Source organism: Halomonas pelophila (assembly GCF_040196315.1).
In the GTDB taxonomy this organism is placed as follows: Bacteria; Pseudomonadota; Gammaproteobacteria; order Pseudomonadales; family Halomonadaceae; genus Halomonas; species Halomonas pelophila.
Map to the genome: position 1 here is coordinate 113,838 of NZ_JBEGCI010000009.1, position 56,740 is coordinate 170,577.

Consider the following 56,740-nt stretch of genomic DNA (forward strand, 5'->3'; position numbering starts at 1 on the left):
GATGACCACGTTCTCGTAGTGCGTCAGCTCACGGATCATCTGCGTCTCGCGATCGCGAAAGCCCGCCTCGCCCTCGACGTCGAAGATCCAGGGGATGTCGGCACCGCAGCGCGCCTGGATCTCGTGGTCGCTATCGTAGAACTCGCGTGATAGTTCGGCCGCCAGAAGGCGGCCGATGGTACTCTTGCCGGCCCCCATGGGGCCGATCAGAATCAGGTTGGGTAGTGCCTGCATCAGCGAATGGCCAGGTTGTCGTCCAGTATTCGGGGCGTGATGAATACCAGCAACTCTACCTTATCGTTGGTGTTCTCGGTATAGCGGAAGAGGTTCCCCAGCACCGGCAGGTCACCCAGGAAGGGCGTCTTGAGCAGGCTGCGGGCCTCCTCGGTGGTGAGGATACCGCCCAGCACCACGGTCTCGCCGTTGTCCACCAACACCTGAGTGGTAATCTCGTTGGTGTCGATGGAGGGAATGCCACCGAACAGCTCGCCCACCGTATCGTTGTTGATCACCAGGTCCATGATGATGCGGTTGTCCGGGGTGATCTGCGGCGTGACCTCCAGCGCCAGCACGGCCTCCTTGAACTGCGTATCGGTGGCCCCGCTTGAGCTCGCTTCCTGGTAGGGAATCTCGGTGCCCTGCTTGATGATCGCCGTGCTCTGGTTGGCGGTGATCACCCGCGGCTGGGAGATGGTCTGGGTCTTGCCTTCGCTTTCGAGGGCGCGCAGCTCCAGGTCGAGCAGGATATCGCCGGACAGGTAGCCGAAGCTGAAGGCGGTGGACGACGAGGCGGTGCCGCCCATATCCACGGTCAGGCCACCATTGCCCACGCTGCCGTCCGCGGCCCCAGCGACATCGAAGCGACTATCGCCGATACGGTCGGGGGACGACAGCCCCCAGTTGATGCCGAGCTCTCGGGTGGCGCTGTCGCGCGCGATGACGATGCGCGCCTCGATCTGCACCTGGCGCACGGCGATGTCCAGCCGATCCAGGGTGGCCATGATGGCGTCGATCTGCTCGGCGGTATCCTGCACCAGCAGGGTATTGGTGCGCGGATCGACGGCGACCCGACCGCGATCGGTGAGCAGGCCAAAGCCAGTCCCACCGCTCAGCAAGGCAGCCAGGTCGGAGGCCTTGGCGTACTTCACCTGAATGTACTCGGTTTCCAGCGGGGCCAGGGTCTCCAGCTGCTCGCGGGATTCCAGCTCCTGACGCTCCAGGTTGGCCAGCTCCGCGGCCGGGGCCACCACGATGACGTTGCCCTCCTGGCGACTGGCCAAGCCGTGGCTCTTGAGCACCAGGTCCAGGGCCTGATCCCAGGGCACGTCCTGCAGGTTGAGGGTGACGCGCCCGGTGACGCTGTCGCTGGCCACCAGGTTGAGGCCGGTGAAGTCGGCGATGATCGCCAGCACCGAGCGCACCTCGATGTCCTGGAAGTTCAGGGTGATGCGCTCGCCGGTATAGGGGAACTGCTCGCGGACGCGCTCCTCCTGCTGCGCCTGGGTGACCGGCTCGGCCTCGATCACCAGCTGACGGCCGGTCTGGGTGGAGAGCATGGCGAATCGTCCTTCGCCCTTGATCTCCAGGACCACGCCGTCACGCCCGACGCGCGGGGTGACGCGCTTGAGCGGGGTGCCGAAATCGCTGACGTCGTAGACCTGATCCAGGGAGGCCGGCAGCCGGACGTCGCGCAGTTCGGCGACGATGCGCTGTCCGCTCTCGCGCACTCGGGCATCCACGCCGGAGCGGTCAAAGGTCACGACCAGGCGTCCCGCACCACCGTCACCGCGACGGAAGTCGATGTCCTGAATGCTTGGCTGGTCGTACGCCTGGGTCGATGGCTGGGTCGATGCCCGGGTCGGCGACGCCACCGACCGCGAGGCGGCCGCCGGCGCGGAGGGAGCCATGGCCGGCTGAGCGGCGCCACCGCCGATGGAGAGCATCAGGCGATCGCCCTGCTGGCGGGTGTTGTAGGGCAAGGGGCCTTCCAGCTCGAAGACCAGCCGCGTGCGTGATCCCGCCTCCAGGGCCGTGACCCGCTCGACCCCGCCCATGCCGAGCTCCTCGCGGCGGCGCTCCAGGGCGCTGGCCGTGTCCATCAGGTCGATGGTCAGGCGTGCCGGCTCATCGAGACGGTAGCCACGCACCTCGGGCACCGGCCCGCTGAAGTCGAGTTCCACCTCCAGCGCCCCGTCCGTCCCCTGACGGAAGGCCAGGTCGGTGAGGGTAGAGGCTGCCACGGCGGCCGTGGAGACCGCCAGCAGCGCCACGATAGCGAGACCACGAATCATCGGTTGCATTGTTCCCTTCCCCCTGCGGGCCACTACCGCCTCCTGCCCGGCGGCATGGCCTCCTGTTGTCTAGTCGTCGAGCGCGAGCTGTGTGCTGCGTTCGATCCAACCGCCCCGCCCCGTGGGCACGATCTCCACCAGCTGCACCGAGGTATCGGTGATACCGATGATGCGACCGAAATCGGACCCCATGTAGTTGCCGGTACGCAGCCGGTGCACCTTGCCGTCAGGCGCCTTGATCAGCGCCGAGGGTTGCCCACCGACCTTGAGGGTGCCCACCAGCTCGAGCCGGCCGAGATCAAAGGCCTCGAGCGGCTCACGAGGACGCGTCTCGTCCGGTGCCAGATCGCTGTCTTCGCCTGTGCCGCCGGGCAGCGCTTCGGGCTCCGGCAGACGTGCCTGGAAGGGGCTGCGCTCGTCGGCGAAGTAATAATCCACCGAGTCATAACTCGGCACGGGAGGCACCGGGTCCAGGTCCACCTTCCCCGGATTGGCGCGCATCGCCTCCATCTCCTGCTCGAGACTCGCCAGGTTGGCGTCACGGCAGGCGCCCAGCGCGAGCGGCAACACCAGCCAGGCGACTCGGGTCAACCAGCGACTCATGGCGCTTCCTCCTCGGCCGTCTCCTGGGGCGGCCGATAGCTATAGGTCCGAGCCAGCATCGACAGCTGCAGCCGGTTGCGGCCATCGGTGGGCGACAGGCTGAAATCGTGCTGGGTGACGATGCGCGGCAGATCGGCCACACCGGAGATGAAGGAGGCGACACGGTGATAGTCGCCCTGCACCCGGATATCAAAGGGACGCTCGACGTAGAACTCCCGGGTCGCAGGGCTGCGCAGGCGAATGAAGTCGATGGAGAGCTGGTTATCGATCGCCGCCTCGCTGATGTCATCGATCAGCGAGGGGATCTCGGCGCCCCCCGGGAGCATCGCGACCAGCTCCGACAGGCGTTCGTCGAGCTCCTCGACCTGCTCGCGCAGCGCCGGCAGGTTGGCGGCCTGGGCCGACTTGCTGCGGTAATCCCGCAGGAGTCGCTGCTCCTCTTGCTGCGCCTGCTCGAGCTCTTCGACCTTCGGCGCAGCGAGGTACCAGTACATGCCGGCGACGGTCAGCCCCAGCACCAGCACGCAGCAGATCAGCTGCAGCAGGAAGGGCCAGCTGCCGGACTCCTTGACGTCCAGCTCCCCCCAATCCATGCCGCGGAGACGACGCACTTCGGTGGATAGATTCATGGCGCCTCCCGGCCTGCCTCACCCTCGACGGCTTCTGTGTCGGGCATGTGCTGGTTGACGCTGAGATTGAAGCGGCGCATCTCGTTCTCGGCGGCCTCCACCTCGGAGAGCACCGGCACATCGAAGACCGGCGAGGCCTCCAGCTGGCGGAGCTGGTCGGAGACGCGGCGATTATCCTCGGCCAGGCCGGTCAATCTCAGCTGATCACCCTGGCGGCTGAGCGAGGAGTAGTAGACCCCCTCCTCCAGGCTGTCCACCAGGGCATTGAAGACATGCACGGTCTGCGGACGCCCGACCTGGAGCGTCTCGAAGACCTCGATCTGGCGGTTCAGGGAGGCGATCTGCTCCTCGTACTGGCTCACCGCGCGAATATCGCGATCCAGCTCGGCGGTTCTGGCCTTGATCAGCTGTTGGCGCTGCTGCTGATCGTCCAGGCGCTGGTCGAGGTACCAGGTCATGCCGTAGCCGACTCCCAGGCCGACCAGCGCGCTCAGCACGATGGCCGTGGCAAACCGCTTGCTGCGACGGGCGCGCACTTCCTCCCGCCAGGGGAGCAGGTTGATCTCGATGGTCGTCATTTGCCTACCCTCATCGCCAGGCCGCAGGCCGTGAGCATGGCCGGGGCGTCACCGGCCAGGGTCGGGACGTCGATGCGGGAATTCACCTTCATGCGGCGGAAGGGGTTGGCAATCACCACCTCCATGCCGCTCTCCTCGGCCAGCCGCTCGGCCAGGCCCGGCAGCACGCTGGTGCCGCCCGCCAGGATCATGCGGCGCACCTCCTGCTTGCGCCCGGCGGTATAGTAGAGCTGCAGCGATCTCCCGACCTGCTGCACCAGGGTGTCGAGGAAGGGGTCCAGCACGCTGCGCTGATAGTCATCGGGCAGGCCGCCTCGTTTCTTGGCGAGCCCCGCCTCTTCGAGGGTCAGCCCGTAGCGGTTGCGGATCTCGTCGGTCAGCTGGCGGCCGCCGAAGACGGTATCGCGACTGTAGGTGACGCGCCCGTCGCGCAGCACGTGGAAGGCATTCATGGTGGCGCCGATATCGACCAGCGCCACGCACTCCTGCTCGCCACCTTCCGACGGCAGCTGATGGCGCAGCTCCTGGAAGGCTCGCTCCATGGCGAAGGTCTCGACGTCGACGGCCGCCGGGGTGAGCCCCGCCTGCAGCACGGCCTCGGTCAGCTGGTTGACGTCCTGCTGGCGACAGGCCACCAGCAGCACGTCCTGCTGATCGCCGTAGCGCGAATTGAGGCCGAGACGCTGAAAGTCGAAGGCGACCTCGTTGAACGGAAACGGGATATGCCGGTCTGACTCGAGCTGGATGCGCGTCTCGATCTCGCCGTCGTCGAGCGAGGAGGGAAATGACAGGGTCTTGGTGATGGCGGCGCCGGCCGGCACGGCCACGGAAGCGTTGCGCGTACCGGGGCGCGCATGATCCACGGCGCGCTTGAGGGCATCCACCACAGCAGGCATGTCGCGAATCCGCCGCTCGACCACGGCACCTTCCCTCAGCGGCCGCACGGCGTAGCTTTCCACCTGATAGTGGCCGCCCGCGCGCTTCAGTTCGATGACCTTGACGGTAGCCGAGGTGATATCGACACCGATCAGTCCCTTACCGGGTGCTCTCAGTCGCATCGTATGTCATGCCCCTGCCTGATCCCTGCGGCGTGCCGCTCATTATGATTATCCACCCCAGACCGGGCTAACGCGCATGATGCTCATCATACCCAGGTCCGTAATCGCAGATTACATGATATTTCCGAATCTCACACGATCGGCGGTGTCGCCATGAGTCAACGCTGGTGACCACCCCCTCGGCTTCCTATAATGGCTGCCTCAAGGGAAGGTCACTGTATCGCCACCACTCCGTCCCCGTTCCCAGCATGGATACCGCATTTTCATGAAGTTTCTTAAAACCCTGGTCGTTTCCGTCCTCTGGCTGCTGGTCTCGCTGTCCGCCGCCGGCGTCATGGGCGTGGTGGGTGCCGCGCTCTACTTCGCGCCCGGCCTGCCCGACGTGCGCCAGCTCCAGGACTTCGAGCTGCAGACGCCGCTGCGCATCTTCACCCGCGACGGCAAGCTGATCGGTGAGTTCGGCGAGGAGCGCCGCACCCCAGTGGAATATGCCGAGATCCCGGAGGAGCTGATCGACGCCCTGCTGGCGGCCGAGGACGCGACCTACTTCGACCATGCCGGCGTCGACCCGAAGGGCCTGCTGCGGGCCGCGGTGGAGCTGGCGGCGAGCGGTGGCGATATTCAGTCCGGCGGCTCGACGATCACCATGCAGGTGGCGCGCAACTACCTGCTCACGCTGGATCAGACCTTCACCCGCAAGATCCGCGAGATCCTGTTGGCGCTGCAGATGGAGCAGATCCTCTCCAAGCCGGAGATCCTCGAGCTCTACGTCAACAAGATCTATCTCGGCAATCGGGCCTACGGCATCGCGGCGGCCTCCGAGGTCTACTACGATCGGCCACTGAGCGAGCTGACCTTGGCCGAGAAGGCGATGATCGCCGGCCTGCCCAAGGCCCCCTCGGCCTTCAATCCGCTGGCCAACGCCGAACGGGCGCTGATTCGCCGCAACTGGATCCTGTTTCGCATGCGCGAGCTCGGCTACATCGACGAGGCCGCCTACGAGGAGGCCGTGCAGGCGCCGGTCACCGCCCGCCGCCACCTGGCCCAGGTCGAGGTAGAGGCCGACTACGTGGCCGAGATGGCGCGCCAGTTCGCCATCGACCGCTACGGCGACCGGGCCTATACCGGCGGTTATCGCATCCACACCACCCTGGACAGCGAGCTGCAGCCGCTGGCCGGACGCGCCTTGGCCGGCGGGCTGATCGAGTACGATACTCGCCACGGCTGGCGCGGCCCGGAGCAGACCGACATTCCGCGCAGCCTGGCCGAGGCCCAGGAGCGCACCGACCGCGAGGGGCTCGAGGAGGAGCTCGCCGAGTCGCCGGAGATCATGCAGACCGCGCGGCGCGCCGCCGAGCGCAGCCAGACCGAGATCGAGGGCATCGAGGGCGACGTCAGCAACTGGCTGCAGGTGCTCGAGCGCACGCCCGCCCTGGGGCCGCTCAAGCCCGCCATCGTGGTCGAGAGTGCGGGGCGCGAGATGCGCGTCCTGGCCCGCGGCGGCCAGCTCATCACCCTGCCCTGGAGCGGCCTGGAGTGGGCGGATCCCTACCTCAGCCCCTACAGCCGCGGCACGCCGCCGAACTCGGCCGACGACATCGCCCAGCGCGGCTCGCTGGTGCGCATCCTGCAGGGCGAGGACGACAGCTGGCGTCTCTCCCAGCGTCCCGAGGCCGAGGGCTCGCTGGTGGTGATGGATCCCGACAGCGGGGCCATCCTGGCCCTTCAGGGCGGCTTCGACTTCGACGCCAGCAAGTTCAACCGCGCCACCCAGGCACGCCGACAGGCCGGCTCGATCTTCAAGCCGTTCGTCTACCTGGCGGCGATCGACAGCGGCGAGATGAACCCGGCGAGCGTGGTCAACGACGCCCCCGTGGTGCTGCAGGACGGCAGCAACGAGCTGTGGCGGCCGTCCAACTCCAGCGGCGACTTCCTCGGCCCGACGCGACTCAGGGTCGCCCTGGCACGCTCGCGCAACCTCGTCACCATTCGCGTGCTGCAGTCACTGGGCCTGGAGCGCACCATCGCGTTCCTCGAAGGCTTCGGCCTCGACCCCGACCAGCTGCCGCGTGGGCTCTCCCTGGCGCTGGGCAGCGCCAGCCTGACGCCGCTGGAGATGACCAACGCCTACGCGGTGCTGGCCAACGGCGGCTTCCAGGTCTCCCCCTGGTTCATCGACCGGGTGACCCGTGGCGACGACGAAGACACCTCCGTCGTCGACGAGGCCTCGCCGCGCATCGCCTGCCGCGACTGCAGCGACGACCAGATGATGGTCGAGCGCGATGGCGAGACCTACGAGGTGGCGCCCCGCGTGGCCGACCCGGCGGCCGTCTATATCCTGCGCGACATGCTCCGCGACGTGGTCGAGCGCGGCACCGCGCGCAAGGCCCTGGCCCTCGAGCGCGGCGACATCGTCGGCAAGACCGGCACCACCAACGACCAGCGGGACGCCTGGTTCGCCGGCTTCAACAGCGACCTCGTGGCCACCACCTGGGTGGGCAAGGACAACAACGAGAGCACCGCCGAATACGGCTCGCAGGTCGCCCTGCCGATCTGGATGGACTTCATGGGCCAGGCCCTGAACGGGCAGCCCGAGCGCTGGCCCGAGCGGCCCCAGGGCGTAGTCAGCGAGCGAATCGACCCCGACACCGGCCGCCGCCTGCGCGACGATCAGGGTGGCGGCATCGAGGAGCTGTTCATGGCCGATCACCTGCCCGGCTTCCAGCCGCGCCGGGTCGAACAGGAGGTCGAGCGCGAGAGCGGCTCCCAGGGCACCGGCGCCTACGAGGCCATCTTCTAGGCCGACGCCGCCTTATCGTCTCGGGCGGCCGCCAGGCCGCCCACCCCCCTTTGCACCGATGGCGCCCCGTCGGCAGACGCCGACAGCGGCACCCCCAGAGATCGACCATGTCGTACCCAACACCCTCCCTCCGGCTGCCTCGCTGGCTGGCCTTCGGCGGGCTGCTGGCGATCGCCGGAGGCGGTCAGGCCAGCCCCTTCTACGCGCCGCCGCCGCCCGAGGAGCACGCTGAGGGACTCACCGGCAGTGCCGAACTGGGCTACACCCACCTGTCGGGCAACACCGACAGTCAGACCTTGATCGCCAAGGGCCGACTCACCTGGCTGACGGGAAAATGGACTCAGACGCTGCGCGGCGAGGTGCGCAACGTCTCCCGCAACGGCGACACCAGTGCCGAGCAGTACCTGGTCGCCGGCCGCGAGCGATTTGAGCTCGAGGGCCCCCACTACGCGTTCGGCTTCGCCCGCTGGGACCGCGATCGCTTCAGCGGCTACGAGCAGCAGTTCACCGCCATCGGCGGCTATGGCCGCGACCTGATCGACGACGAGCGTCAACGCCTCTCGCTGGAGGCCGGACCGGGCTATCGTTACGATCGCATCGTGGGCAAGCAGGACGAATCGCTGGGCGTGGCCTACGGCGCCCTGGCCTACGCCTGGGACTTCTCGGAGACCGCCAGCCTCGAGCAGGAGCTCTCGGTGGAGGCCACCGACGCCAACGTCACCTCGCGCTCGCTGACCGCGCTCACCGCCCGCCTCAATGCCCACCTGGCCTTGAAGCTCTCCCACGAGATCAAGGACACCTCGCGCCCGCCCGAGGACGCCGAGGCCCGCACCGATCGCACCACCTCGGCCTCCCTGCTCTACAACTGGTAGGCCGCCTCCCGATAGCCCATTACCCAGAAACGACGACGCCGGCCCGAGGGCCGGCGTCGTCATGCAGCGCGGAAGCGTCAGCGGCTCAGATGCCGTAGACGTCCTCCGCGGAGCGCAGCGGGTAGTGGGAGGGATAGGGCTTGCGCGCCACCCCCGAGTCGACCGCCGCCTGGGCCACGGCCGCCGGCACCCGCTCCAGCAGACGGATGTCCACCGGGGTGGGGATGATGTAGTTCGGCCCGAAGGTCATCTCGTCCATCTCGTAGGCCTCCAGCACGTCGCGCGGCACCGGCTCGCGGGCCAGGTCCTTCAGCGCATGGACGGCGGCGACCTTCATCTCCTCGTTGATGCGGGTGGCGCGCACGTCGAGCGCCCCGCGGAAGATGAACGGGAAGCCCAGCACGTTGTTGACCTGGTTCGGATAGTCGGAGCGGCCGGTGGCCATGATCACGTCCGGGCGGATCTCGCGGGCCAGGTCGGGATGGATCTCGGGGTCCGGGTTGGTGCAGGCGAAGACCACCGGGTTGGGCGCCATGCTGCGGATATGCTCGGCGCTCATCAGGCCGGGGCCGGAGAGGCCGACGAAGACATCGGCCCCATCGATGGCATCGGTCAGGGTGCGCTTGTCCGTCTCCACGGCGAACATCGCCTTGTACTGGTTCAGGTCCTCGCGGCCGCTGTGGATCACGCCCTTGCGATCGAGCATCACGATGTTCTCGGGATGCGCGCCGCAAGAGACCAGCAGCTTCATGCAGGCAATGGCGGCCGCGCCGGCGCCCAGGCAGACGATGCGGGCGCTGTCCAGCGACTTGCCGGCGATATCCAGGGCGTTGAGCATGCCCGCGGCCGTGACGATGGCGGTGCCGTGCTGGTCGTCATGGAACACCGGGATGCTGCACTGCTCGACCAGCGCCTGCTCGATCTCGAAGCACTCGGGCGCCTTGATGTCCTCGAGGTTGATGCCGCCCCAGGTATCGGCGATGCGCGCCACGGTGTCGATGAAGGCCTGGGGGCTCTCGGCATTGACCTCGATGTCCACCGAGTTGATACCGGCGAAGCGCTTGAACAGCACGCCCTTGCCTTCCATCACCGGCTTGCTCGCCAGGGGACCCAGGTTGCCGAGCCCGAGGATGGCACTGCCATCGGAGATCACCGCGACCAGGTTGCCCTTGCCGGTATAGAGGTAGGCGTTCTCCGGATCATTGGCGATCTCACGCACCGGCTCCGCGACCCCGGGGCTGTAAGCCAGGGACAGGTCCCGAGCGCTGGCGGTGGGCTTGGTGAGCTCCACCGAGAGCTTCCCGGGAAAAGGTTTCGCGTGGTAATCCAGCGCCGCCTGCTTCTTCGCGTCCGTCATGCTGAGAGTATCCGGTAGCCGATGATGGGTCAGCCAGTGTATACAAGAATCCCGGAGCCCTCAACTCACACAACATCCAACCCGTTCCCGTCTCGTTTGAAGACGTTATCGGTCATTTGTCGAAACTTATGGCTGAGCGCATCAACCATAACGTTTTCCTTATCGTGGCGGCGGCGCGAGCAGCGGGCGTCGTTGGCAGGGCCAGACACGAAGAAACCCGCCTCATTGGGCGGGTTTCTCGATACAGCGATGTGCCGGTCGGCTCAGCGCTTGATAGCGGCACCGAAGCGCTTGTTGAAGCGCTCGACGCGACCACCGGTGGTCGCCTGCTTCTGCTTGCCGGTGTAGAACGGGTGGCACTGCGAGCAGACGTCCAGGGAGAAGTCGTGGCCAGAAGTGGAGCCGACCTCGAAGGAGGCGCCGCAGGAGCAGGTCACGTTGACCGCCTTGTAATCCGGGTGGATACCTTGTTTCATCTTGAGCCTCACGAAGCTGTATGCCGCCACCTGATCTTCTGCCAGGCACCGCATACGGGTTGTCTGTACATGCGAACCGGTTGCCGCCAGGCACCCAGGGTGTCCGCAGCGGCGAAGTATTCTAGCAGAGCCGACGCCGGAGGCCAATTGCCCGATTCTCCCCATCCGCCCGCGCCGCGCGTACTGGGCGTGGCGGTGCCCTCGCCGCTGCGCCGCCTGTTCGACTACCTCCCCGGCCGCGACGCGCCCCCCGGCGGCTGGCAGCCGGGGCTGCGCGTACAGGTGCCCTTCGGCCGGCGCCGCGTCGTCGGCGTGGTGGTGGAGTGCCGCGCCGACAGCGAGCTGCCGCTCTCGCGCCTCAAGCCGGTGGAGGCCTGCCTCGACGAGGCGCCGCTGCCGGCCGACTGGCTGTGGCTCTGCCGCTTCACCGCCCGCTACTACCAGCACGCCCTCGGCGACACCCTGCAGCAGGCCATGCCGGTGCTGCTGCGCCAGGGGCGCGCACTGGCGTCACGCACCCGCGCGCGCTGGTGCGTGACGCCGGCCGGCCGCGAGGAGGCGCCGGCGGGGCTCGCCCGGGCGCCCCGCCAGGCCGAGCTGCTCGCCATGCTGCGCCAGCACCCCCACGGCCTGGTCAGCCAGGCGATCCTCGCCCAGTCGTTCAGCCGCGAGCAGCTGCGCGCGCTGGTCGACAAGGGCCTGGTGGTGCGCCGTGAGGAGCCGCTCTCGGCCAGCGTACCGAGCGACGACGGCCAGCAGCTGGCCGAGCCCGCCCTGCCCCTCAACGGCGAGCAGGCCACGGCGCTCGGCGCGCTGCACGAGCGTCTCGACGCCTTCCACCCCTGCCTGCTCCATGGCGTTACCGGCAGCGGCAAGACCGAGGTCTACCTGCAGCTCATCGAGGCCGTCATCGGGCGCCACCGTCAGGCGCTGGTGCTGGTCCCCGAGATCGGCCTGACGCCCCAGACCCTGGCGCGCTTTCGCAGCCGCTTTAGGGTGCCGGTGGTGGCGCTGCACTCGGGCCTCACCGACCACGAGCGCCTGGACGCCTGGGAGGCGGCCGCCAGCGGCCGGGCCCCGATCGTCATCGGCACCCGCTCGGCGATCTTCACGCCGCTGGCACGCCCGGGGGTGATAATCGTCGACGAGGAGCATGACGGCTCCTTCAAGCAGCAGGACGGACTGCGCTACCACGCCCGCGACCTCGCCGTGGCGCGCGCTCACCATCACCGCATCCCGCTGCTGCTGGGCACGGCCACGCCGTCGCTGGAGACCCTGCAGCGCGCCCAGGCCGGCGACTACCGCCACCTGCGCCTGACGCGGCGCGCCAGCCGCTATGCCCCGGCGCGCCTCGAGCTTACCGACCTGCGCGGGCGCCAGTGCCGGGCCGGGCTGATCCCGCCGGTGATCGAGACCATCGGCGAGACCCTGGCCGCCGGCCATCAGGTGCTGGTCTTCATCAATCGCCGCGGCTTTGCCCCGACGCTCGCCTGCCACGCCTGCGGCTGGCTCGCCGAGTGCGATCACTGCGATGCCCGCATGACCCTGCACCGCCAGCCGCCGCTGCTGGCCTGCCACCACTGCGACCGCCGCCGCGCCCTGCCCGACGCCTGCCCCGAGTGCGGCAGCATCGACCTGCGCCCGCTGGGCAGCGGCACCGAGCGCACCGAGGAGACCCTGGCGGCGCTCTTCCCCGAGACGCCGGTGCATCGCATCGACCGCGACAGCACCCGGCGCCGCGACGCCCTGGAGCAGGTGCTCGCCGAGGTGCGCCGCGGCGAGCCCTGCCTGCTGGTGGGCACCCAGATGCTGGCCAAGGGCCATCACCTGCCCCACGTCACCCTGGTAGTGGTGGTCAACGCCGACGCCGGCCTCTACGCCAGCGACTTCCGCGCGCTGGAGCACAGCGCCCAGCTGCTTGAGCAGGTGGCCGGGCGCGCCGGCCGCGCCGCCCATCCCGGCCGGGTGCTGGTGCAGACGATGCACACCGACGACCCGCACCTGCGCCTGCTGGCCGACGCGGGCTACGACGCCCTGGCCGCCCAGCTGCTCGAGGAGCGCCGCGCCGCCCAGCTGCCGCCCTTCCGCTTCCTGGCCCTGCTGCGCCTGGAGGCGCCCAACGAGGCGGCAGTAGTCGAACTCGGCGGCCTCGCGGCCGAGGCGCTGCGCGGCTGGCTCGTCGAGCGTGGGCTTGCGGTCGACTGCCTGGGGCCGGTGCCGGCGCCCATGGAGCGCCGCCAGAACCGCTACCACCTGCAGCTGATGCTCTCCGCCGAGCGCCGCAGCCGGCTCCACGAGGCCGGGGCCTGGCTGATCGCCTGGCTGGAGGGCCGCCCCGAGGCCCGGCGGGTCAGGTGGTCGCTGGATATCGATCCGCAGACACTGGCCTGACGCCACACCTTTAAAGCCCGGCGCCGATTGCCGATAATGGCGCCCCAGACTCGCCCGGGCGGTCGCTTCGCATCGCCCACGCCACAGGACACCGGACATTTCCATGAAAGAGACCATCATCGCGCTGCTCGAGGGCGCCCTGGACAACCTCCGGCAACAGGGCGTCGTGCCCGCCGAGATCGCCCCCACCATCAAGGTCGATCCGACCCGCGACAAGGCGCATGGCGACTACGCCACCAACCTGGCGCTGATGCTGGCGAAGCCGGCCGGCAAGAAGCCCCGCGAGCTGGCCGAGACCCTGGTCGCCGCGCTGCCCGAGAGCGACGCCGTGCAGAAGGTCGAGATCGCCGGCCCCGGCTTCGTCAACTTCTTCGCCGCCACCGACGCCGCCGCCCAGGTGGTGCGCCAGGTGCTCGAGACCGGCGACGCCTTCGGCCGCAACCTGGCGGGCCAGGGGCAGAAGGTTCAGGTCGAGTTCGTCTCCGCCAACCCCACCGGGCCGCTGCACGTCGGCCACGGCCGCGGGGCGGCGATCGGCGACTGCATCTGCCGCCTGCTGGAAGCCACCGGCCATGACGTGACCCGCGAGTTCTACTACAACGACGCCGGCGCCCAGATCGCCAACCTGGCGCGCTCGGTGCAGGCGCGGGTGCAGGGCATCGACCCCGGCGATGCCGGCTGGCCCGAGGACGGCTATCGCGGCGGCTACATCATCGACGTCGCCAACAGCTACCTCGCCGGCGAGACCGTGCACGCCGACGACCGCCACGTCACCGGCGCCGGCGACCCGGACGACCTCGAGGCCATCCGCGACTTTGCCGTGGCCTACCTGCGCCGCGAGCAGGATCTGGACCTCAAAGCCTTCGGCGTCGAGTTCGACGTCTACTTCCTGGAGTCCTCGCTCTACGAGCAGGGCAAGGTCGAGGAAGCGGTCGAGCGCCTCATCGAACAGGGCCACACCTACGAGCAGGACGGCGCCCTGTGGCTGCGCACCACCGACTTCGGTGACGACAAGGACCGCGTGATGCGCAAGTCCGACGGCCAGTACACCTACTTCCTGCCCGACGTCGCCTACCACCTCGACAAGTGGCAGCGCGGCTTCGCGACGGTGATCAACGAGCAGGGCGCCGACCACCACTCCACGGTGACCCGGGTGCGCGCCGGCCTCCAGGCCCTCGAGACCGGCATTCCCAAGGGCTGGCCCGACTACGTGCTGCACCAGATGGTGATGGTCACCCGCTCCGGGGTCGAGGTGAAGCTCTCCAAGCGCGCCGGCAGCTACGTCACGGTGCGCGACCTGATCGACGAGGTGGGTCGCGACGCCACGCGCTTCTTCCTGGCCGCCCGGCGCGCCGACTCGCAGCTGACCTTCGACATCGACCTGGCCCGCTCGCAGTCCAATGACAACCCGGTCTACTACGTGCAGTACGCCCACGCCCGAGTCTGCAGCATGCTGCGCAAGGCCGACGCCGAGGACCAGGCGTTCGACCATGAGCTCGCCATGACCAAGCTCGCGCTGCTCGACAGCGACCAGGAGAAGGCGGTACTCAACCGCCTGGCCCGCTACCCCGAGGTGGTCGCCCACGCCGCCGCGGCCCACGAGCCGCAGCAGATCGCCCAGTACCTGCTCGACCTCGCCGCCGACTTCCACACCTGCTACAACGCGGTGAAGGTGATGGTCGACGACGACGCCCTGCGCAACGCCCGCCTGGCGCTGGGCCTGGCCACCCGCCAGGTGCTGCGCAACGGCCTCGACCTGATGGGTGTCGGCGCCCCCGAGGAGATGTAAGCCATGGCCACCCGCAAGCCCCCCGCCAAGAAGCGCGGCGCCACCAGCACGCCGCGCCGCCGTGCCGCCCCGCCCCCGCGCCGCGGCGTGCCGGGGTGGCTGTGGGGACTCGCCGGCCTGGTGGCCGGCTTCCTGCTGGCCCAGCACCAGCACGGCACCGCGCCCTGGCAGGACAGCGACTCGCCGCTGGCGAGGGTGCTACCCCAGCCGGAGGGCCGTCAGGCGCCCCAGGAAGACGCGAGCGCCGAGAAACCAGAAAAGCCGCCGATGCCGACCTTCGAGTTCTACACCCTGCTGCCGGAATCCGAGGTGATCGCCCCGGGGGGCAAGGTGCCGAGTTCCACGGCGACCCCGCCGCCGCGCCCCGAGCCGGCGCCCCCCGAGCCGGCCGCCACGACCTCCGACGACGACCCCATCGCCCGGGTGATCGCCGCCAACATGGAGGCCGACGGCGCGTCGCGGCCGGCCGCGTCGAGCGCGGGCGCCGATGCCCGCTTCGTGCTGCAGGCCGCCTCCTTCCGCGAGGCCAGCGACGCCGACCGGCTGGCCGGCCGCCTCAAGGACTTCGGCCTGCTGGCCAAGATCAGCGAGGTCAAGACCGGCGGCGGCGACACCTGGCACCGCGTCCAGGTCGGCCCCTACAGCGATCGGCGCGAGCTCAACCGCGCCCAGGACCTGATGACCACCCAGGGCATCGAGCCGCTGCTGATCCAGCTGCAGAACTGACGCGCCCGCCGCGGGGCGCGACCAAGGTTGAATTCCGCGCGCCCCGCCCGCACTTCCCCCTGAGTTCACCCCGGCGCCTCGCTTCGACCGAGGCGCCGCCAGTCATCGGGAGCTTTTCCCTCCCCCAAGGAGTCCCCTCCATGACCACGATCGTTTCCGTGCGCCGCGGCGACCAGGTGGCGCTGGCCGGTGACGGCCAGGTCTCGCTGGGCAACACCGTGATGAAGGGCAACGCCAGCAAGGTGCGTCGCCTCTACCACGGCCAGGTGCTGGCCGGCTTCGCCGGCGGCACCGCCGACGCCTTCACCCTCTTCGAGCGCTTCGAGGCCCAGCTCGAGAAGTACCAGGGCAACCTGGTCAAGGCCGCCGTGGAGCTGGCCAAGGACTGGCGTACCGACCGCGCCCTGCGCCGCCTCGAGGCCCTGCTCGCCGTGGCCAACAAGGACGCCTCGCTGATCATCACCGGCAACGGCGACGTGGTGGAACCCGAGCGCGGCATCATCGCCATCGGCTCCGGCGGCAACTTCGCCCTCTCCGCGGCCCGCGCCCTGCTGGAGAACACCGACCTCTCCGCCCGCGATATCACCGAGAAGTCCCTGGCCATCGCCGGCGACATCTGCGTGTTCACCAACCATAACGTCACGCTGGAAGAGCTCTGATCATGACCCGGATGACCCCCCGCGAGATCGTCCACGCCCTGGACCAGTACATCGTCGGCCAGCAGGACGCCAAGCGTGCCGTGGCCGTGGCCCTGCGCAACCGCTGGCGGCGCATGCAGCTCGACGGCGAGCTGCGCCACGAGGTGACGCCCAAGAACATCCTGATGATCGGCCCCACGGGTGTCGGCAAGACCGAGATCGCCCGCCGCCTGGCCAAGCTGGCCGGCGCGCCCTTCATCAAGGTGGAGGCCACCAAGTTCACCGAGGTGGGCTACGTGGGCCGCGACGTCGAGTCGATCATCCGCGACCTGACCGAGGCCGCCATCAAGCTGGTCCGCGAGCAGGCCAAGGAAGAGGTCGGCCACCGCGCCGAGGACGCCGCCGAGGAGCGCGTCCTCGACGCCCTGCTGCCGCCGCCCCGCGGCCAGGAAGACGAGCCGCGCCAGGACAGCTCGACCCGCCAGCTGTTCCGCAAGAAGCTGCGCGAGGGTCAGCTCGACGACAAGGAGATCGACATCGAGATCACGCCTCAGGGCCCCGGCGTGGACATCAACACCCCGCCGGGCATGGAGGAGATGACCAGCCAGCTGCAGAACCTGTTCGCCGGCATGGGCAAGCAGAAGAGCGAGACGCGCCGCGTCGCGGTGAAGGACGCCCTCGGCCTGCTGCGCGACGAGGAGGCCGGCAAGCTGGTCAACGAGGACGACATCAAGAGCCGTGCCATCGAGGCGGTGGAGCAGAACGGCATCGTCTTCCTCGACGAGATCGACAAGGTCTCCAAGGGCAGCGGCCAGTCCAGCGGCGGCGAGGTCTCCCGCGAGGGCGTGCAGCGCGACCTGCTGCCGCTGATCGAAGGCTCCACGGTCTCCACCAAGTACGGCATGGTGAAGACCGACCACATCCTCTTCATCGCCTCCGGTGCCTTCCACCTGTCGCGTCCCTCGGACCTGATTCCCGAGCTGCAGGGCCGCCTGCCGATCCGCGTCGAGCTCAACGCCCTGACGCCGGACGACTTCAAGCGCATCCTCACCGAGCCCTCCGCGGCGCTGACCAAGCAGTACCAGGCGCTGCTCGCCACCGAGGGGCTCGAGGTCGCCTTCACCGAGGACGGCATCTCGCGCATCGCCGAGATCGCCTGGAAGGTCAACGAGGGCACCGAGAACATCGGCGCGCGCCGTCTGCACACCGTGATGGAGCGCCTGCTCGAGGAGGCCTCCTACCAGGGCGGCGACTTCGGCAGCCCGCTGTCGATCGACGCCGCCTACGTCGACTCCCAGCTCGGCGAGCTGGCGATGGACGAGGACCTGTCGCGGTATATCCTGTAAGCCCGGCCCTGAACTGAGGGCTAACGGGTAGTGCGGCGCCGGTAACCGCTCGTCGCGGAGGTCATTTGCCAGGGATGGCAAATGTAGCGCCTAGGGAAGGGTTCACAGCGCCTCCGCCACGAGCGGTTACCGGGACAGCCGCTCACCGCCAACGCTGCTGCGGAGCCTCATCATGACAGCCCCGATTCCCACCAACGTGCACTACCACCGCAAGGAGCGCGAGCTCGAGCTCACCTATGCCGAGGGAGAATCCTACCGGCTGTCGGTAGAGTACCTGCGGGTCTTCTCGCCCTCCGCCGAGGTGCGCGGCCACGGCCCCGATTCCGCCACCCTGCAGGTGGGCAAGAAGGACGTGGGCCTCAAGGACATCACCCCGGCCGGGCGCTACGCGTTGAAGCTGCACTTCGACGACGGCCACGACAGCGGCCTTTACAGCTGGGATTATTTCTACGATCTGATCCGCCGCCGCGAAGCCAACTGGGCCGACTACCTGCGCCGGCTCGAGGAGGCGGGCGCCTCGCGGGAGTCGCTGGGCATCGAGATCAAGCAGCTCTGAGACCAAGGGTGCCTGTCCCTCGGGGCTGATCCGGCGGCAGGCGTTCGCGGAGGCGCTGTGAACCCCTCCCTGGGCGCTACATTCGCCATCCATGGCGAATGACCTCCGCTACGACCTGCCCCCCGGCGCCCCTCGCCTCTCCATCGCGGCAGCCCAGACAAAAGGCCTCCGTCAAGACAATCGCCATGGGGGGAGGCTACAATGGCGCCCATCGGCGAGGCCGCCAGGCCTCCCCCCACCGCAGCGATTCGGGAGCCCCACGGCATGAGCGCCAGTGACAAGCACACCACCCACTTCGGCTATCAGGACGTCCCGGTCGAGGAGAAGGCCTCTCGCGTGGCCGATGTCTTCCATTCGGTCGCGGCGCGCTACGACATCATGAATGACCTGATGTCGCTGGGCATCCACCGCCTGTGGAAGCGCCTGGCCATCGAGCGCTCCGGCGTGCGTCCCGGCCACAGCGTGCTCGATATCGCCGGCGGCACCGGCGACCTGACGCAGAAGTTCTCGCGCATGGTGGGGCCGCGCGGCCGAGTGGTGCTGGCCGACATCAACGAATCCATGCTGCGGGTCGGCCGCGACAAGCTGATCGACCACGGCGTCGGTGGCAATGTCGAATACGTACAGGCCAACGCCGAGTGCCTGCCCTTCCCCGACAACAGCTTCGACTGCATCACCATCGCCTTCGGCCTGCGCAACGTCACCGACAAGGATGCCGCCCTGCGCTCCATGGCGCGGGTGCTCAAGCCAGGCGGGCGACTGCTGGTACTGGAGTTCTCCAAGCCAGGCAACCCGCTGTTCTCCAAGGCCTACGACGAGTACTCCTTCCGCCTGCTGCCGAAGATCGGTGAGCTGGTGGCAAGCGATGGTGAGAGCTACCGCTACCTGGCCGAGTCGATCCGCATGCATCCCGACCAGGAGACCCTCAAGGCCATGATGGAGGATGCGGGACTCGAGCGGGTCGAGTACACCAACCTCACCGGGGGCATCGTCGCCCTGCACCGCGGCATCAAGCTGTGAGGGCATGATGTCGCTGTCACCCACTCTGCTGCTGGCCGGTCTCGAACGCACCCTCAACGCCCTGCTCGCCCGGGATCCCGCGGCACCGTCGCGGCTGGCCCGGCTGGCCGGCCAGCGCATCCTGCTGCGCCTGGAGCGGCCCGCCCTGGCGCTGGCGCTGCACTTCCACCCGGCGGGGATCGACCTGTTGCGCCCCGACCTGAGCGACGAAACGGCCTTCGATGAGGCGGGCTTCGACGCGGTGGTCGAGCTGGATGCCGAGACCCTCGGCGAACTGCTCGGCGGCGCCCCCATCGAGCGCCTGATGTTCCAGGGCAAGCTCGCCGTGCGCGGGCGCACCCATCTGCTCGAGGCGACCCGCGACCTGCTGTTCGATCTCGATCTCGACTGGGAGGGCGAGCTCGCCCGCTGGCTCGGCGACATGCCCGCCCATAGCCTGGCCGAGGGCGTGCGCAACCTCTCCCAGTGGGGGCTGCGCACCCGCCAGGAGCTCTGCGCCGACGTCGGCGAGTACGTCTTCGAGGAGGCGCGCCTGCTGCCGGGACGCCACCAGCTCGAGGCGCTGCGCGATCACATGACCGAGCTGGAGATCGCCACCGACCGCCTCGAGGCCCGCCTGGCCCGGCTGCGCCGTCGCCTGGCCGCCGCGGAGACTCCCTCATGATCCTGCGACTGGCGCGCATCATCTGGGTGATCACCCGCTACCGGCTCGACACCCTGCTGCCCCTGGCGCGCCTGCCCTGGTGGCTACGCGCCCTGTTCATGCTCTCGCCGCTGCGCCTGGTGCCGATCGGCGAGCGCTCCCGGGGCGAGCGCCTGCGCCTCGCCCTGGAGTCCCTCGGGCCGATCTTCGTCAAGTTCGGCCAGATGCTCTCGACCCGGCGCGACCTGCTCCCCGAGGACATCGCCAACGAGCTGCAGCGCCTCCAGGACCAGGTACCGCCCTTCCCCGGCCACCAGGCCATGGCGCTGGTCGAGGAGGAGCTCGAGATGTCGCTGGAGGAGGCCTTCGCCAGCTTCGAGCCCGAGCCGCTGGCCTCGGCTTCCGTCGCCCAGGTGCATGCCGCGCGGCTGCACGGCGGCGAGGCCGTGGTGGTCAAGATCATCCGCCCGGGCATCGATCGGGTGATGCGCCAGGACATGGCGCTGATGTATCGCTTCGCCAGCGTGCTGGCGCGGATCCCCGAGGCGCGCCGGCTGCGCCCCGTGGAGGTGGTCCGCGACTACGAATCCACGCTGTTCGACGAGCTCGACCTGACCAAGGAGGCCGCCAACACCTCCCAGCTCAAGCGCAACTTCAAGGGTTCGCCGCTGCTCTACGTGCCGGCCATCCACTGGGAGCTGACCCACCGCCGGGTGATGGTCCAGGAGCGGATCTACGGCGTGCCGGTGGCCGACACCGCGGCGCTGATCGCCCAGGGCACCAATCTCAAGAAGCTCGCCGAGCGCGGCGTGGAGATCTTCTTCACCCAGGTTTTCCGCGACAACTTCTTCCACGCCGACATGCATCCGGGCAACATCTTCGTCGCCTACGAGCACCCCGAGGATCCCCAGTACATCGCCATCGACTGCGGCATCGTCGGCAGCCTCACCCGCGAGGACCAGGACTACCTGGCGCGCAACCTGCTGGCCTTCTTCCATCAGGACTACTACGAGGTGGCCGCCCTGCACATCGAGTCCGGCTGGGTGGGCGAGGAGACCCGCGCCAACGAGTTCGCCGCGGCGGTACGCACGGTGTGCGAGCCGATCCTCGAGAAGCCGCTCAAGGACATCTCCTTCGGCCAGGTGCTGCTGGGGCTCTTCCAGACCGCGCGCCGCTTCAACATGGAGGTGCAGCCCCAGCTGGTGCTGCTGCAGAAGACCCTGCTCAACATCGAGGGACTGGGGCGCCAGCTCTATCCCGACCTCGACCTCTGGTCGACCGCCAAGCCCTTTCTGGAGCGCTGGATGAAGGAGCGCGCCGGCGCCCGCGGCCTGCTGGAGTCCTTGAAGCGCCAGGCGCCCGAACTCTCCCGCCAGCTGCCGGAGCTCCCCGTGCTCGCCTATCAGGTGCTGTCCCGCGCCGAACAGGAGCATCGCCAGCGCCGTCGCCAGTCGACCGCCATGGGCGACATCTCCCGCCAGCTGACGCACCAGGGCAGCCGCCATCGACGGCTGCGCCTGGGCCTGCTGCTGATCGTCGCCGCGCTGGCCTGGCAGCCGCTTTACGACTGGGCCGCCGGCCAGCCCTGGCCGGCGCTCGCCGCCGCCGGCCTCGGCGTGCTGCTACTGGCCTGGAACTGACCTCAAGCAATGGAACCCTGCCCCATGAGCGATATACTGGACCGACTGCACGACGTGCTCGAACAGCGCCGCCAGGCCGATCCCGACAGCTCCTACGTGGCCGCCCTGCATCACAAGGGGCTCAACAAGATCCTCGAGAAGCTCGGCGAGGAAGCCACCGAGACGCTGCTGGCGGCCAAGGATGCCGAGCACGGCGACGCGGCGGCGCAACAGGCGTTGATCGCCGAAACGGCCGACTTGTGGTTTCATAGCCTGGTGATGCTCTCGCACCTGGGCCTCGATCACGGGACGGTCCTGGATGAGCTGGCCCGCCGCTTCGGCGTCTCGGGACACGACGAGAAGGCCGCACGGCAACCCTAGCGTCAACTGGCCCTTTCCGGGCCTCCCCCGGAGCCCCAACCTGAGGAAGCAACTATGTTAGGTGGTATCAGTATCTGGCAGCTGCTGATCGTTCTCGGCATCATCATCCTGATCTTCGGCACCAAGAAGCTGCGCAACGTCGGCGGCGACCTGGGCGGCGCCGTGAAGGGCTTCAAGAAGGCCATGCACGACGAGGAAAAGGGCGAGAAAAGCGAGGACGAGCAGGCGGACGATCCCCAGGCCCGCGTCAGCCATGACGACGAGGGGGTCAACACCTACGACGTCAAGGCCGAGAAGAAGGCCGAGGACTCGGAAGAGCGCAAGTAAACCGCCATGTTCGATATGGGCTTTCTCGAACTGATGATCATCGGCGTGGTGGGCCTGCTGGTGCTCGGTCCCGAGCGCCTGCCCAAGGCTGCGCGCACCCTGGGGCTGTGGATCGGCAAGATCAAGCGCACGGTCTCGGGCATGCAGAGCGAGATCAGCGCCCAGCTCGAGGCCGAGGAGCTGCGCCAGAAACTCAACGAGCAGCAGAAGAAGCTCGACGAGGGCGTCCAGCAGGTCAAGCGGGGCGTGGAGAGCATCGCCGAGAACGACGGCGGCACGTCCGCCTCGAGCTCACGGAGCAAGGCCGCGCCTGCCGAGAAGCGCCTCGATGACGCCCTGGCCCGGGCCCGCTCGGGCAGCGAGGACGATGATCACCCGCGCTCCGCCGATGCCTCCACCGCCGACAAGGATTCCGCCTCCCGATGAGCAAGACCGGTGATCCCCAGGAACAGAACCAGGCCCCGCTGATCGAGCACCTCATCGAACTGCGCTCGCGGCTGATGCGCGCCGTGGTCGCGATCCTGGTGATCTTCCTCGGGCTCTATGCCTTCGCCAACGACATCTACTCGTTCGTCGCCCAACCGTTGATGGCGCTGCTGCCGGAAGGCTCGCAGATGATCGCCACCGAGGTCGCCTCGCCCTTCCTGGCGCCCTTCAAGCTGACCCTGGTGGTGGCGGTGTTCGCCGCCATCCCCTATGTGCTGCATCAGGCCTGGGCCTTCGTGGCGCCGGGGCTCTACGACAACGAGAAGGCCCTGGCCCTGCCGATCCTCGCCTCCAGCATCGCGCTCTTCTATGGCGGCGCCGCCTTCGCCTACTACGTGGTCTTCCCGCTGCTGTTCCAGTTCTTCACCCAGACCGGGCCGGAGGACGTAGCGATAATGACCGACATCAACCAGTACCTGAACTTCGTCCTCAAGCTGTTCTTCGCCTTCGGCGTGGCCTTCGAGATCCCCATCGCCACCTTCCTGCTGATCCTGTCGGGCGCCACCACGGTGGAGAGCCTGTCGAAGAAGCGTCCCTACGTGGTGCTGGGCTGCTTCGTCATCGGCATGCTGCTGACCCCGCCGGACGTGGTCTCGCAGAGCCTGCTGGCGGTGCCGATGTACCTGCTCTACGAGGTGGGCCTGCTGTTCGGCCGGCTGGTGCGCCGCAAGCGCGACGCGCAGGCTGTCGAGGAACGCGACGACTAATCGGGCGCAAGCGGCCAGCAACATCTGCCCTTCCAACAAAACATCGACCCCGAGGCCATGGCCTCGGGGTCGATGTTTAGCGTGGCGCTTTTAGCTGGGTGCCCTTGGTTCCATGCTTGGCGCTTACAGGTCCATCAGCTCGTCGATGCGATCAACCAGCTTGAAGATGCCGGTCGCGGCCTCGCTGATGCGGGTCGCCAGCATGTAGGCCGGGGTGGTCACCACCCGGTTCTCGAAGTCCAGCACGATGTCCTCCACCCCGCAGCTGCGGTGCAGGCCACCCATGGCGCTGATCGCGCCGGCGACGCCGGGGTCGCTGCCCACGGTCACGGCGATGCCCGGACCGAGCAGGCGCGGCACCAGCACCGGGCTTATGCACATCAGGCCGATCGGCTTGCGCGCCTGGTGGAAGCCAGCCAGCGCCTCGGTCAGCGCCTCGATCACCTGCAGGCCGTCGCCCGCCACGGCGAAGTCCGAGAGGTTCTTGGCGACGCCGAAGCCGCCGGGAAGGATCACCGCGTCGAACTCGTCGGCCTCGAGCTCGTCCAGGGGGGAGATCTCGCCGCGCGCCAGGCGCGCCGACTCGGTCAGCACGTTGCGGGTCTCGCCCTCGACCGGCGCGCCGTGACGATGATCGATGACATGGTGCTGCTCGATGTCCGGGGCGAAGCAGCGATAGCCCAGGCCCCGCTGATCGAGGCGCAGCAGGGTCAGGGTGGTCTCGTAGATCTCGGCCCCGTCCTGCACCCCACATCCCGAGAGGATCACCGCCACCTGTTTGCTCATGCCTTTCTCCTTGAAAGTAGGCGCCTGTCGAAGCCAGGCCCTGAAATCACAAGGTGTCCACTTTAGAGAGTCGGCGGGGGTGCGACAAGGCGCGACTTTCGACGCCTGTCGACACTGATATACTCGGAGGCAGCCGACCCTATGTCATCGTTTCGTCATCTTCCGCCGCCACCATCGTACCGTGGCGGCCTCGATCCCCACTGCCGGAGAGACGCCTTGAGTTTCATGACCCCACGCCAGTTCCCGACCTCCCGCCCGCGCCGCATGCGCCGCGACGACTTCTCGCGCCGCCTGATGCGCGAGCACACCCTGACCGCCGCCGACCTGATCTGGCCGGTCTTCGTGCTGGAGGGCGAGGGCCAGCGCGAGGCGGTGCACTCGATGCCCGGGGTGGAGCGCCTCTCGATCGACCTGCTGATCGAGGAGGCCCGCGAGGCCTATGAGCTCGGCATTCCGGCCATCGCGCTGTTCCCGGTGGTCGGCACCGAGCTCAAGAGCGAGCTGGCCGAGGAGTCCTACAACGCCGCGGGCCTGGTGCAGCGCAGCGTGCGGGCCCTCAAGGCGGCGCTGCCCGAACTCGGCGTCATCACCGACGTGGCGCTGGATCCCTACACCAGCCACGGCCAGGACGGGATCCTCGACGAGGCCGGCTACGTGCACAACGACCGCACCGTGGCGACCCTGATCAAGCAGGCCCTCTCCCACGCCGAGGCCGGCGCCGACGTGGTGGCCCCCTCGGACATGATGGACGGGCGCATCGGCTCGATCCGTCGGGTGCTGGAGCAGGAAGCGCTGGTCAACACCCGGATCATGGCCTATAGCGCCAAGTATGCCTCGCGCTACTACGGCCCCTTCCGCGACGCCGTGGGCTCCGCCGGCAACCTGGGCAAGGCGGACAAGACCACCTACCAGATGGATCCGGGCAACGGCGACGAGGCGCTGCACGAGGTGGCCCTGGACCTGGCCGAGGGCGCCGACATGGTGATGATCAAGCCCGGCATGCCCTACCTGGACGTGGTGCGCCGGGTGAAGGACGAACTGAAGGTGCCCACCTTCGCCTACCAGGTGAGCGGCGAGTACGCCATGCACATGGCCGCCTTCGAGAATGGCTGGCTGGAGGCGGACGCAGTCATCCTCGAGTCGCTGCTCTGCTTCAAGCGCGCCGGCGCCGACGGCGTGCTCACCTACTTCGCCAAGCGGGCAGCGCGGCTGCTCGCCCGCTAGCCGACGGGAGGGTCGCGCCCCTTCCGCACGCTGACAGGGAGCTCCCATGGACGAGACGCGCGACCCCATCCCCCGCCACGACGCGGGCCATGCCATGCAGGGCGGTGACGTGCCCGAGCCGCCCGCCCCGCGCCTGAACCAGACTCGCACCGGCATCAAGCCCAAGGCGCTGCCGGATCCCGAGGCCGACCTCACCGATCCCGGTCTCTACTTCAACCGGGAGCTCTCGCACCTGCAGTTCAACGTCCGGGTGCTGGAGCAGGCCCTCGACGAGGCCCACCCGCTGCTCAACCGGCTGATGTTCCTGCTGATCTTCTCGTCGAACATGGACGAGTTCTTCGAGATCCGCGTGGCCGGGCTGAAGCACCAGGTGCTGCTCGGCGATGAATCCACCGGCGCCGACGGCCGTTCGCCCCGCTCGGTGCTGGCCGAGATCGCGCGGATCGCCCACGAGCAGGTGGCGCGCCAGTACCACATCCTCAACGAGGTCCTGATCCCCGCCCTGGAGGCCCAGCGGCTGCGCTTTCGCCGCCGCGGCGACTGGACCGAGGCCCAGCGCGCCTGGGTGCAGGAGTATTTCGCCGCCGAGATTATCCCGGTGGTCAGCCCCATCGGCCTGGACCCTTCCCACCCCTTCCCGCGGCTGGTCAACAAGAGCCTCAACTTCATCGTCCAGCTCGAGGGCAAGGACGCCTTCGGCCGTGAGGGGGGCCTGGCCATCCTGCCGGCGCCGCGCTCACTGCCGCGGGTGATCGCCCTGCCCGAGGAGCTCTGCGAGGAGGGCTTCTGTGAGTACGTCTTCCTATCGTCGATGATGCATGCTCACGCCGAGGAGGTCTTCCCGGGCATGACGGTGCTCGGCTGCTACCAGTTCCGCCTGACCCGCAACGCCGATCTGTCCGTGGATCCCGAGGAGGTCTCGGACCTCGCCTCGGCGCTGCGCGGCGAACTGCTGTCGCGGCGCTACGGCAGTGGGGTGCGGCTGGAGGTGGCCGACAATTGCCCCGACGAGCTCGCCGACTTCCTGCTCCGCCAGTTCCAGCTCGAGGAGGCCGACCTCTATCGGGTCGACGGCCCGGTGAACCTGACGCGCATGATGTCGGTGCTCGATGCCGTGGAGCGCCCCGAGCTGCTCTACCGTCCCTTCACGCCGGGCCTGCCCAAGTCGCTGCTCAAGGCCGACAGCCTGCTGGGGGTGATCGCCGAGGGCGACATCCTGCTGCACCACCCCTTCCAGTCCTTTACCCCGGTGGAGAAGATGCTCGGCGAGGCGGCCCGGGATCCGGACGTGCTGGCCATCAAGCAGACCCTCTACCGCACCGGCGCCGACTCGCCCATCGTCAACGCCCTGGTGGAGGCCGCCGGCAACGGCAAGGAGGTCACGGTGGTGATCGAACTGCGGGCGCGCTTCGACGAGGCCGACAACCTGGCGCTCGCCTCGCGCCTGCAGGAGGCCGGCGCCATCGTCATCTACGGCGTGATGGCCTACAAGACCCATGCCAAGATGATGCACATCGTGCGCCGCGAGCGGGGCAAGCTGCGCCACTACGCCCACCTGGGCACCGGCAACTACCACTCGAAGACCGCCCGGCTCTACACCGACTACAGCCTGCTCACCGCCGACCCGGTGCTGTGTGCCGACGTGCACAAGGTCTTCCAGCAGCTCACCGGCATGGGCCGGGCCCGGCATATCGAAAAGCTGCTGCACGCCCCCTTCACCCTGCATGAGCAGATGGTGGCGAAGATCGACCGCGAGACCGAGCACGCCCGCAAGGGAAAGCGCGCCCACCTGATCATCAAGTGCAACTCGCTCACCGAGCCCAAGCTGATCCAGGCGCTCTACCGGGCGTCCCGGGCGGGGGTGGAGTGCGACCTGATCATCCGCGGCATGTGCTGCCTGCGCCCCGGGCTGCCGGGCATCTCCGAGACCATCCGGGTGCGCTCGGTGATCGGTCGTTTCCTGGAGCACACGCGCGTCTTCCACTTCCACAACGACGGCAAGTCCGAGACCTGGGGCTCCAGCGCCGACTTCATGGCGCGCAACATGTTCCACCGGGTGGAGACTTGCTTTCCGCTGCTGGACAAGAAGCTGGCCGCCCGGGTCCGCAAGGACCTCGAGACCTACCTGGTGGACAATTGCCAGAGCTGGCTGCTCGGCAGCGACGGCCTCTACGTCAAGCAGCAGGCCGGCGGCGCCGCGCCGATCAGCGCCCAGGAGACCCTGCTCTTCGCCTACGCCGCCCGGGCCTGACTCCCGGTCTTTCAAACCAAAACGAACAGGCCCTGAACGAAAAGGCCCCTGCCATCGGCAGGGGCCTTCTTGCGTGAGGGAGAGCGTCGATCAGACGCCGATCTGCCCGCCATCGCGCTTCTGGATCACCACGGTGGCCGCCCGCGGACGCACGCTGCCCGACGCCGACTCAGTCGCGTCCTGGGATGCCGGCCAGTTGCCCGGGTGCTGGATATTGATGAACAGCGCCGTGCGATCCGGGGTGGCGAAGATGCCGGTCACCTCACTGCCGTTGGGCCCCACGGCGAAGCGCTTAAGCCCCTGCTGGTTGTCCGCGTTCACCACCGAAGGCGCACCCTCACCCGACCCCAGGGCACCGGGCACCACCGCCAGCAGCTGATCGTTGGTGTGTTCGGCGACGCCCTCATAGCCGTTGTCGGTCTGGATCCACAGGATGCCCTCGCCCTCGCCGCGGTCATCGAACCACAAGCCGTCGGGGCTCGCGAACTGGTTGGCCTCGGTCAGGCCGGAGGGGTTGTCGGCATCGTCGGCCGCCGCGCCGAAGACGAACACCTCCCAGTCGAAGGCCGTCACGTCGTCGCGCTCCTGCCAGCGGATGATGTGCCCGGCGCCGTTCTCGGCACGCGGGTTGGCGGCGTTCACCGGCGCAGTGGCGAAGCCCACGCCCGGCTCGTCGAGCGAGCCGCCATCGTTGGTGTAGGACGCCGTGCTGCCTTCGCCGGTGCGCTGGCTGTTGTTGGTCAGCGTGATGTAGACCTTACCGGAGGCCGGGTCTACGCTGGCCCACTCCGGGCGGTCCATGGGCGTGGCGCCCATCAGGTCGGCGGCGTCGCAGGTGTTGACGATGATGCCGGCCAGGTCATCGGCGTTAAGCCCCAGCGCCTCGTGCAGGGGGCGGCCGTCACGCGTGCGGGCCTGCGGCGTGAGAGGCAGCCACTCACCGCGGCCATCGGCCTCGAAGCGGGCGGCGTAGAGGACACCGTCGTCCAGATACTTCTTGCCGATGGCCAGGCGATCGTAGGCCTCGCCGGGGCGATTGGCATCGGCCGGGTCCCAGGCGGCGTCGGAGACGAACTTGTAGACGTACTCGTTGTGGGCGTCGTGGCCGGAGTAGAAGACCACCGGCTTGCCCGGCACGAGCTTGCCCAGCCAGCAGCCCTCATGACGAAAGCGCCCCATGGCGGTGCGCTTCACGGCGCGCTCGCCGGTATAGGGATCGATCTCCACCTGGTAGCCGAAGGTGCGCGCCTCGTTGCGGTAGTCATCGAGCGCACTCGCGCCCCGCGGGGTAATGTCGAAACGCGCAAATTCCCCATCGCGTTCGGAGGCATCGCCAGCGGAGGTCTCCCATCCATAGCGGCCGCGCTCGGTGGGTATGCCGATGCGGGCATCGTCGCGGAAGCGTGCTCCCGTGTTGACGAAGACGTTGGGCCAGTTCTCCTCGCAGGCCAGGTAGGTGCCCCAGGGGGTGAAGCCGTTACCGCAGTTGTTGTTGGTGCCACGGGAAAGCTCGCCCTCCGGCGAGAAAGGCGTGCGTACATAGTCGCTGCCGGCGACGGGGCCAGACAGCTGCATTTCGGTCGCGCTGGTGAAGCGGCGGTTGTAGGGCGAGTCGACCACATGGCTCCACTGGCCGCCGGCGGAGCGCGCCACCTCGACCAGGGTCACGCCGTGAGCATTGATCTCGGTGCGCGACTCGTCGGCGGGACGAGCGCCCTCCTCGGCGTTGGTGGGCCCATCCTGGGGCGCCCAGAGCGCCTGCTGATCGATGTACTCGTTGTTGAGCGCCAGCACGAAGCGACGCGAGGCGCTCGACGGCTCGAGCGCGAAGCCGTGCATGCCGTCGTGGTGCATGCCGACGCTCTGCGCCTGACGCTCCGGGGTCATGGAGAGCCCCTCGTGCCACGCCGACGCCTGGTCATGCAACGGCGTGCCCCAGGGCACCAGCACCTGGGCGGTATAGCCGGCGGGCACCACCACGGCATCGGTGCGCGAGCCGCGCACGGACTCGAAGGCGAGGCTCAGCGGCGTCTTCTTCGCGCCGCCCGACGCCAGCGCCTGGGCGGCGCCGCCGAAGCCCAGCATCGAGGCGGCCGCCAGCCCCAGGCCGCCGCGCATCACGCTGCGCCGGGAGACATGACGAGCGAGCACGGCGTCGAAGGGCTCATTGCCGCTGGGGTTCAAGACACGATGATCCTCGATTTCCTTGCTCATGCTGCTCTCCTCGTCTGGGGGGCGAAGCGCCGCGGGCGCCTTCGGGTCGACGAGTCGAGCCTAGATCGAGAAGGTGACAGGGCGATGACCCCGGCCGCGCCCTAGCCCTTGCGGAAGGCGCCCAGATCCTCGAGCTCGAAGCCCTCGACGCGCTCGGAAAGCCCCCGCTCGCACCGGGCGTGACGGACCACCTCGCGCTCGGCGAGCAGCTCGGCATCGTCATCGAGGGTGCGCCCCTCGAGCTCGGAGAGCTGGGCCATGCCCTGATGGTAGAAGGCCAGCACCGCCAGCGCCGCCTCGTCGCCCTCGCCCATGCCGCGGCGCAGGGCCGGCAGGTAGGCGCTGACCCGCGCCAGGTGGTGCTTGAGGCGCCAGACGTAGCGAATGCCGGCCATCCAGGGGCGCTGTCGCAGCACGGCGAAGACCAGGCTGGTAGCGGCCAGGCCCAGCAGCACGCCCAGGGCGTTGATCCAGAGACTGCCGCCGAAGGCCGCGACGAGCAGCTGGGAGAACAGCAGTCCGAAGACGATCAGCTGGCCGGCCATGGCCAGGCCCGTGAGGCGAGAGAGGCGGCGGTAGGTGGCGGGATCAAAGTGTTCGAAGCGAAACGTCATGGAGGACCTGTGCGATGAGAGACGATGCCGCGATTATCCGCACATCGCCTCCCCGGGTACAGGCGCCCTGCTTATGCTCGCCCGCGCAGGCGCTGGGCCGCGGTCATCAGCAGGTGCTCGGTGGTCTCCCAGCCGATGCAGGCGTCGGTCACCGAGACGCCGTAGCGCAGGGGCCCAGGCACGAGGGGCTGCTTGCCCTCGTGGAGATGGCTCTCGATCATCAGGCCCACCAGCGAGGCGTCGCCGGCCTCGCGCTGACCCAGCACATCGAGCAGCACCTCGCTCTGACGGCGGTGATCCTTGCGGGCGTTGGCGTGGCTGCAGTCGACCATGATCCGTGGAGCGAGGCCGGCCGCCTGGAGGGTGCGCCGCGCCGCCAGGACATGGGCGGCCGAGTAGTTGGGCTCACCGTGGCCACCGCGCAGCACCAGGTGGGTATGGGGGTTGCCGGTGGTCTCGCGGACCATGGGCCGACCATCCTCGGCCATCGCGAAGTGGCGATGGGGATGCGCGGCGGACTGTATGGCGTCCAGCGCGACCTGCAGCTCGCCGCCGGTGGCGTTCTTGAAGCCGACCACGGCCTCCAGGCCGCTGGCCACCTCACGGTGCAACTGTGACTCGGTGGTGCGGGCGCCGATCGCCACCCAGGCGAGCAGGTCGTCCAGGTAGGGCGCCAGCATCGGCTGCAGCAGCTCGGTGGCCACCGGCAGACCGAGCGCGGCGATCTCGCGCATCAGCGCGCGCGAGGCGTGCAGGCCACGCGCCATGTCGCCGCTGCCGTCCAGGTCGGGATCGTAGGCGAGTCCCTTCCAGCCCACGGTGGTGCGCGGCTTCTCGACGTAGACGCGCATCACGATCAGCAGGCGATCGGCGACCGCCGGCGCCAGCTTGGCCAGCCGGCGCGCATAGTCGAGCGCGGCCTCGGGGTCGTCGACGGAGCAGGGCCCGACCACCACCAGCAGGCGGTCGTCCTGGCCGTCGAGGATGGCGCGGATCGCCCGGCGGTGGGTCGCCACCTGCTCGGCAAGGGCCGGGGCGAGCGGCAGAGTGTGGCGCAGCTCGCCTGGGGTGGGCAGCGACGCGGCGGACGTCGGGGCGGCCTGGTACGGGGCGGGGGCCAGCGAAACGGGGGCATTCATGGTCATCAACTCCGGGTAGAGATCGTACATCGTGTCTGTCGGGAGCCACCGATCTCGCTACGGTCGGGCGTGGCGGAGTGAGCCGACCGCAGCTCGCTAAATCGCCAGTAGCCGTAGTAGCCCACGAAGCCCCGGGTCTCGCGAATGGCGATGGATGCGGTCATGGTCTCTCTCCTCGTGTCGTCGTGATGGGTAAATGCCGTGAAACGCAGAACCCCCGGGCGGGGTTGCCGTCCGGGGGTTCTGGGAGGAGGCAACCCGGTGGGCGTGCCTCGTGGCGCTGTCCTTGGTGCGGCTCAGGACATGGCCACCGGCACGCCGGTGCTAAACCAGTAGCCATACCAGCCCTGGAAGCCCGGCATCTCCGCCTCGCCGATCCGCACGCTCGGGCACGCGGCACGGCAACGCGAGGCGTCGTCGAGGCAGCGAAGGGTCGGGTGCGGGGCGGATGTCATGGTCATCTCCTGAATAGTGCCTTCATCGTGCCGCATCGAGGCGGCCTCGGCAAGGGGCGCCGCGCGGCGACGATCAGCCGGTCGCGAGCTGGACCCAGCCGATGGTGGCCGGCAGCGCGCTCATGCCCAGCAGCACTGCCAGGCCCAGGAAGACGGCCAGCAGGCCGCTGTCATCCTTGAAGTTCTCGTCGTGTCCCGCCATGTCGTTATCCTCTTCGGGGTTGTCATCAGGGGTCATGGGCATTCTAGCGAAGATGCCGCCCGCCATCGACTGGCAGGGTGATGCCCGTCACGAAGCGGTTGTCGAGCAGGTAGCGCAGGCTCTGATAGATCACGCCGGGCCCGGGAATCATCTCCATGGCCGACTTGGCGCGCGCCTTCTCGGCGTATTCTTCGTCGTCGCCCTGGTTGAGCATGATCATCGCCGGGGCGATGGCGTTGACCTGGATCCTCGGCGCGAACATGGCCGCAAAGGAGAGCGTCAGGTTGTCGAGCCCCGCCTTGGTGGCGGCGTAGGCGGCGTGCTTGCGGGAGCCCTTCTGCACCACGTAGTCGGTCAGGTGCACGATGTCGCGCTGGGGCTCGCTGCACGCCTCGAGCAGCTCGCGGGCGTGCAGGTTGATCAGGTAGGGCGCCAGCATGTGCACCCGGAACAGCCGCTCGAAGTTGGCGCCGGCGTCGTCGCCGCGGCTGTCCGGCGCCCAGTCGCTGGCGTTGTGGACGATGGCGCGCAGCGAGGAGGTCTCGGCCTTGAGCCGCTTAAGAAAGTCCATGATGCCCGCCTCGCTCGAGAAGTCCGCCGGCAGGGCGACGATGCCCCGGGCGCGCAGCGCCTCGAGCTCCTCGCGTTCGCGCCGATAGCTGATGATCACCGGGTGGCCGTCGTCGCGCAGGCGCTCGGCGCAGTGGCGCCCAAGGCGCTGGGCCCCGCCGGTGATCAGGATCGGCGAGGCGCTCATGAACCGCCCTCCCTCACCAGGCTCCCCGCGGTGGGCACGATGGGGTCGCGGGGGGCGTAGGCGAAGACGTCCGAGAAGACCCGTGAGGGCGAGAGCCCCAATGAGGCCAGCACGTCGACGCAGGCATAGACCATGCCCGGGGAGCCGGAGACGTAGACATCGTGGCCGGAGACGTCCTCAAGGCTCGTCGCCAGCGCCCGATCGATACGGCCGTGATGGGCGTGAACGTGCGCGCCTTCGATGGCCTGCTCCGGCGTGACCTCGGTCACGGCATGGAAGCGCACCTTGGCATGCCCTTCCGCCCACTCACGGGGCAGGCGCTCCAGGTAGAGGTCGCGGCGCTCGCGGGCCGCCCACCAGAGGTCGATCTCGCGGTCGGGATCCTGGTGCAGGGCCGCCTCGGCGATCGCCTTCATCTGCGAGAAGCCGGTGCCGGCGGCGACCAGCAGCAGCGGGCGTGTGCTGTCCGGGTCCAGCACGCAGTCGCCGCCGGGCAGGCGCACGGTCAGCCGTTCAGCGACCTGCATCAGCTCACGCAGCCGCGCCGAGTTGTCGCGCTCCGGCCAGTGCTGGATGTGCAGCTCGATGGTGCCATCGCCGGCGTGGGCGTTGGCGATGGAGAACGGCACCCAGATGTCCTCGGCGAGTTTGAGCTCCAGGTACTGGCCGGGATCGTGGGCCACGGCCTCGGCGCGGCCCTCGAGCCGGACGCGGAAGACGTCCGGGGTGAGGTCCTCGACCTCGGTGACCAGGCAGGTCAGGGTCCTTGGCGTCATGAATGCCTCGTGTCGTTGTCAGGGGGAAGCGTGATGCCCAGGTCGTTCCAGCGCTCGCTGACGCGGGCCTTGATGGCCTCGTCCATGACGATGGGCCTGCCCCACTCGCGGTCGGTCTCACCGGGCCACTTGCCGGTGGCGTCCAGGCCCATCTTGGAGCCCAGCCCGGCCACGGGGGAGGCGAAGTCCAGGTAGTCGATGGGGGTGTTCTCCACCATCACGGTGTCCCGGGCGGGGTCCATACGGGTGGTAATGGCCCAGATCACGTCCTTCCAGTCGCGGGCGTCGACGTCGTCGTCGAGCACCACCACGAACTTGGTATACATGAACTGGCGCAGGAAGCTCCACACCCCCATCATCACCCGCTTGGCGTGACCCGGGTACTGCTTCTTCATGGTCACCACCGCCATGCGGTAGGAACAGCCCTCGGGCGGCAGGTAGAAGTCGACGATCTCGGGGAACTGGCGACGCAGGATCGGCACGAACACCTCGTTGAGCGCCAGCCCCAGGATCGCCGGCTCGTCGGGCGGCCGGCCGGTGTAGGTGGAGTGGTAGATGGCGTTCTCGCGCATGGTCATGCGCGTCACCGTGAACACCGGGAACTGCTCGACCTCGTTGTAGTAGCCGGTGTGGTCGCCATAGGGCCCCTCGGGCGCGGTGTCGTCCGGATAGATAAAGCCCTCGAGGATGATCTCGGCGGAGGCCGGCACCTGCAGATCGGCGTGACCGCACTCGACGAGCTCGGTGCGCGAGCCGCGCAGCAGCCCGGCGAAGGCGTACTCGGAGAGGCTATCCGGCACCGGCGTCACGGCGCCGAGGATGGTGGCCGGATCGGCACCCAGCGCCACGGCCACCGGGAAGGGCTCGCCGGGGTGCGCCTTCTGGAACTCCTGGAAATCGAGCGCCCCACCGCGATGGGAGAGCCAGCGCATGATCAGCCGGTTCTTGCCGAGCTTTTGCTGGCGATAGATGCCGAGGTTCTGGCGCGTCTTGTGGGGCCCGCGAGTGATCACCAGCGGCCAGGTGACCAGCGGCGCGGCGTCGCCCGGCCAGCAGTGCTGGATCGGCAGGCGGTCGAGGTCGACCTCGTCGCCCTCATAGACGAGCGCCTGGACCGGGGCCCGGCGCACCGTCTTGGGCCCCATGCTCATCACCTGCTTGAAGATCGGCAGCTTGCTCCAGGCATCGCGGAAGCCCTTGGGAGGCTCCGGCTCCTTGAGGAAGGCCAGCAGCTCGCCCACCTCGCGCAGGGCGGCCACCGAGTCCTGCCCCATGCCCATGGCCACCCGCTTCGGCGTGCCGAACAGGTTGCCGAGCAGCGGCATGTCGTGACCCTTGACGTTCTCGAACAGCAGGGCCGGTCCGCCGGCCCGCAGGGTGCGATCACAGATCTCGGTGATCTCGAGGTAGGGGTCCACCTCGGCGGTGACGCGCGTGAGTTCGCCCTGCTCCTCGAGCACCGCGATGAATTCGCGAAGGTCCTGATACTTCATTCGGATGTCCCGGTTCCAGAATGACAAGGGGGGCAGCATAGCATGCTGCCCCCCTATTCCTCGTACAACGCTTGCACAGCTTTTCTGCGCCGTTGTCGCGCGGGCTCGTTTTAACGCCGCTTCATGGCCTCGAAGAACTCCAGGTTCGTCTTGGTATCCTTCAGGCGGTCGATCAGGAACTCGGTGGCGGCCGTGTCCTCCATGGGATTGAGCAGCTTGCGCAGGATCCACATGCGCTGCATCTCGTCCTCGGAGGCGATCAGGTCCTCGCGGCGGGTGCCGCTGCGGCGAATGTTCATCGCCGGGTAGACGCGACGCTCGGCCAGCTTGCGGTCGAGGTGGGCTTCCATGTTGCCGGTACCCTTGAACTCCTCGAAGATCACCTCGTCCATCTTGGAGCCGGTGTCGACCAGCGCCGTGGCGATGATGGTCAGGCTGCCGCCCTCCTCGATGTTACGCGCCGCGCCGAAGAAGCGCTTGGGCTTCTCCAGGGCGTGGGCGTCGACGCCGCCGGTCAGCACCTTGCCGGAGCTCGGCACCACGGTGTTGTAGGCGCGCGCCAGGCGGGTGATGGAGTCGAGCAGGATCACCACGTCCTTCTTGTGCTCGACCAGGCGCTTGGCCTTCTCGATGACCATCTCGGCCACCTGCACGTGACGGGCCGGCGGTTCGTCGAAGGTCGAGGCCACCACCTCGCCGCGCACCGTGCGCGACATCTCCGTCACCTCCTCGGGGCGCTCGTCGATCAGCAGCACGATCAGGTGGCACTCGGGATTGTTGCGGGTGATGGAGGTGGCGATGTTCTGCAGCATCAGGGTCTTGCCCGCCTTGGGCGGGGAAACCAGCAGGCCGCGCTGACCCTTGCCGATGGGCGCCGTGAGGTCGATGATCCGGGCGGTGAGATCCTCGGTGGAGCCGTTACCGATCTCCATGCGCAGCCGCTCCTGGGGGAACAGCGGCGTGAGGTTCTCAAAGAGGATCTTGTGCTTGGCGTTCTCCGGCTTGTCGAAGTTGATCTCGCTGACCTTCAACAGCGCGAAGTAGCGCTCCCCCTCCTTCGGCGGACGAATCTTGCCGGAAATGGAGTCGCCCTTGCGCAGGTTGAAGCGCCGGATCTGCGAGGGCGAGACATAGATGTCATCGGGGCCGGCCAGGTAGGAGCTGTCGGCACTGCGCAGAAAGCCGAATCCGTCCTGCAGGATCTCCAGCACGCCATCACCGAAGATCGGCTCACCGCTCTTGGCATGCTTCTTGAGGATGGCGAAGATGATGTCCTGCTTGCGGGAACGCGCCAGGTTGTCGATGCCCATCTCGCGGGCAAGCTCCAGAAGCTCCGGAACTGGCTTTTGCTTGAGTTCGGTAAGATTCATCGGTGTGTTCAGAATTTGCTCGTGGAAGCCGGGCGGCAGTGCGCCGTGAGGAAAGACAGGAGGCGAGACGATGACGCCCTATGGATGCGTTCAGAGCCCGGACAGGCTACCTCTCGTCGTGAAGCATCGAATGGCCTGAGCGGGCAGCCGCCATCGAGAGGAGGTGCCGGGCCGATATCGGAAGCGAGGGAGCAGGTTCGTTTTCACCTGATCAGCGATGCCGGGCACGAGGCCGGGATCGCAGGCTGAAGCAGTGGGCTGTCTGACGACTTGGATACTGACCGCGACGGGAACGCCGTGAAACGGTCGTGAAGCATTCGGAACAGGCGAACGCCTCGATATTAGTCAAGGGCGCCAGCAAACGCAAGCCCTGCCGCCGCGGCCGTCGCGGGGCAATTGACAACGCCGGATGCCACCCGCAACCTCCTTTCCCATCACCCATCAGGACTCGCCATGACAGTGCCAACGGACCGGTTCTCCGCCACCGCGAGCGACCCCGCGACCGCCGCCGAGCCCCGCCGCCTCGCCGCCATCGACCTCGGCTCCAACAGCTTCCACCTGCTGGTCGCCAACTACCAGGACGATCGGCTGCAGGTGGTCGCCCGGCTCGGCGAGAAGGTACAGCTGGCCGCCGGGCTCGACGAGGACGGCGTGCTGCGCGAGGACGCCATGCGCCGGGCGCTGGACTGCCTGGCCCGCTTCGCACCCTTCCTCGAAGGCATCGCCCGCCGCGACCTGCGCATCGTCGGCACCAATGCCCTGCGCGATGCGCGCAACAGCCAGGCGCTGATCGAACGCGCCGAGGCCCTGCTGGGGAGCCGCATCGAGATCATCGCCGGCCGCGAGGAGGCGCGCCTGATCTATCTGGGCGCGGCCCATGCGGTGGCCGAGGATGGCCGCCGACTGATCGTCGACATCGGCGGCGGCTCCACGGAGTTCATCATCGGCGAGCACTTCGAGCCGCTGGCCCTGGAGAGCCTGCGGATGGGCTGCGTGACCTTCACTCGGCGCTTCTTCGACGGCGGCGAGATCAGCGACAAGCGCATGCGCCGCGCTGAGCTCGCCGCCCTCTCGGAGCTGGCCAACATCCGGCGGCCCTACCAGCGCCTGGGTTGGCAAGACCCCGTGGGCTCCAGCGGCACCATCAAGGCCGCCGCCGCGGTGATCGCGGCGGCCGGCCAGGGCCCCGAGGGAGTGATCACTCGCGAGGGGCTGGCGAACCTGCGCAAGCAGCTGATCAAGTGCAAGCAGCTGGACCGGGTCGACCTGCCCGGGCTCAAGGCCGACCGCTCGCGGATCTTCCCCGCGGGCATCGCGATCCTCGGCGCCATCTTCGAGGCCTTCGACCTCGAGCAGATGCGCTACGCCGACGGCGCCCTGCGCGAGGGCGTGCTCTACGACATGGCGGGCCGCCGCAGCCCCGAGGATTCACGGCTCAAGACCCTCGACGGCTTGGCCCGCAACTACCGGGTGGACGCACGCCAGGCGGAGCACGTGGCCACGACGGCCCTGGCGCTCTGCGAGCAGGTCCGCGAGGCCTGGGCGCTGGACGACGACGAAGTCCGTTTCCTCGACTGGGCGAGCCGGCTCCACGAGATCGGCCTGGCCATCTCCCACAGCCAGTTTCATCGCCACGGCGCCTACCTGCTGGAGCACTCCGACCTGGCCGGCTTCTCGCGCCCGGAGCAGCGACTGCTGGCCTTCCTGGTGCGCGCCCACCGGCGCAAGTTCCCGGTCAAGGAGTGGCAGGCGCTGCCCGCGAGCGAGCAGCGCTCCCACGCGCGGCTGGCCCGCCTGCTGCGCCTGGCCGTGCTGATCAACCACTCCCGTCCCGAACAGCCCCCCGAGGTGCCGCGACTCGACGCCGACGGCGAGGCGCTACATCTGACCCTCGCCATCGAGGAGGACCCGGCCCTGCTGCTCAACGACCTGGAGCAGGAGGTCGACTACCAGGCCGCCGCCGGCTTCTCGCTGACGCTGTCACGCGGCTGACCAGCCCTCGGCCACCAGCCGCCAGCCTGTCGACGGCGCCAGCACCGCCACCGCCTTCTCGCCTTGATGGACCACCAGCAGCCGCCCGCGCTCCCAGGGCGGCACGCCGAGCTCCTGCAGCAGCCGCTTGAGGTCGCGTCGCCCGCGACCGGCCAGCCGCAGGCGCTCGCCCCCCTGTCGCGGCATCACCCTCAGGCAGACCGAAGCGCCGTCGTCCCGACGCAGAGCCACGCGCCACGCGCCCCAGGGCGTGGCGAGGGGCGCCTGCCCGTCCCACGCCACCGACCACTCGTCCCGCCCATCGTCCGGCAGCAGGGGGTCGGCAGGGGGCAGCAGGTAGAGGTGACTCCGCCAGACGCGCGCCTCGGCCCCGGGCCAGGCCACCCGCACCTCGCCGTCCGGTCGGGCGTCGAGCTGATCGAGCAGCGACGCGAGGCGCCGGGCAGGCGGGGTCGCAAGGCTACGGCGCTGGCAGGCGTGGCGGATCAGCAGCCGACGGCGCGGCTCGGAGAGCGCATGAAGCCCCGCCACCGGCAGCCGGCCAGGCTCGCCGCCCAGGCGCTCGAGATCCAGCGCGGCGAGTTCGTCGAGCAGGCCATCGGCCTCGCCGGCCAGCGCCGCGCTGCGCGCGAGCGCCCGGGCAGCAGCCGGCCAGCGGGTCTCGAGCAGCGGCAGCACGGCATGGCGCAGGTAGTTGCGATCCAGGGTAGCGTCCTGGTTGGAGGGATCCTCCTCCCAGGCGAGCCCGCGGCGCCTCGCCTCGGCCTCGAGCGTGGCCCGCGACACGCCGAGCAGCGGACGCGCCAGGCGATGCCCGTGCCCTTCGCGGGCCAAGGGCATGCCGGCCAGGCCGCGCACCCCACTGCCGCGCAGGGCGGCGAGCAGCAGGGTCTCGGCCTGATCATCCGCGTGCTGAGCCAGCCACAGGGTCTCGCCCAGCGCCAGGCGCCGGGCGAAGGCGGCGTAGCGCGCCTCCCGGGCGGCGCCCTCCACGCCCTGCCCGCTGGAGAGATCGACGTCGACACGCTCGACCCAGAGCGGTACGCCGAGCCGCGAGGCGAGCCGGCGGCAGTGGCGCTCGAAGTCGTCGGCGGCGGCCTGCAGGCCGTGATGGATGTGCAGCGCACGCAGCGGGCGGGGATGGCGACGACAGGCCTGGGCTGCCAGGGTCAGTAGCAGGGAAGAGTCCAGGCCTCCCGACAGGGCGACCCAGACGCAACGCCCCGGCGGGGTCTCCGCCAGGGCGTCGTCGATCGAGGACTGCAGCGCGCCTTCCTCGCGCATCGCGGGCTTACACCGGCGCGCCGTAGCTCATCAGGCGCTGGTAGCGGCGCTCGAGCAGGCTCTCCGTGTCCATCGACTCGAGGCGATCGAGGCTCGCCAGCAGTGAGGCCTTGACGCGCTCGGCAGTGGTCACCGGATGACGATGGGCGCCGCCCAGCGGCTCCGCGATCAGGGTATCGACCAGGCCCAGCTCCTTGAGCCGCTCGGCAGTGATGCCCATGGCCTGGGCCGCGTCGGGGGCCTTCTCGGCGCTCTTCCACAGGATGGAGGCGCAGCCCTCGGGGGAGATCACCGAGTAGGTGGAGTACTGCAGCATGGCGAGCTCATCGCAGACCCCGATGGCGAGCGCCCCACCGGAGCCGCCCTCACCCACCACGGTGGCGAGAATCGGCGTCTTGAGCCGCGACATCACCGCCAGGTTGTAGGCGATGGCCTCGGACTGGCCGCGCTCCTCGGCGTCGATGCCGGGATAGGCGCCGGGGGTGTCGATGAAGGTCAGCACCGGCATCTTGAAGCGCTCGGCCATCTCCATCAGCCGGCACGCCTTGCGATAGCCCTCGGGGCGCGGCATGCCGAAGTTGCGGCGCACCTTCTCCTTCACGTCGCGGCCCTTCTGATGGCCGATGACCATCACCGGCTTGTCGTCCAGCCGCGCGACCCCGCCGACGATGGCGGCATCGTCGGCGAAGTGGCGATCGCCGTGGAGCTCGTCGAAGTCGGTGAAGACATGCTCCAGGTAGTCCAGGGTGTAGGGCCGCTGGGGATGCCGCGAGAGCTGGGAGACCTGCCAGGGAGAGAGGTCCTTGAAGATGGACTCGGTGAGCTTGCGGCTCTTCTCCTCGAGACGACCGATCTCGTCGCTGAGATTGACCTGGCTGTCGTTGCCGACCAGCCGCAGCTCCTCGATCTTGGCCTGGAGCTCGGCGATGGGCTGTTCGAAGTCGAGATAGTTGGGATTCATTGGCCGGTTGCCTTGTCGTGTTCCACCGGCCACCGCAACAGACGCGGCCGGCGCTTAAAAAGGAAAGTGGCTGGCATTATCGCACCCTCAACGCGCCACGCAAGGCGACAGGACCAGGGTGAGAGGCGCCGAGGATAGCTCGAAAGGGAGGTCCGAGGACCAGGGATGGCCGAGGTAGCGCCCAGGGAGGGGTTCACAGCGCCTCCCTGAAGGGCTATCGCCGGCAAAGCTTCGAATCCGACATCGGGCGTCGGCAGCACTTCAGCGGTACTTCAGCCGCACGCCGTTCTGCCCCTGCACCTCGCGCAGCCCGATGAGCAGCTCGTCGGAGGGCGTGACCCGCCACTGCTCGGCGAGCTCCAGCCAGCCAGAGGCCTCGGCGTTGCGGTACTTGAGGCGCACCGGCAGGCCCGCCTCGTCGCAGAAGGGCGCGAGGCTCGCGTGCAGGCTGTCGACCAGGCGACCGTTGAGGCGCTCGCCGTCCAGGGAGAGCTCCACCGCCTGGGCGAAGCGGCTGCGCGCCTCGACCATGGGAGTGACCTCCTTGCCGCGCAGGCGCAGTCCGCCGGAGTAGTCGTCACTGGAGACCTCGCCCTCGACGATCATCACCTGATCGGCCTCGAGCCGGCCGCGCAGCTGATCGAAGAGCTCGCCGAACAGCGACGCCTCGATGCGCCCGGTGCGATCGTCCAGGGTGATGAAGGCCATGGTATCGCCGCGCTTGGACTTCATGGTGCGCACGCCGACCACCAGGCCGGCCACCCGCTGGGGCTCACGCGACGGCTTGAGGTCGCTGATGCGGGTGGAGACGAAGCGCGCGAGCTCCTGCTCATACTCGTCGATGGGATGGCCGGTGAGGTAGAGCCCCAGGGTGTCCTTCTCGCCGGCCAGGCGTTCCTTGTCGCTCCACTCCCGGGCCTGGCGATAGTCGCCGTAGGCGTCCTGTTGCTCCTCGTCCGGCGCGGCGAAGGCCTCGCCGAACATATCCATCATGCCGAGGTTCTGATTGGTCTGGTTCTGGGCCGCGGCCTTGAGGGCATCCTCCAGCGCCGCGGTGAGCACCGCGCGGCTCGGCCCCAGGGTATCGAGCGCCCCGGAGCGGATCAGCGCCTCCAGGGTGCGCTTGTTCATGCGTTTCGGATCGACCCGACGGCAGAAGTCGAAGAGGTCCGCGAAGGGGCCGCCCGCCTCGCGGGCCTCGACAATGGCACCGATCGGGCCCTCGCCGACGCCGCGGATCGCCCCCAGGCCGTAGACCACCCGCGCCTGCTCATCGACGGTGAACTTGTAGCCGCCGACGTTGACGTCGGGCGGGGTCACCGTGAGCCCCAGGTGGCGACACTCCTCGATCAGCGGTACCACCTTGTCGAGATTGTCCATCTCGGTGGACATCACCGCGGCCATGAAGGGCCCGGGGTAGTGCGCCTTGAGCCAGGCGGTCTGGTAGGAGACCAGCGCATAGGCCGCCGAGTGCGACTTGTTGAAGCCGTAGCCGGCGAACTTCTCCACCAGGTCGAAGATGTTGCCGGCAAGATCCTTGTCGATGCCGTTGTTCGCGCAACCCTCCATGAAGCCGGCGCGCTGCTTGGCCATCTCCTCGGGCTTCTTCTTGCCCATGGCGCGGCGCAGCATGTCGGCCTGGCCCAGGCTGTAGCCGGCCATCACCTGGGCGATCTGCATCACCTGCTCCTGGTAGAGGATGATGCCGTAGGTGGGCCCGAGCACCGGCTTCAGGAGCTCATGCTGGTAGTCCGGGTGAGGATAGGAGATCTCCGCCCGGCCGTGCTTGCGGTTGATGAAGTCGTCAACCATGCCCGACTGCAGCGGGCCGGGGCGGAACAGCGCCACCAGGGCGATCATGTCCTCCAGCGAATCGGGCAGCAGGCGCTTGATCAGTTCCTTCATGCCGCGGGATTCGAGCTGGAAGACCGCCGTGGTCTCGGCCTTCTTGAGCATCTCGAAGGTCGGGGCGTCGTCCAGCGGGATGGTGTCGATGTTCAGTGCGCCCTGCCCCTCGACGGCGCGCACCTTGTCGACCATCTCCAGCGCCCAGTCGATGATGGTCAGGGTGCGCAGGCCCAGGAAGTCGAACTTGACCAGGCCCGCGTCCTCGATGTCGTTCTTGTCGAACTGCACCACCAGGCCGTTGCCCTCTTCGTCGCAGAGCAGCGGTGAGAAGTCGGTGAGCTTGGTCGGCGCGATCACCACGCCGCCAGCGTGCTTGCCGGTGCCCCGGGTGATGCCCTCGAGCTTCTTCGCCATCTCCCAGATCTCGGCGGCCTCCTCGTCGGCCTCGAGGTACTCCTTGAGCGCCGGCTCCGCCTCAATGGCCTTGGCCAGTGTCATGCCGACCTCGAAGGGGATCAGCTTGGAGAGCTTGTCGCCCAGCGAGTAGGGCTTGCCCTGAGCGCGGGCCACGTCGCGCACCACCGCCTTGGCGGCCATGGTGCCGAAGGTGACGATCTGCGAGACGGCGTCGCGGCCGTAGCGGTCGGCCACGTAGTCGATGACCCGGTCGCGCTTCTCCATGCAGAAGTCGACGTCGAAGTCGGGCATCGAGACCCGCTCGGGATTCAAGAAGCGCTCGAACAGCAGGTCATAGCCGATGGGGTCGAGGTCGGTGATCTTCTGCGCGTAGGCCACCAGCGAGCCGGCACCGGAGCCGCGCCCCGGGCCCACCGGGACGTCGTTGTCCTTGGCCCACTGGATGAAGTCCATCACGATCAGGAAGTAGCCGGGAAAGCCCATCTGAATGATGATGTTGAGCTCGAAGTCTAGGCGCTCGCGGTAGCGGGCATCGATCTCGGCGTACTCCTGGCCGTCCCGCGGGTAACGCTCGGCCGGGAAGAGGAAGTCCAGGCGCTCGGTGAGGCCGTCGTGGGAGACCTTGCGGAAGAACTCGTCCTGGGTCATCCCCTCGGGGATCTCGAACTCGGGCAGGAAGATCTCGCCCAGGCGCACGTCGACGTTGCAGCGCGCGGCAATCATCACGCTGTTCTCGATCGCCTCGGGGATGTCGACGAACAGCTCGGCCATCTCCTCGGGGCTCTTGAGGTACTGCTCCTCGGTGTAGCGCCGCTCGCGACGCTTGTCGTCCAGCGCCTTGCCCTCGCCGATGGAGACCCGGGTCTCGTGGGCCCAGAAGTCCTCGCGCTCGAGGAAGCGCACGTCGTTGGTGGCCACCACCGGGGTGCCGGTCTCGATGGCGAGCTCCACCGAGAGGTGCACGCACTCCTCTTCCAGGGAGCGACCGGTGCGGGTCAACTCCAGGTAGAAGCGCCCCGGGAAGGCGGCGTTCCACTCCTCGAGCAGCTCGCGCGCCTCGTCGGGGTGGTCGCTCAGCAGATGGCGCCCCACCTCCCCTTCCCGGCCGCCGGAGAGCGCGATCAACCCCGCGCTCTGCTCCAGCACCCAGGCCTTGTCGAGCAGCGCCTGGCCCTGGCGCTGGCCGTGCATCCAGCCCCGAGAGATCAGCTCGGTGAGGTTGCGATAGCCGGTGTTGTCCATGGCCAGCAGGGTCAGGCGATAGGGGTGCGCCTCATCGTGGGGATTGGCCAGCCACAGGTCGCTGCCGATGATCGGCTTGAGCCCGGCGCCCTGGGCGCCCGTGTAGAACTTTACCAGGCCGAAGAGATTCGCCTCGTCGGTCAGCGTCACGGCCGGCAGGCCCTGGGCCACGGCGGCCTTGATCAGCGGCTTGAGACGTACCAGGCCGTCGACCAGGGAAAATTCGCTGTGCACGCGGAGATGAACGAAGGGTGCGGTCATGACGGACTCGTTGCTTGGCAGTGAAGGGGCGACGGCAAAACGGAAGCTCGCCGTCGGGGCACGCGCGACATGCATCCGGCGGCAGACCTGCGAGGAGGCGCTGTGAACCCATACTGGGCGCTACTTTTGCCATCCCTGGCAAAAGACCTCCTCTTCGGCCTGCCCCCGATGCCCCTCGATAAGAGGGAATAATTCGTTAAAGCAGCGCCAGCTGGCGCTTTACCGGGCCGAAGGAGCGGCGGTGCTCGGGCAGCGGCCCCAGGCGCTCCAGGGCGGCCAGGTGCTCGCGGGTCGGGTAGCCCTTGTGGCGGGCGAAGCCGTACTCGGGGTGACGGGCATCGAGGGCCACCATGCCGGCGTCGCGCTCGACCTTGGCCAGTATCGAGGCGGCGGCGATGGCCGGATGGCGGGCATCGCCCTTGACCACGGCCTGGCCGGGGACATGATGCCCGGGCAGGCGATTGCCGTCCACCAGCAGGTATTCGGCCTCCGGCACCAGGGCGTCGATGGCGCGCCGCATGGCCAGATGAGTCGCGTGAAAGACGTTGAGCGCATCGACCTCGGCGGCGCTGGCCTCGGCCACGGCGAAGGCAAGCGCCCGCTCGCGGATCTCGCGGTCCAGCGCCTCGCGCCGACGTGCCGTGAGCGCCTTGGAGTCGTTCAGCCCCTCGATGGGCCGGGCGGGATCGAGGATCACCGCCGCGGCGACCACCGGGCCGATCAGCGGACCGCGGCCGACCTCGTCGACCCCGGCCAGCCGGTCGCCAGCGTAGTCGACCGAGAGCGGCGGCAGCGTCTTGCCCTTCATGAACAGTCCTTCATCGCATGCTCTTCATCAGGAGCCCTCGGCGATCGCGACCTCGCCCGCCTCGGGGGCCACGCTCGCCGGCAGGGCACGCCCCGCCACCAGCGCCTCGATGGCCTCGCTGGCGCGACGGCTGGCGTCGCGCTGCAGGGTCGCATGCATCGCGGCGAAGCGTCCCTCCAGGGCCTGGCGACCCGCCTCGTCGTCGAGCATTGCCCCGAGCCGGTCGGCGATGACTTCCGGGCTCGCCGCCTCCTGGATCAGCTCCGGCACCAAGGTCTCCCGGGCGATCAGGTTGGGCAGCGAGATCCACTCGGTGTTGACCAGCCGCTTGGCCAGCCAGTGGGTCGCCGGCGCCATCTTGTAGGCGACCAGCATCGCCCGGTGGCAGAGCATCGCCTCCAGCGCCGCGGTGCCGGAGGCGAGCAGCACGGCATCAGAGGCCACCATGGCCTCCCGCGACCGGCCGTCGATCAGGGTCACGCGCCCCGCGAGGGAGGGACGCATCGCCAGCAGCGCCTCGAGCTCGCTGCGCCGCGCCGGCGTGGCGGCCGGGATCACCACCGACAGCGCCGGGCGCTCGCGGCACAGGTGCTCGACGGCATCGAGGAAGGTCTCACCCAGAAAGCGGATCTCGTTGGCGCGCGAGCCGGGCAGTACCGCCAGCAGCGGCCCCTTCTCCCCCCCATCGTGCATCACCTGGCCTTGCGTTTCCTCGTCCTGCGCTCCCTCGTCCCGCGATAGACCGAGCGCCTGGCGAGCCGCCTCGCGGTCGTTGACCAGCGGCAGCTCGTCGGCCAGCGGGTGGCCGACGAAGGCCACCGGCACCCGGTGGCGCGCATAGAAGGCCGCCTCGAAGGGCAGGAAGGTGAGCATGGCATCCACGGAGCGGGCGATGCCCTTGACGCGTCCCTGGCGCCAGGCCCACACGGAGGGGCTGACGTAGTGGGCGGTGGTGAGGCCGGCCTCGCGCAGCTGCCGCTCGAGGCCGAGATTGAAGTCCGGGGCGTCGATGCCGACCATGATGTCCGGCCGCCAGGCCAGGGCATCGCGCTTCAGCGCCCGGCGCACCTTCACCAGCCCCGGCAGGTGCTTGAGCACCTCGACGAGGCCCATCACCGAGAGCGTCTCCAGGGGATAGCGGGATTCGATGCCCTCCGCGATCATCCGCGGGCCGCCGATGCCGCGAAACTCGACGCTCGGATGGCGCGCCTTGAGCGCGCGCATCAGGCCGGCGCCGAGGATGTCGCCGGAGAGCTCGCCGGCGACGAGATAGACGCGACGCACCGTCATGATCGCGCCTCCCTCAGCGGATGATGCCGCGGGTCGAGGCCTCGATGGAGGCGGCGAAGGTCTCGGTCTCGGGCAGCGCGTAGCTCGCGCGGATCTGCGCGAGCGCCTGGTCGGTGGTCAGCCCCTGGCGATAGACCAGCTTGTAGGCCTCGCTCAGGCCGCGGATGGCCTCCTTGGAGAAGCCACGCCGCCGCAGCCCGACCAGGTTGAGGCCGTGGACCTGAGCCGGATTGCCGTTGATCATCACATAGGCCGGGGTGTCCTTGGTGATGATCGAGCCGCCGCCGGCCATGGCGTGATCGCCGAAGTGGCAGAACTGATGGACCGCCGAGAGCCCACCGAGGATGACGGAGTCGCCCAGCCGGACGTGGCCGGCCAGGGTCACCTGGTTGGCGAAAATGCCGTCGTTGCCGATCACGCAGTCGTGGCCGACGTGGACGTAGGCCATGAAGAGGTTGCGCGAGCCGATGACGGTCTCGCCGCGATCCTGGACGGTGCCGCGGTGCAGGGTGACGCCCTCGCGGATGACGTTGTCGTCGCCCATTACCAGGCGGGTCGGCTCGCCGGCATACTTCTTGTCCTGGCAATCCTCGCCCACCGAGGCGAACTGGAAGATGCGAGTGCGCGCGCCCAGCACGGTGGGTCCCTTGATCACCACATGGGGGCCGATGCGGCTGCCGGGCCCGATCTCGACATCGGCCCCGATCACCGTGAAGGGGCCGACCTCGACATCATCGGCCAGGCGCGCCGCGGGATCGATGAGGGCGGTGGGGTGTATCAAGCGACCTTCCTCTCGGCACAGGTGATGTCGGCCTCGCAGGCCAGCTCGCCGCCCACGGTGGCGCGGCAGATGAACTTCCAGATGCCGCGCTTGGTGCGCTCGACCCGGGCCTCGAGCACCAGCTGGTCGCCGGGCATCACCGGGCGCTTGAAGCGCACGTTGTCGCTGGCGACGAGGTAGTAGACGTAGCCGTCGGCGGGCAGCTTGTTGACGGTCTTGAAGCCGAGGATGCCGCAGGCCTGGGCCAGGGCCTCGACCACCAGCACACCGGGCATGATCGGGTGATGCGGGAAGTGGCCGTTGAAGAAGGGCTCATTGATGCTGACATTCTTGTAGGCAACGATGGATTCTCCCAGCGTGATCTCCGTGACCCGATCCACCAGCAGGAAAGGATAGCGGTGGGGCAGATACTCACGAATCTCGTTGATGTCCATTACCATCGTAGCAACCTCTGAAATGACAGGATGCCCTTCCCGGGGAGGGGCACGGCCGGCGCTCGGGCGCCGGCGAAGACAGGCGGGGGATTATACCGCCCTATGATCGGGCCTCAACCGCTGCGACCGACCTTCTCGAGCCGTGACAGGCGACGGGCGATGTCGTCGAGCTGCTTGAAGCGCACCGCGTTGCGACGCCACTGGGCGTTGTCCATGGCGCCGGTGCCCGAGGAGTAGATGCCAGGCTCGAGGAGCGAATTGGTCACCAGGCTCATGCCGGTGACCTGCACGCCGTCGGCGATGGTCAGATGGCCGGAGAGCCCGACGCCGCCGCCCAGCATGCAGTGCTTGCCCACCCGGGTGGAGCCAGCGATGCCCACGCAGCCGGCCAGGGCGCTGTGATCGCCGATCTGCACGTTGTGGGCGATCTGCACCTGGCTGTCGATCTTCACGTCGTCGCCGATCACGGTGTCGCCGAGCGCCCCGCGGTCGATGCTCGAACAGCTGCCGATCTCGACGTCATCGCCCAGCACCACGCCGCCCAGCTGGGCGATCTTGTGCCAGCGCCCGCCGTCGTGGGCGAAGCCGAAGCCGTCGCCGCCGATCACACAGCCGCTGTGAAGGATGGCGCGCTGGCCGATCACCACCCCATGGCAGACCGTGACGTTGGCGTGCAGGCGCGAGCCGGCGCCGATGCGCGAATCCGCGCCCACCACGCTGCCCGGGCCGATGACGACGTCGTCGTCAAGCGTGACCCCTTCCTCGATCACCGCCTGGGGGCCGATGGCCACGTTCTCGCCCAGGCGAACGTCATCGGCGACCACCGCCGTGGGATGAGTGCCGGACGGCGTGCGACCGACCAGGGGATCGAAGAGGCGCGACAGCTCGGCATAGCCGAGGTAAGGGTTGTCCAGCTCCAGGCACGCCACCGGGCAGGCCTCGCCGTGAGCGGGCGCCAGCAGCACCGCGGCGGCACGCGTCTCGGGCAGGTCCTTGAGGTAGGCGCGGTTGGCGAGGAAGGCCACCTGGTCCGGCGTGGCATCGCGCAGCGTGGCCAGGCCACTCACCCGCCGCTCGCCGTCGCCCTTGAGGCGGGCTCCCAGGCGCGTGGCGATCTCGGCCAGTGTGAGGGTTCGGGCGTCTTGATTCATGGGGACTCACTGTCGTGTGGGGACGGCCGGCTAGTAGAGGGCGTTGAGGCGCTCGGTGACCTCGCCGGTCAGGTCCTGCAGATCCTGGTCGGCATGCAGCACGCCGTTGGGATCCACCAGCACCGCGACGCCATGGCGATCGATGACCTGCCGGACCGCCTGATCCAGCTTGGGCTCGGCCTCCTGGAGGAAGCCCTGCTCGGCCTGCTGACGCGCCTGGCCGATCTCCCGGCGTAGCACCTCGAAGCGCTGGCCCTTGCGCTGGAAGTCCTGGAGGGTGGTGCGCCGCTCGGTCTCGGTCATGCTCTCGCCCGAGGCCTGCAGGCGCTGCTGCATCTGCTGGAGCTCCTCGCCCAGGACCTTCGCCTCCTGCTGCCGATCGGCGAGGCGATCGCGCAGCGCGTTCATGGTGCGCTCGGCGGCATCGGTCTCCATCAGCGCGGCGCGCCAGTCGAGCACGGCCACCTCATCGGCCTGCGCCGGCAGGGTGGTGGCGACCAGCAGGCCGAGGCAGAAGGCGGCAGGGAGCGTGCGCATGCGGCGAAATTCCTCGGGACGGGGCCGGATCAGAAGGTCTGACCCAGCGAGAATTGGAAGAACTGGGTATCGTCCCCGTCCTTGTCGTTGAGCGGCTCGGCGACGCTGAAGGTCAGCGGGCCCACCGGCGTCAGCCAGGAGAGCCCGAGGCCGGCGCTGTAGCGCAGCTCACCCAGGTCCACACCCGAGCTGCAAGACGAGCTGAACGTATCAGGGACCTCGTAGCAGTCGGTGAGGAAGGTGTTGCCGGCATCCACGAACAGCGAGGCCTGCAGCGAGCGCTGGTCCTCGACGAAGGGCATTGGGAAGAGCACCTCGGCGCTGCCCTCCACCAGGACGTTGCCGCCCAGGGTCCGGTCGCTGCCCGCGGCACGCGCGGTGGTGGCCGGCCCTAGGGTGTTGCCGGTGAAGCCGCGCACCGACCCGAGGCCGCCGGAGAAGAAGTTCTCGTAGAACGGATAGGGGTCGTTGCCGACGGTGTCGGCGTAGCCCAGCTCGCCGCTGAACTTCAGCCCCCAGGTCTGCTCCTCGTTGAACGGAAGGATCTGGCGGGCCCGGGCGCGCAGCTTGTAGTACTCGGCATCGCTGCCCGGCACCGCCGTCTCGAGCGACAGCCGCTGGTAGTTGCCGGCGGTCGGCATGATGCCGCGGTTGAGGTTGTTGCGGGTCCAGCTGGCCGAGAGCTTCAGGCTCTGCGCATCGCTGCCTTGATCCTCTTCATACTGGATGATCTCGGCCGGCGTATCGCGATAGGTCTTCAGCGTCAGGTCCTCGACGCTGGCGCCGAAGTTCAGTCGCGTCAGCTCGTTGATCGGATAGCCGAAGTTGATCCCCCCACCGAAAGAGTCGGTGGAGTAGGTCGAGATGTCGGAATCCTCGTAGTCGGTCTCGCGGTAGAAGAGGTTATAGCCGCGCGAGATGCCGTCGAGGGTCCAGTAGGGATCGGTGAAGCCGAAGTTGAGGCTGGTATAGGTGTCGCTGCGCTGGGCGCCGATGTTGACGCGGTTACCGGTGCCCAGGAAGTTGTTCTGGGAGAGTGAGGCGCCGTAGATCACCCCGGCGCTCTGCGAGAAGCCGATGCTCGCCGAGATCGAGCCCGAGGGCTGCTCTTCCACCGTGTAGGTGACGTCGAGCTTGTCGGGCTGGCCGGCCACGGGCCGCGTCTCGACGTCGACCTGCTTGAAGAAGCCCAGGCGCTCGAGGCGCTGTTTCGAGCGGCTGATCGACTCGGTGGAGGCCGGCGCGCCCTCCATCTGGATCATCTCGCGGCGCAGCACCTCGTCCTGGGTGGTGGTGTTGCCGGTGAACTCGATGCGCCGCACGTAGGCGCGCTCGCCGGGCTCGACCCGAAAGACCAGGTCCACGGTGTCGCCGGCGGCGGCGACCTCGGGAATGCCATCGACGTTGGCGAAGGCGAAGCCCTCGGCGCCGAGGCGCGAGCGCAGGGCCTCGGAGGAGGCGGTGACGTCGCTGCGCGAGAAGATCTCGCCGCTCTCGACCTCGAGAAGCTCCCGGGCCTCGCGCTCGGCGATGCGCAGATCGCCGGAGAAGCGGATGTCGCCGAGGCGATACTGCCGGCCCTCGTCGATGTTCACGGTGACGAAGATCTTCGACTTGTCGGGGCTGATCGAGACCTGGGAGGACTCGATATTGAAGTTCACGTAGCCGCGATCCAGGTAGAAGGAGCGCAGCCGCTCCAGGTCGCCGGCCAGGGCCTCGCGGGAGTACTCGTCGCTCGAGAACCAGCCGAAGAACCAGCCTGGGGAGTCCTCGAGCTCGAAGAGCTCTCGCAGGCGCTCGTCAGCGTAGTCGCGATTGCCGACGATGTTGATCTGGCGGATCTTGGCGACCGCGCCCTCGTCGATGTCGATGTTGACCTGGACCTGCCCCTCGCCCACCTCCTCGACGGAGGTCTCGATGCGAGCGCTGTAGCGACCCTGGGACTGGTAGACGCCCTCCAGCTCGCGCTGGATCTCCTCGAGGGTCGAGAGCTGCAGGACCTGGCCCTCGTTGAGGCCGGCCTGCTTGAGGCCGTTGCGCAGGTCCTCATCGGGAATCTGGCTGTTGCCCTCGATATTGAGACGCGCGAGCGTCGGCCGCTCGACCACCTGGATGATCAGCACGTCACCCTCACGGGCCAGGCTCACGTCCTCGAACAGGCCGGTGGCGAAGAGCTCGCGGGCCGCCTCGGCCAGCTCGCGCTCGTCGACCCGATCGCGGGCACTGACGGGGAAGGCGTTGAACACGGAGGCGGGAGAGACCCGCTGCAGTCCTTCCACCCTGATGTCGGAAACGTCAAAGGGATCCGCCAGTGCCGTCTGGGCACCGGCAAGCAGCAGCGCCGCCAGTCCGATGGTCTTGATTTTCATGCAATCGATTCGCTCGCGTTGGTCTGCCGTCCGGTCCAGACAGGCACCTTATACATTTGTCATGGCCACTGACAAGCCGACGCCCGGCTACCAGAGCCGCATCAGGTCGAAATACAGCGCCATCAGCATCAGGGTGCCGACCAGGGCCAGGCCGATGCGTAACCCCACCGCCTGAGCCTGCTCGGAGACCGGTCGGCCGCGCACCACCTCGACGAAGTAATAGAGCAGGTGGCCACCGTCGAGCACCGGGATCGGCAGCAGGTTCAGCACCCCCAGGCTGATCGAGAGGTAGGCCAGGAAGCTGACGAAACTCTCGAGGCCGCTGCGCGCCGAATCGCCGGCGATACGGGCGATGGTGATCGGGCCGGAGAGGTTCGACGGCGAGATCAGCCCCACCACCATCTTGCGGATGGCGCCCAGGGTCAGCACCGTCATCTCGCCGGTGCGCGACAGCGACTCGCCGACGGCGGCCAGCGGCCCGTAGCGGATCTCGCGGCGATACTCCTCGGGCCAGGAGACGGGCTCGGCGCCGGCGCCGATGTAGCCGATGGCCTCCCCCGCCTCCTGCGGGCGACGCCGGGGCGTGAGGGAGAGCGTGCGCCGCTCGCCGTCGCGGCGCACCGCGACCTCGAGGATCTCGCCGGGGTTTTCGCGAACGCGCTCGACGAAGGCCATCCAGTCGGCCACCGGCTCGCCGTTCACCGCCACCACCTCGTCTCCGGCCCGCAGGCCGGCCTCGGCGGCAGCCTCCCCCTCGACCACCTGGCCCAGCACCGCCGGGATCTCGGGGCGCCAGGGCGTCACGCCCAAGGTATCCAGCGGGCGCGGCGGATCCTGGCGTACCAGCCACTCCTCGACCGGCAGGCGGTAGGTCCGGGGAACGGCGGTGGCGTCGTCACGCGCCGCCACCGTGAGCGCGCCGCTCTCGCCGATGGCCGACACCAGCTTGAGGTTGATCTCCTCCCAGGAGCGCACCGCCGCGCCCTGCACCGCGGTGATCTCCTGGCCCGGCGTGAGCCCACCTTGGCTCGCCGGGGAGTCGGGCGCCACGCTGCCGACCACCGGCGCCACCGTAGTGGTGCCCGCCACGAACAGCGCCCAGTAGGCGACGATGGCCAGCAGGAAGTTGGCCAGGGGGCCGGCGGAGACCACCGCGATGCGCTGCCAGACGGTCTTGTTGTTGAAGGCGAGATGCCGCTCGGCGGGGTCGACGGGGCCCTCGCGCTCGTCGAGCATCTTCACGTAGCCGCCCAGCGGGATGGCGGCCACCGCGAACTCGGTGCCGTGGCGATCCCGGCGCGACCACAGCGGCTTGCCGAAGCCCACCGAGAAGCGCAGCACCTTGACGCCGCAGCGCCGCGCCACCCAGAAGTGGCCGAACTCGTGAAAGGTGATCAACAGGCCGAGCACCACGATGACGGCCAACACGTTCTGGATCAGGCCCACGGCAGTCTCCTTGCAGTCAACAGCGTCATGGCGCGCGCCTCATTGCCGCGCCAGCCAGTCATGCGCCGCCTGCCGGGCGAGGGCATCGGCCGCGAGGACGGTCTCGAGATCCCGGGCGGCCTCGACCGGGCGCGCATCACGCACCCGCGCCACCAGTTCGCCGATGCCGGTGAAGCCAAGGCGGCCGTCGAGGAAGGCCTCCACCGCCACCTCATTGGCGGCGTTGAGCACCGCCGGCGCCGTCCCCCCGACCGCCATGGCCTCGCGGGCCAGGCGCAGGCAGGGGAAGGCGGTTTCATCGGCGGGCTCGAAGTCGAGCCGCGCGATCTGGAACAGATCCAGCGCCTCGACGCCGGCCTCGATGCGCTCCGGCCAGGCCAGCCCGTAGGCAATCGGCGTGCGCATGTCCGGATTGCCCAGCTGGGCGATCACCGAGCCGTCGCTGTAGGCCGCCATCGAGTGGATCACACTCTGCGGATGCACCACCACCTGCACCTGATCGGGGCGGGCATCGAAGAGCCAGCACGCTTCGATCAGCTCGAGCCCCTTGTTCATCAGGCTGGCGCTGTCCACCGAGATCTTGCGCCCCATGGACCAGTTGGGATGGGCACAGGCCTGGTCCGGGGTCACGGCGACGAGGTCGGCCGCCGTCCAGCCGCGAAAGGGGCCGCCCGAGGCGGTCAGCAGCAGCTGGGTCACGCCGTGACGCGCGAGGCCGCCGCGATGCTCGACGGGTAGACACTGGTAGATGGCATTATGTTCGGAATCGATGGGCAGCAGGGTGGCGTCGTGGCGCGCCACCGCGTCCATGAACAGCGCCCCGGACATCACCAGGGCCTCCTTGTTGGCCAGCAGCACGCGCTTGCCGGCACGTACGGCGGCGAGCGTCGGCAGCAGGCCGGCGGCGCCGACGATAGCCGCCATCACGGTGTCCACCTCGTCGGCTTCGGCGACTTCGACCAGGGCGTCGACGCCGGCACGCACCTCGGTGGCCAGGCCCGCCTCGCCCAGGCGCGCGCGCAGCCAGGCGGCGTCGCCCTCGGCGTCGAGCACGGCCAGCGCCGGCCGGTGAACCCGGCACTGGGCCAGCAGCGCCTCCCGGGAGCGATGGGCGGTCAGCGCGTGCACCCGGTAGCGCTCCGGATGGCGGGCCAGCACCTCAAGGGTGCTGGTGCCGATGGAGCCGGTCGCACCCAGCACGGTCACCCGGCGCGGCATCACAGTACCCCTCCCTGCAGCAGCGCGAACAGCGGCACCGCCGCGGTCAGGCTGTCGACCCGGTCGAGCACCCCGCCGTGGCCCGGCAAGAGCCGGCTGGAGTCCTTGATGCCGCGATGACGCTTGAGCATGCTCTCGAGCAGGTCGCCCAGCACCGAGGCCAGGGTCACCACCAGGGTCGCGCCCAACAGTGCCAGGCCGGCCGCGAGGCCGAGGCCCTGCCAGACGGCGAAGACGATCGCCAACACGGCGGTGACCGCGAGCCCCCCGGCCACGCCCTCGCGGGTCTTGCCGGGGCTGACGGCGGGCGCCAGCTTATGCTTGCCGTAGGCCTTGCCGACGAAGTAGGCACCGATATCGGCGCCCCACACCAGCAGCAGCACGAAGAGCAGCCAGACAGCGCCGCTCTCGCGCAGCACGTTGAAGCCGACCCAGGTCGGCAGCAGCACCCAGAGCCCCATGGCCAGGCGCATGCCGGTCGATTGCCACTGCGCCAGGCGGCCGGGATAGCCAGTCACCCAGTAGAGGTTGACCAGCCAGCCCAGCGCGCCGAGCCACAGCGGCCAGGTGGCCCAGGCCACGCCGGTGGACCAGCACAGCGCGATCAGCACGGCGAGGCCCGCCACCGGCCAAAGGCGGCGCCCCGGCGCGGCGATGCCGGCGAGGTTGGCCCACTCCCAGGCGCCGAGCAGCACGATGGCCGCGGTGAAGAGGCCGAAGCCCGCACCGTCGAGGCCGAACAGGCCGAACAGGGCCAGGGGGGCCAGCCAGGCCGCAGTGATGATGCGTTGTCTGAGCACGTGGTTACTCCCCCTGCTGCGCCTCGAGCTGCTCATCGGTCATGCCGAAGCGCCGCTGGCGACCCTGGTAATCGGCCAGGGCACGATCGAAGGCCTCGCCGTCGAAGTCCGGCCACAGCACGGGCGTGAAATGGAGCTCGGCGTAGGCCATCTGCCAGAGCAGGAAGTTGGAGATGCGCTGCTCGCCGCTGGTGCGGATGCACAGGTCCACCGGCGCATCGCCGGCCAGGCTCACCGCCTCGTCCATGGCCTGCTCGTCGATCGCCTCGGGGGCGAGTTCACCGGCGGCGACCCGCTCGGCCAGGCGACGCGCGGCGCAGGCGATGTCCCAGCGCCCGCCGTAGTTCGCCGCGATCACCAGGTGCAGGCCGGTGTTGTCGCGGGTCAGCGCCTCGGCGCTCTCGATGTGCTTCTGGATCGAGGCGGAGAAGCCGCCGCGATCGCCGATCACCGAGAGGCGAATGCCGTGGCGATGCAGCTTCTTCACCTCGCGCTGGAGCGCCATCAGGAAGAGCTCCATCAGGGCATTGACCTCACTGGCGGGGCGCTTCCAGTTCTCGCTGGAGAAGGCGAACAGGGTGAGGGTCTCGATGCCGCGCTCGGCGGCGCGGCGAATGACGGCACGCACCGCCTCGACCCCGGCATGGTGGCCGCGGATGCCGGACAGGCCGCGCGCCTTCGCCCAGCGGTTGTTGCCGTCCATGATGATCGCGATATGGCGCGGCAGCGGGGCCTGGGAGGTGGCGGGGTCGGAAGCGGCCGCGCCGCGGGGGGACTGCGGTGACGTCATGATGTCTCGCATGGCGGGTAAGAGCATGAAGGTCGGCGAGCCGCGAACCAGGGGCTCGCGGCTCGCCGAGGGGGCGATCCGTCGCCGGCGGCGCCGTTCGCCGGCGCCGCCCGCCGTCCTCAGACCTGCATCAGGTCGTGTTCCTTGGACTCCAGCGCCTTGTCGATCTCGGCGACGATGCTGTCGGTCAGCTTCTGGATCGCCTCCTCGCCCTGGTGCTGCTCGTCCTCGGTGATGTCCTTGTCCTTGAGCAGCGACTTGAAGTCGCCGTTGGCATCGCGGCGCACGTTGCGCACCGCCACGCGGGCGTGCTCGGCTTCCTGCCGCGCCTGCTTGATGTAGCCCTTGCGGGTCTCCTCGGTCAGCATCGGCATCGGCACGCGGATCACGTTGCCGGCGCTCGCCGGGTTGAGACCCAGATCGGAGGTCATGATGGCCTTCTCGATCTTCGGCACCATGCTCTGCTCCCAGGGCACCACGGTCAGGGTGCGGGCGTCCTCGACGTTGACCGAGGCCACCTGGTTGAGCGGCATCTGA

Annotated in this window: 51 protein-coding genes (2 of these 51 only partly in view); 18 read left to right on the plus strand and 33 right to left on the minus strand. The window is 68.8% G+C overall.

Going from position 1 to position 56,740, the window contains the following annotated elements:
- The 6 genes in view from aroK to pilM are tightly spaced (at most 60 nt apart) and all read right to left on the minus strand, a layout consistent with a single transcriptional unit that may run on beyond the window.
- Positions 1-234, minus strand: the beginning of a protein-coding gene (gene aroK / locus ABE957_RS11560) for a shikimate kinase AroK (protein WP_349758847.1). 309 nt of this gene lie to the left of the window's left edge; only the first 234 of its 543 coding nucleotides appear in the window; its start codon is at positions 232-234; its stop codon lies beyond the left edge, outside the window.
- Positions 234-2,300: a type IV pilus secretin PilQ gene (locus tag ABE957_RS11565; RefSeq protein WP_349758848.1), complete on the minus strand. Its 2,067-nt coding sequence runs from the start codon at positions 2,298-2,300 to the stop codon at positions 234-236. The genes aroK and ABE957_RS11565 overlap by 1 nt, the downstream gene beginning before the upstream one ends.
- A 60-nt stretch (positions 2,301-2,360) precedes the next feature.
- The gene (locus ABE957_RS11570; RefSeq protein WP_349758849.1) at positions 2,361-2,894 is read right to left on the minus strand and encodes a pilus assembly protein PilP; all 534 of its coding nucleotides are present in this window, start codon (positions 2,892-2,894) and stop codon (positions 2,361-2,363) included.
- On the minus strand, positions 2,891-3,523 hold the full coding sequence (locus ABE957_RS11575; RefSeq protein WP_349758850.1) for a type IV pilus inner membrane component PilO: 633 nt from the start codon (positions 3,521-3,523) through the stop codon (positions 2,891-2,893). The genes ABE957_RS11570 and ABE957_RS11575 overlap by 4 nt, the downstream gene beginning before the upstream one ends.
- A complete protein-coding gene (locus ABE957_RS11580; RefSeq protein WP_349758851.1) occupies positions 3,520-4,101 on the minus strand; it encodes a PilN domain-containing protein in 582 nt (193 codons plus the stop codon). Before ABE957_RS11580 ends, ABE957_RS11575 begins: the two co-directional genes overlap by 4 nt.
- Entirely contained in the window at positions 4,098-5,159 is a 1,062-nt protein-coding gene (gene pilM / locus ABE957_RS11585; RefSeq protein WP_349758852.1) for a type IV pilus assembly protein PilM, read from the minus strand. Before pilM ends, ABE957_RS11580 begins: the two co-directional genes overlap by 4 nt.
- Positions 5,160-5,424: 265 nt before the next feature.
- Here pilM and ABE957_RS11590 point away from each other — a divergent pair, with 265 nt between their 5' ends.
- Together ABE957_RS11590 and ABE957_RS11595 are read left to right on the plus strand one after the other, a co-directional pair.
- Positions 5,425-7,959: a penicillin-binding protein 1A gene (locus ABE957_RS11590; RefSeq protein ID WP_349758853.1), complete on the plus strand. Its 2,535-nt coding sequence runs from the start codon at positions 5,425-5,427 to the stop codon at positions 7,957-7,959.
- Positions 7,960-8,066: 107 nt separating this feature from the next.
- A complete protein-coding gene (locus ABE957_RS11595) occupies positions 8,067-8,831 on the plus strand; it encodes a DUF481 domain-containing protein (RefSeq protein ID WP_349758854.1) in 765 nt (254 codons plus the stop codon).
- 85 nt (positions 8,832-8,916) lie between these two features.
- Here the strand turns inward: ABE957_RS11595 and ABE957_RS11600 are convergent, their stop codons facing one another.
- Both ABE957_RS11600 and rpmE read right to left on the minus strand, forming a co-directional pair.
- Complete coding sequence (locus ABE957_RS11600; protein WP_349758855.1) at positions 8,917-10,188, minus strand: malic enzyme-like NAD(P)-binding protein; 1,272 nt, start codon at positions 10,186-10,188, stop codon at positions 8,917-8,919.
- Between the two features lie 263 nt (positions 10,189-10,451).
- Positions 10,452-10,664: a 50S ribosomal protein L31 gene (gene rpmE / locus ABE957_RS11605; RefSeq protein WP_089848581.1), complete on the minus strand. Its 213-nt coding sequence runs from the start codon at positions 10,662-10,664 to the stop codon at positions 10,452-10,454.
- Between the two features lie 147 nt (positions 10,665-10,811).
- On the opposite strand from rpmE, the gene ABE957_RS11610 reads away from it, so the two are divergent.
- The 13 genes from ABE957_RS11610 (at position 10,812) to tatC (ending at position 23,293) form a co-directional block, all read left to right on the plus strand.
- Positions 10,812-13,055, plus strand: coding sequence for a primosomal protein N' (locus ABE957_RS11610; protein WP_349758856.1), 2,244 nt, complete (start codon positions 10,812-10,814; stop codon positions 13,053-13,055).
- Between the two features lie 103 nt (positions 13,056-13,158).
- Positions 13,159-14,844 (plus strand): arginine--tRNA ligase, encoded by a 1,686-nt coding sequence (argS, locus tag ABE957_RS11615; RefSeq protein ID WP_349758857.1) that lies wholly within the window; start codon positions 13,159-13,161, stop codon positions 14,842-14,844.
- Positions 14,845-14,847: 3 nt separating this feature from the next.
- On the plus strand, positions 14,848-15,570 hold the full coding sequence (locus tag ABE957_RS11620) for an SPOR domain-containing protein (protein WP_349758858.1): 723 nt from the start codon (positions 14,848-14,850) through the stop codon (positions 15,568-15,570).
- Positions 15,571-15,710: 140 nt separating this feature from the next.
- Positions 15,711-16,229, plus strand: a complete 519-nt coding sequence (gene hslV, locus ABE957_RS11625; protein WP_108445246.1) for an ATP-dependent protease subunit HslV — start codon at positions 15,711-15,713, stop codon at positions 16,227-16,229.
- Between the two features lie 2 nt (positions 16,230-16,231).
- Entirely contained in the window at positions 16,232-17,554 is a 1,323-nt protein-coding gene (gene hslU, locus ABE957_RS11630) for an ATP-dependent protease ATPase subunit HslU (RefSeq protein WP_349758859.1), read from the plus strand.
- 172 nt (positions 17,555-17,726) lie between these two features.
- Positions 17,727-18,110, plus strand: a complete 384-nt coding sequence (locus ABE957_RS11635; protein WP_349758860.1) for a gamma-butyrobetaine hydroxylase family protein — start codon at positions 17,727-17,729, stop codon at positions 18,108-18,110.
- Positions 18,111-18,374: 264 nt separating this feature from the next.
- The gene (gene ubiE, locus ABE957_RS11640) at positions 18,375-19,130 is read left to right on the plus strand and encodes a bifunctional demethylmenaquinone methyltransferase/2-methoxy-6-polyprenyl-1,4-benzoquinol methylase UbiE (protein ID WP_349758861.1); all 756 of its coding nucleotides are present in this window, start codon (positions 18,375-18,377) and stop codon (positions 19,128-19,130) included.
- Between the two features lie 7 nt (positions 19,131-19,137).
- A complete protein-coding gene (locus ABE957_RS11645; RefSeq protein WP_349758862.1) occupies positions 19,138-19,794 on the plus strand; it encodes a ubiquinone biosynthesis accessory factor UbiJ in 657 nt (218 codons plus the stop codon).
- The gene (gene ubiB, locus ABE957_RS11650) at positions 19,791-21,413 is read left to right on the plus strand and encodes a ubiquinone biosynthesis regulatory protein kinase UbiB (RefSeq protein ID WP_349758863.1); all 1,623 of its coding nucleotides are present in this window, start codon (positions 19,791-19,793) and stop codon (positions 21,411-21,413) included. Before ABE957_RS11645 ends, ubiB begins: the two co-directional genes overlap by 4 nt.
- Positions 21,414-21,437: 24 nt before the next feature.
- On the plus strand, positions 21,438-21,773 hold the full coding sequence (locus tag ABE957_RS11655; RefSeq protein WP_349758864.1) for a phosphoribosyl-ATP diphosphatase: 336 nt from the start codon (positions 21,438-21,440) through the stop codon (positions 21,771-21,773).
- A gap of 54 nt (positions 21,774-21,827) precedes the next feature.
- Positions 21,828-22,100, plus strand: coding sequence for a Sec-independent protein translocase subunit TatA (gene tatA / locus ABE957_RS11660; protein ID WP_349758865.1), 273 nt, complete (start codon positions 21,828-21,830; stop codon positions 22,098-22,100).
- A 6-nt stretch (positions 22,101-22,106) separates the two neighbouring features.
- Positions 22,107-22,526 carry a Sec-independent protein translocase protein TatB gene (gene tatB / locus ABE957_RS11665; protein WP_349758866.1) on the plus strand — a complete coding sequence of 140 codons (420 nt, stop codon included), beginning with the start codon at positions 22,107-22,109 and terminating at the stop codon, positions 22,524-22,526.
- Positions 22,523-23,293, plus strand: coding sequence for a twin-arginine translocase subunit TatC (gene tatC, locus ABE957_RS11670; protein WP_349758867.1), 771 nt, complete (start codon positions 22,523-22,525; stop codon positions 23,291-23,293). Before tatB ends, tatC begins: the two co-directional genes overlap by 4 nt.
- Before the next feature lie 123 nt (positions 23,294-23,416).
- Here the strand turns inward: tatC and elbB are convergent, their stop codons facing one another.
- On the minus strand, positions 23,417-24,079 hold the full coding sequence (gene elbB, locus ABE957_RS11675; RefSeq protein WP_349758868.1) for an isoprenoid biosynthesis glyoxalase ElbB: 663 nt from the start codon (positions 24,077-24,079) through the stop codon (positions 23,417-23,419).
- A 225-nt stretch (positions 24,080-24,304) separates the two neighbouring features.
- Between elbB and hemB the strand changes: the two genes are divergently transcribed.
- Both hemB and ppk1 read left to right on the plus strand, forming a co-directional pair.
- Positions 24,305-25,303: a porphobilinogen synthase gene (hemB, locus tag ABE957_RS11680; RefSeq protein WP_432765416.1), complete on the plus strand. Its 999-nt coding sequence runs from the start codon at positions 24,305-24,307 to the stop codon at positions 25,301-25,303.
- Positions 25,304-25,349: 46 nt separating this feature from the next.
- Positions 25,350-27,554 (plus strand): polyphosphate kinase 1, encoded by a 2,205-nt coding sequence (gene ppk1 / locus ABE957_RS11685; RefSeq protein WP_432765414.1) that lies wholly within the window; start codon positions 25,350-25,352, stop codon positions 27,552-27,554.
- Between the two features lie 90 nt (positions 27,555-27,644).
- Here ppk1 and ABE957_RS11690 read toward each other — a convergent pair whose 3' ends face one another.
- From ABE957_RS11690 to rho, 9 genes are all read right to left on the minus strand, one after another.
- Positions 27,645-29,768, minus strand: a complete 2,124-nt coding sequence (locus ABE957_RS11690) for a PhoX family protein (RefSeq protein ID WP_349758870.1) — start codon at positions 29,766-29,768, stop codon at positions 27,645-27,647.
- A 101-nt stretch (positions 29,769-29,869) separates the two neighbouring features.
- Positions 29,870-30,382, minus strand: coding sequence for a DUF3087 family protein (locus tag ABE957_RS11695; protein WP_349758871.1), 513 nt, complete (start codon positions 30,380-30,382; stop codon positions 29,870-29,872).
- A 71-nt stretch (positions 30,383-30,453) separates the two neighbouring features.
- On the minus strand, positions 30,454-31,521 hold the full coding sequence (locus ABE957_RS11700; protein ID WP_349758872.1) for a 3-deoxy-7-phosphoheptulonate synthase: 1,068 nt from the start codon (positions 31,519-31,521) through the stop codon (positions 30,454-30,456).
- A gap of 296 nt (positions 31,522-31,817) precedes the next feature.
- Complete coding sequence (locus ABE957_RS11705) at positions 31,818-31,976, minus strand: hypothetical protein (RefSeq protein WP_349758873.1); 159 nt, start codon at positions 31,974-31,976, stop codon at positions 31,818-31,820.
- Positions 31,977-32,049: 73 nt separating this feature from the next.
- Positions 32,050-32,214 carry a hypothetical protein gene (locus ABE957_RS11710; RefSeq protein WP_349758874.1) on the minus strand — a complete coding sequence of 55 codons (165 nt, stop codon included), beginning with the start codon at positions 32,212-32,214 and terminating at the stop codon, positions 32,050-32,052.
- A gap of 7 nt (positions 32,215-32,221) precedes the next feature.
- The gene (gene folM, locus ABE957_RS11715) at positions 32,222-32,935 is read right to left on the minus strand and encodes a dihydromonapterin reductase (protein ID WP_349758875.1); all 714 of its coding nucleotides are present in this window, start codon (positions 32,933-32,935) and stop codon (positions 32,222-32,224) included.
- On the minus strand, positions 32,932-33,711 hold the full coding sequence (locus ABE957_RS11720; RefSeq protein WP_349758876.1) for an NAD(P)H-flavin reductase: 780 nt from the start codon (positions 33,709-33,711) through the stop codon (positions 32,932-32,934). Before ABE957_RS11720 ends, folM begins: the two co-directional genes overlap by 4 nt.
- Positions 33,708-35,204, minus strand: a complete 1,497-nt coding sequence (gene ubiD, locus ABE957_RS11725; protein WP_349758877.1) for a 4-hydroxy-3-polyprenylbenzoate decarboxylase — start codon at positions 35,202-35,204, stop codon at positions 33,708-33,710. The genes ABE957_RS11720 and ubiD overlap by 4 nt, the downstream gene beginning before the upstream one ends.
- A 110-nt stretch (positions 35,205-35,314) precedes the next feature.
- Positions 35,315-36,574, minus strand: a complete 1,260-nt coding sequence (gene rho / locus ABE957_RS11730; RefSeq protein WP_089850291.1) for a transcription termination factor Rho — start codon at positions 36,572-36,574, stop codon at positions 35,315-35,317.
- Positions 36,575-37,027: 453 nt separating this feature from the next.
- On the opposite strand from rho, the gene ppx reads away from it, so the two are divergent.
- A complete protein-coding gene (ppx, locus tag ABE957_RS11735) occupies positions 37,028-38,566 on the plus strand; it encodes an exopolyphosphatase (protein WP_349758878.1) in 1,539 nt (512 codons plus the stop codon).
- On the opposite strand, the gene tilS is transcribed toward ppx, so the two are convergent.
- The 15 genes from tilS to frr all read right to left on the minus strand — a co-directional run.
- Positions 38,555-39,850 carry a tRNA lysidine(34) synthetase TilS gene (gene tilS, locus ABE957_RS11740; protein WP_349758879.1) on the minus strand — a complete coding sequence of 432 codons (1,296 nt, stop codon included), beginning with the start codon at positions 39,848-39,850 and terminating at the stop codon, positions 38,555-38,557. The two genes, ppx and tilS, sit on opposite strands and share 12 nt — an antisense overlap.
- A 7-nt stretch (positions 39,851-39,857) precedes the next feature.
- Entirely contained in the window at positions 39,858-40,811 is a 954-nt protein-coding gene (gene accA, locus ABE957_RS11745) for an acetyl-CoA carboxylase carboxyl transferase subunit alpha (RefSeq protein ID WP_349758880.1), read from the minus strand.
- Positions 40,812-41,072: 261 nt separating this feature from the next.
- Complete coding sequence (gene dnaE, locus ABE957_RS11750; protein WP_349758881.1) at positions 41,073-44,579, minus strand: DNA polymerase III subunit alpha; 3,507 nt, start codon at positions 44,577-44,579, stop codon at positions 41,073-41,075.
- A 196-nt stretch (positions 44,580-44,775) separates the two neighbouring features.
- Entirely contained in the window at positions 44,776-45,387 is a 612-nt protein-coding gene (gene rnhB, locus ABE957_RS11755) for a ribonuclease HII (RefSeq protein WP_349758882.1), read from the minus strand.
- A 27-nt stretch (positions 45,388-45,414) separates the two neighbouring features.
- Positions 45,415-46,677 carry a lipid-A-disaccharide synthase gene (gene lpxB, locus ABE957_RS11760; protein WP_349758883.1) on the minus strand — a complete coding sequence of 421 codons (1,263 nt, stop codon included), beginning with the start codon at positions 46,675-46,677 and terminating at the stop codon, positions 45,415-45,417.
- A gap of 13 nt (positions 46,678-46,690) precedes the next feature.
- Positions 46,691-47,458, minus strand: coding sequence for an acyl-ACP--UDP-N-acetylglucosamine O-acyltransferase (gene lpxA, locus ABE957_RS11765; protein ID WP_349758884.1), 768 nt, complete (start codon positions 47,456-47,458; stop codon positions 46,691-46,693).
- Complete coding sequence (gene fabZ / locus ABE957_RS11770; protein ID WP_349758885.1) at positions 47,455-47,898, minus strand: 3-hydroxyacyl-ACP dehydratase FabZ; 444 nt, start codon at positions 47,896-47,898, stop codon at positions 47,455-47,457. Before fabZ ends, lpxA begins: the two co-directional genes overlap by 4 nt.
- 107 nt (positions 47,899-48,005) lie before the next feature.
- Entirely contained in the window at positions 48,006-49,043 is a 1,038-nt protein-coding gene (lpxD, locus tag ABE957_RS11775; protein ID WP_349758886.1) for a UDP-3-O-(3-hydroxymyristoyl)glucosamine N-acyltransferase, read from the minus strand.
- A 30-nt stretch (positions 49,044-49,073) separates the two neighbouring features.
- Positions 49,074-49,580 (minus strand): OmpH/Skp family outer membrane protein, encoded by a 507-nt coding sequence (locus ABE957_RS11780; RefSeq protein ID WP_349758887.1) that lies wholly within the window; start codon positions 49,578-49,580, stop codon positions 49,074-49,076.
- Between the two features lie 29 nt (positions 49,581-49,609).
- On the minus strand, positions 49,610-51,949 hold the full coding sequence (bamA, locus tag ABE957_RS11785) for an outer membrane protein assembly factor BamA (RefSeq protein ID WP_349758888.1): 2,340 nt from the start codon (positions 51,947-51,949) through the stop codon (positions 49,610-49,612).
- Positions 51,950-52,036: 87 nt separating this feature from the next.
- The gene (gene rseP / locus ABE957_RS11790; protein WP_349758889.1) at positions 52,037-53,395 is read right to left on the minus strand and encodes a sigma E protease regulator RseP; all 1,359 of its coding nucleotides are present in this window, start codon (positions 53,393-53,395) and stop codon (positions 52,037-52,039) included.
- Between the two features lie 39 nt (positions 53,396-53,434).
- Positions 53,435-54,613 carry a 1-deoxy-D-xylulose-5-phosphate reductoisomerase gene (ispC, locus tag ABE957_RS11795; RefSeq protein WP_349758890.1) on the minus strand — a complete coding sequence of 393 codons (1,179 nt, stop codon included), beginning with the start codon at positions 54,611-54,613 and terminating at the stop codon, positions 53,435-53,437.
- On the minus strand, positions 54,613-55,413 hold the full coding sequence (locus ABE957_RS11800; protein WP_349758891.1) for a phosphatidate cytidylyltransferase: 801 nt from the start codon (positions 55,411-55,413) through the stop codon (positions 54,613-54,615). Before ABE957_RS11800 ends, ispC begins: the two co-directional genes overlap by 1 nt.
- A gap of 4 nt (positions 55,414-55,417) precedes the next feature.
- Positions 55,418-56,203, minus strand: coding sequence for a polyprenyl diphosphate synthase (gene uppS / locus ABE957_RS11805; RefSeq protein WP_349758892.1), 786 nt, complete (start codon positions 56,201-56,203; stop codon positions 55,418-55,420).
- A 119-nt stretch (positions 56,204-56,322) separates the two neighbouring features.
- Positions 56,323-56,740, minus strand: the 3' portion of a protein-coding gene (frr, locus tag ABE957_RS11810; RefSeq protein WP_349758909.1) for a ribosome recycling factor. 140 nt of this gene lie beyond the right edge of the window; only the last 418 of its 558 coding nucleotides appear in the window; its start codon lies off the right edge, out of view; its stop codon occupies positions 56,323-56,325.

Excerpts from the sequence above, each read along its gene's own strand:
- ABE957_RS11565 (WP_349758848.1), bottom strand. The coding sequence starts at position 2,300 with ATGCAACCGATGATTCGTGGTCTCGCTATCGTGGCGCTGCTGGCGGTC.
- ABE957_RS11570 (WP_349758849.1), bottom strand. The coding sequence starts at position 2,894 with ATGAGTCGCTGGTTGACCCGAGTCGCCTGGCTGGTGTTGCCGCTCGCG.
- ABE957_RS11575 (WP_349758850.1), bottom strand. The coding sequence starts at position 3,523 with ATGAATCTATCCACCGAAGTGCGTCGTCTCCGCGGCATGGATTGGGGG.
- ABE957_RS11580 (WP_349758851.1), bottom strand. The coding sequence starts at position 4,101 with ATGACGACCATCGAGATCAACCTGCTCCCCTGGCGGGAGGAAGTGCGC.
- pilM (WP_349758852.1), bottom strand. The coding sequence starts at position 5,159 with ATGCGACTGAGAGCACCCGGTAAGGGACTGATCGGTGTCGATATCACC.
- ABE957_RS11590 (WP_349758853.1), top strand. The coding sequence starts at position 5,425 with ATGAAGTTTCTTAAAACCCTGGTCGTTTCCGTCCTCTGGCTGCTGGTC.
- ABE957_RS11595 (WP_349758854.1), top strand. The coding sequence starts at position 8,067 with ATGTCGTACCCAACACCCTCCCTCCGGCTGCCTCGCTGGCTGGCCTTC.
- ABE957_RS11600 (WP_349758855.1), bottom strand. The coding sequence starts at position 10,188 with ATGACGGACGCGAAGAAGCAGGCGGCGCTGGATTACCACGCGAAACCT.
- rpmE (WP_089848581.1), bottom strand. The coding sequence starts at position 10,664 with ATGAAACAAGGTATCCACCCGGATTACAAGGCGGTCAACGTGACCTGC.
- argS (WP_349758857.1), top strand. The coding sequence starts at position 13,159 with ATGAAAGAGACCATCATCGCGCTGCTCGAGGGCGCCCTGGACAACCTC.
- ABE957_RS11620 (WP_349758858.1), top strand. The coding sequence starts at position 14,848 with ATGGCCACCCGCAAGCCCCCCGCCAAGAAGCGCGGCGCCACCAGCACG.
- hslV (WP_108445246.1), top strand. The coding sequence starts at position 15,711 with ATGACCACGATCGTTTCCGTGCGCCGCGGCGACCAGGTGGCGCTGGCC.
- hslU (WP_349758859.1), top strand. The coding sequence starts at position 16,232 with ATGACCCGGATGACCCCCCGCGAGATCGTCCACGCCCTGGACCAGTAC.
- ABE957_RS11635 (WP_349758860.1), top strand. The coding sequence starts at position 17,727 with ATGACAGCCCCGATTCCCACCAACGTGCACTACCACCGCAAGGAGCGC.
- ubiE (WP_349758861.1), top strand. The coding sequence starts at position 18,375 with ATGAGCGCCAGTGACAAGCACACCACCCACTTCGGCTATCAGGACGTC.
- ABE957_RS11645 (WP_349758862.1), top strand. The coding sequence starts at position 19,138 with ATGTCGCTGTCACCCACTCTGCTGCTGGCCGGTCTCGAACGCACCCTC.
- ubiB (WP_349758863.1), top strand. The coding sequence starts at position 19,791 with ATGATCCTGCGACTGGCGCGCATCATCTGGGTGATCACCCGCTACCGG.
- ABE957_RS11655 (WP_349758864.1), top strand. The coding sequence starts at position 21,438 with ATGAGCGATATACTGGACCGACTGCACGACGTGCTCGAACAGCGCCGC.
- tatA (WP_349758865.1), top strand. The coding sequence starts at position 21,828 with ATGTTAGGTGGTATCAGTATCTGGCAGCTGCTGATCGTTCTCGGCATC.
- tatB (WP_349758866.1), top strand. The coding sequence starts at position 22,107 with ATGTTCGATATGGGCTTTCTCGAACTGATGATCATCGGCGTGGTGGGC.
- tatC (WP_349758867.1), top strand. The coding sequence starts at position 22,523 with ATGAGCAAGACCGGTGATCCCCAGGAACAGAACCAGGCCCCGCTGATC.
- elbB (WP_349758868.1), bottom strand. The coding sequence starts at position 24,079 with ATGAGCAAACAGGTGGCGGTGATCCTCTCGGGATGTGGGGTGCAGGAC.
- hemB (WP_432765416.1), top strand. The coding sequence starts at position 24,305 with ATGACCCCACGCCAGTTCCCGACCTCCCGCCCGCGCCGCATGCGCCGC.
- ppk1 (WP_432765414.1), top strand. The coding sequence starts at position 25,350 with ATGGACGAGACGCGCGACCCCATCCCCCGCCACGACGCGGGCCATGCC.
- ABE957_RS11690 (WP_349758870.1), bottom strand. The coding sequence starts at position 29,768 with ATGAGCAAGGAAATCGAGGATCATCGTGTCTTGAACCCCAGCGGCAAT.
- ABE957_RS11695 (WP_349758871.1), bottom strand. The coding sequence starts at position 30,382 with ATGACGTTTCGCTTCGAACACTTTGATCCCGCCACCTACCGCCGCCTC.
- ABE957_RS11700 (WP_349758872.1), bottom strand. The coding sequence starts at position 31,521 with ATGAATGCCCCCGTTTCGCTGGCCCCCGCCCCGTACCAGGCCGCCCCG.
- ABE957_RS11705 (WP_349758873.1), bottom strand. The coding sequence starts at position 31,976 with ATGACATCCGCCCCGCACCCGACCCTTCGCTGCCTCGACGACGCCTCG.
- ABE957_RS11710 (WP_349758874.1), bottom strand. The coding sequence starts at position 32,214 with ATGACCCCTGATGACAACCCCGAAGAGGATAACGACATGGCGGGACAC.
- folM (WP_349758875.1), bottom strand. The coding sequence starts at position 32,935 with ATGAGCGCCTCGCCGATCCTGATCACCGGCGGGGCCCAGCGCCTTGGG.
- ABE957_RS11720 (WP_349758876.1), bottom strand. The coding sequence starts at position 33,711 with ATGACGCCAAGGACCCTGACCTGCCTGGTCACCGAGGTCGAGGACCTC.
- ubiD (WP_349758877.1), bottom strand. The coding sequence starts at position 35,204 with ATGAAGTATCAGGACCTTCGCGAATTCATCGCGGTGCTCGAGGAGCAG.
- rho (WP_089850291.1), bottom strand. The coding sequence starts at position 36,574 with ATGAATCTTACCGAACTCAAGCAAAAGCCAGTTCCGGAGCTTCTGGAG.
- ppx (WP_349758878.1), top strand. The coding sequence starts at position 37,028 with ATGACAGTGCCAACGGACCGGTTCTCCGCCACCGCGAGCGACCCCGCG.
- tilS (WP_349758879.1), bottom strand. The coding sequence starts at position 39,850 with ATGCGCGAGGAAGGCGCGCTGCAGTCCTCGATCGACGACGCCCTGGCG.
- accA (WP_349758880.1), bottom strand. The coding sequence starts at position 40,811 with ATGAATCCCAACTATCTCGACTTCGAACAGCCCATCGCCGAGCTCCAG.
- dnaE (WP_349758881.1), bottom strand. The coding sequence starts at position 44,579 with ATGACCGCACCCTTCGTTCATCTCCGCGTGCACAGCGAATTTTCCCTG.
- rnhB (WP_349758882.1), bottom strand. The coding sequence starts at position 45,387 with ATGAAGGGCAAGACGCTGCCGCCGCTCTCGGTCGACTACGCTGGCGAC.
- lpxB (WP_349758883.1), bottom strand. The coding sequence starts at position 46,677 with ATGACGGTGCGTCGCGTCTATCTCGTCGCCGGCGAGCTCTCCGGCGAC.
- fabZ (WP_349758885.1), bottom strand. The coding sequence starts at position 47,898 with ATGGTAATGGACATCAACGAGATTCGTGAGTATCTGCCCCACCGCTAT.
- lpxD (WP_349758886.1), bottom strand. The coding sequence starts at position 49,043 with ATGAATCAAGACGCCCGAACCCTCACACTGGCCGAGATCGCCACGCGC.
- ABE957_RS11780 (WP_349758887.1), bottom strand. The coding sequence starts at position 49,580 with ATGCGCACGCTCCCTGCCGCCTTCTGCCTCGGCCTGCTGGTCGCCACC.
- bamA (WP_349758888.1), bottom strand. The coding sequence starts at position 51,949 with ATGAAAATCAAGACCATCGGACTGGCGGCGCTGCTGCTTGCCGGTGCC.
- ispC (WP_349758890.1), bottom strand. The coding sequence starts at position 54,613 with ATGCCGCGCCGGGTGACCGTGCTGGGTGCGACCGGCTCCATCGGCACC.
- uppS (WP_349758892.1), bottom strand. The coding sequence starts at position 56,203 with ATGACGTCACCGCAGTCCCCCCGCGGCGCGGCCGCTTCCGACCCCGCC.